Origin of the sequence: uncultured Muribaculum sp. (genome assembly GCF_910583865.1) — a bacterium.
GTDB lineage: Bacteria > Bacteroidota > Bacteroidia > Bacteroidales > Muribaculaceae > Muribaculum.
In genome coordinates this window covers 1-44,021 of sequence record NZ_CAJTYX010000026.1, presented here as the reverse complement: position 1 = coordinate 44,021, position 44,021 = coordinate 1, and the positions used below count along the sequence as shown (strand labels likewise).

The window sequence follows — 44,021 nt, the reverse complement described above, 5'->3', positions numbered from 1 at the left end:
AATTCTATCACTATATCTTTCCGCATTTCACTTTTTTGTAGTAACTTTGCAGCAGGAAATCACAATAAAACATATTATTTAGATGAACTTTGTAGAAGAACTGCGGTGGCGCGGCATGCTCCATGACATGATGCCCGGCACCGAAGAACTGCTTAATAAAGAGAAAGTGACGGCCTATATAGGCTTCGACCCCACCGCCGACTCACTTCATATCGGCCACCTGTGCAGCGTTATGATACTGCGCCATTTCCAGCGCTGCGGCCACAAGCCTCTGGCGCTTATCGGCGGAGCCACCGGCATGATCGGCGACCCATCCGGCAAGTCGGCCGAGCGCAACCTGCTCACCGAGGAGATCCTCCACCACAACATGGAGGGTATGAAGGCGCAGCTCTCCAAATTCCTCGACTTCGACAGCGACGCCCCCAACGCCGCCGAGCTTGTCAACAACTACGACTGGATGAAGGACTGGACATTCCTCGACTTCGCCCGCGAGATCGGCAAGCACATTACCGTCAACTACATGATGGCCAAGGACTCCGTGAAGAAGCGCCTCAACGGCGAAGCCCGCGACGGCCTGTCGTTCACCGAGTTCACCTATCAGCTCCTCCAGGGATACGACTTCCTCTACCTCAACCAGCACAAGAACTGCAAGCTGCAGATGGGCGGCTCCGACCAGTGGGGCAACATCACCACCGGCACCGAGCTTATACGCCGCACAAACGGCGGAGAGGCATATGCCTTGACCTGCCCGCTGATCACCAAGGCCGACGGAGGCAAGTTCGGAAAGACAGAGAGCGGCAACGTATGGCTCGACCCGCGCTACACATCGCCCTACAAGTTCTACCAGTTTTGGCTCAACGTCAGCGACGCCGATGCCGAGCGCTACATCAAGATATTCACCGAGCTTACGCGCGAGGAGGTGGAAGCTCTTGTCAAAGAGCAGGCAGCCGACCCCGGACAGCGTCCCATACAGAAGCGTCTGGCCAAGGAGATCACCACTATGGTGCACAGCGCCGAGGCCTACGAGGCTGCCGTCGAGGCTTCCTCGATACTTTTCAGCAAGGATGCCGCCGAGAAGCTCCACCGCATCGACGAGGCCACGCTGCTCGACGTGTTCGAGGGTGTCGACACCTTCAAGGTTGCCAAATCCGACATAGAGAACGGCGAGACCAAGCTTGTCGACCTGCTAACGGAGAAAGCGCCGGTGTTCCCGAGCAAAGGCGAGCTTCGCAAGCTCGCTCAGGGCAATGGCCTGTCGATCAACAAGGAGAAAGTGACCGACATCAACCTGCCGGCCACCGCCGACATGCTCCTCGCAGGCAAATATATCCTTGTACAGAAAGGTAAGAAGCAGTACTTCCTCCTTATCGCCGAGTAAACCGGACCGGCACGGAAAATATACGCGCATGAGGCATCAGGCCTCGCACAGAGCGCACGGAGCACACAGAGAATGAACCGCAGTCCGAATCTGTCGGATTGAAAAACGGAATTCTCTGTGTGCTCCGTGCGTTTTTACTTCGTTGCCGGGTACCGCACGATTTTACGGCCTTTTTATTTGCACGGATTATATTTTTTTGCATATCTTTGACATTCCTTAGCCATTACGGCCATATGGAATGTAATTTTATTAACCATTAAACATATCGTATGAAAGTATTCTACCCGTTGATTACAACCGCGTTGCTTGTTGCCGGTGGCCTGCAATATGGCATGGCGCAAAACGTCACGTCGCTTCAACTTGCGGTAAGCACCAAGCCGACCGTTGCTGTAACCGAAGGGAAACTTGCTGTAGGAGGAACACGCACGCTCGTCACCATCGTCGAGCCTGCCGAAGCAGAGAGCCTGCCCGTCACATGGAGCGTTTCCGACCCGGCAATAGTGGCTCTTGACGCAAAGACCGCCGGTAAATTCCGCGGCATGGCTCCAGGCACTGCGGTGGTGACCGCCGAAGTAGGTGGTGTAGAGGCCTCATATACAGTGGCTGTATCGCAGAAGGATGCCAAAGTGGGTGACTTCTACTTCTCAAACAACACTTGGGAGTCGGCCGGAGGTATCGTTACGGGCAAGACATGCATAGGCATCGTATTCTATGTAGATCCCACGAACAAGCAGAGCGGAAAAATAGTGTCGCTTGACGAGGCAAAAGAGATGAAATGGTCTCCCGAGACATTGGAGCAGCCGGGAGCCGTCTCCGAATTTGACGGCATGGCCAACCTCGCCGCCATAAAGGGTGTCGCCGGCTGGCAGGAAAAGTTTGACGCCGAGGCGTGGTGCACGTCGAAAACCGATGGCGGCCTGCAATGGTATCTGCCTGCCATAGCGGAACTGCGCCAGCTTTTCGCCGCCACCTGCGGACTCACATGGGTGGAGTCGGGAGCCTCTGAGGGAACGAAAGAGATCAACGACTGGACTGAACTGAACGTGACCATGACTCCCTCCGACCCTGCCGACGACTCAGAAGGCAAAATCAACCCATATCCGTCGCAGCGTGCCGCGTTCAACAAGAAATTCACCAACATCGGCGCTACCGCGTTCAATGCCGACGGCACTACACGCTACTGGTCGTCGACTCAATATGCGACCGATTTCGCCATGATGCTATCATTCGAGGGCGGATTTCCTATGATATACCCCAAACAATACTTTTTTGACAACGTCCGCGCCATAGCCAAATTCCCGCTCGACCTGGGCACATCCGCGATCGAGAGTATCGCTGTAGGTGGCAACAGTTCGGAATTCTCCGTATTGTATAATCCGTCGACAGGCATTGCCGACATCCGTGCCGCCATCGGCATAACCTCGGTGCAGGTGTATTCACTCGCCGGTTCCATTACGGCAGTCAAGACAAACATCGACGGTGCTTCGGCCAAGGTCGACGTATCCGGGTTTATCCCTGGCACATATATCGTCATCGCCACGCTTTCCGACGGCAGCCGCCACTCGGCCAAAATCATGAAGAGATAATTCCATTACTACCCATATTTAAGAAAGGGGCGTACGAATCGTACGCCCCTTTCTTAAATATGGGTAGATTATTATCAATTGGCGGCCTTTACTTCGGTGGCCTTGGCACGTACGATCTTGCCGTCTTTGGCGCGTTCACGCCCAAAAGATTCTTTACCCTGGTTAGGCTTAGCACCCTGCTTCATTCCATGATGCATGCGTCCGGGAACTGCGGCACGCGGGCCTTGAGGAGCGGGAGTCATGTAGGCATTCTCCAGAAATATCACATACTGCTCCGGTGTCAGCACCTGCTTCACTCCGTCGAGGTATGCGCGACGGTCGGCCTTGCGGGCAGAGTCACGCTCCTCACGCATTTTGCGCTTCTCGGCCTTGGCTGCATCCTTTGTCTCGCGGGCCTTCGCGGTACGCTTTTCCATCTGAGCCTTCTGCAGATCCTGTATCTTGGATTTCTGGGCGTCGGTCAGAGTAATGCCTTCGAAGAGCATGGTGCAGCACTGTGCGGGTGCGCACTGCTGACGGAAATTGTCACATTTAGCCTCTACCGGACACTGCTGTTGAGGACATGCCTGATTGCGTGCCTTGGGGTTCTGTGCCGATGCCGAGAGGGTGAAAAGCGACGCGCAGAGCACCATCGCGCTTAATACTTTCTTGTTCATGAGAATTGTAATTTAGTCAGTTTTTATCGTTTTTACGCTTTATCTGACTATGATAACAACATGACGTTTACTTATGGCTATGGTTTTAACTCCAATTTAACATTTCCCCATCAATACGCTAATACTTGTATAAATTAATGGGCCAAGCATGCTCCATGCCATAGACATCACCATACACTACGTATTTCCCACAAAATCATTTTTGCGCTATCAGGAATGCATATTGACGGAAAATGGGTATATTTGCAAAACAATTATTCGACGACAGATTATGGAAAAAATCATACTCACAGGCGACCGTCCTACCGGCAAACTTCATCTCGGTCACTACGTAGGCTCTCTGCGACGCAGGGTAGAACTGCAGAACTCCGGGCTGTTTGACAAAATCTTCATCATGATTGCCGATGCACAGGCCCTTACCGACAACGCCGACAATCCGGAGAAGATACGCCGCAACCTCATCGAGGTGGCTCTCGACTACCTGTCGGTGGGCATTGACCCCGCCAAATCGACCATATTCGTGCAGACCGCCGTGCCCGAACTTACCGAGCTGGCTTTCTACTACATGAACCTAGTGAGTGTCAGCCGTGTGCAACGTAACCCCACGGTCAAAACCGAAATCAAGATGCGCGGCTTCGAAGGCGAATCCATTCCGATGGGCTTCTTCTCCTATCCCGTAAGTCAGGCATCGGACATCACGGCGTTCAAGGCCACCACAGTGCCCGTCGGCGACGACCAGGCCCCGATGATCGAGCTTACCCGCGAAATCGTCAACCGCTTCAACCACATATACGGCGAAGTGCTCGTGGAGCCTGAAATCATGCTACCGGACAACGCCGTCTGCCAGCGCCTTCCCGGCACCGACGGCAAAGCGAAGATGAGCAAATCGCTCGGCAACTGCATCTACCTTTCCGACACCCCAAAGGAAGTCAAGAAGAAAATCAACTCGATGTACACCGACCCGCTCCACCTCACCATCGACTCTCCGGGGCATCTCGAAGGCAACTGTCCCTTCATATACCTCGACGCATTCTCGCGTCCGGAGCATTTCGCCAAATACCTGCCCGAATATGCCTCACTCGACGAATTAAAAGAGCATTACACCAAGGGGGGCGTAGGCGACGGCACAGTGAAAAAGCTGCTCTACAACGTGATCGAGGAGGAACTCACTCCCATACGCGAACGCCGCAAGATGTGGGAGCAAGACATACCCGGCGTCTACGAAATCCTGCGCAAGGGATCGGAGAAAGCCCGCGAGACAGCCGCACAGACCCTCGACGAAGTGCGTGCAGCTATGAAGATCAACTACTTCACCGACAAGGCCCTCATCGAGGAGCAGGCGAAGGAGTTCCGCAAATAAAACAGCCAGAGCCAAGCAACAAGACCAATCATCAACTCTTTACACCAACAATAAAATGAAAAAAGGCACAATCCTCGTAACCGGGGGCACCGGCTACATCGGATCGCACACAGTGGTAGAACTGCAGCAGGCAGGCTACCCGGTGGTGATCATCGACAATCTCTCCAACTCCAACCGTGAAGTGCTCGACGGCATCGAGCGCATCACAGGCCAGCGTCCCGAATTCGTCGAGGCCGACTGCACCGACATGAAAGCCCTTGAAGCGCTTTTCGACAAGTACACCGACATCAAGGGCATAATCAACTTCGCAGCCAGCAAGGCCGTGGGCGAGTCGATGCAGAAACCCGTGCTATATTACCGCAACAACCTCAACACCCTGATGAACCTCCTCGACATCATGGCCGAGCGTGGAGTGAAAGGGATTGTGTTCTCTTCATCATGCACCGTCTATGGCGAGCCTGACGTGAACCCCGTGACCGAGCAGTCGCCTATCAAGAAGGCAACGTCGCCCTACGGCAATACAAAGCAGATTTCCGAAGAGATCATCACCGACGTGATCAACGCCGGAGCACCGTTCAAGAGCGTGATCCTGCGCTATTTCAACCCGGTAGGCGCACACCCGTCGGCTGAGATCGGCGAACTCCCCAACGGCGTGCCGCAGAACCTCATCCCCTACCTCACCCAGACAGCCATCGGCATCCGCAAGGAACTGAGCGTGTTCGGTAACGACTATAACACACGCGACGGCTACTGCATCCGCGACTTCATCGACGTGGTCGACCTCGCCAAGGCCCATGTGATTGCGGTTGAGCGCATGCTTGAGGACAAATCTGACGCAAAGATCGAAATCTTCAATCTCGGCACAGGCAACGGACTGAGCGTGATGGAACTGATTACCGCTTTCGAGCGCGCTACCGGTGTCAAAGTGCCTTACAAGATCGCACCACGCCGCGCCGGCGACATCGAGCAGGTATGGGCCAACCCGACCTACGCCAACGAGGTGCTCGGCTGGACGGCATCGACACCCATCGACGACACCATGCGCTCGGCATGGAAATGGCAGCAGCGCCTACGTGAGCGCGGCATAATGTAATCGCCGGCACACCACATAAACTATTATTCCACAGGTGCTTCTTCCGTATCGGAGGAAGCACTTTCCATTTATGCCCGAGAGCGCTGCATCACGATAAAACTCACCATCCGTGTGTTTGTTCATGTGATGGATTTTTCGTAAATTTGTATGCTCTAAAAGGGGCATGACACCCCATTGGGAGAAGGTGTCGATAAACAAAAAGTAAGAATAATGTCAGAACATAAAGAAGAAGAATACAGCGCCAGTAACATCCAGGTGCTTGAAGGCCTTGAGGCCGTAAGAAAACGTCCTGCCATGTATATCGGCGACATAAGCGCCAAGGGCCTCCACCATCTTGTGTATGAGGTGGTCGACAACTCCATCGACGAGGCTCTTGCCGGGTTCGCCAACCATATCGACGTGACCATTAACGCCGACAATTCCATAACCGTGGTCGACAATGGCCGCGGCATCCCTGTCGACATGCACGAAAAAGAGCACAAGAGCGCCCTTGAAGTGGTACTCACCGTGCTGCACGCCGGCGGCAAATTCGACAAAGGGAGCTACAAGGTATCGGGCGGACTCCACGGCGTGGGCGTGAGCTGCGTCAACGCGCTCTCGACATATCTGCGCGCCGAGGTGCACCGCAACGGCAAGGCCTACATGCAGGAATATTCCTGCGGAAAGCCGGTCACCGAACTTAAGGTAATCGGAGAAAGCTCCCACACCGGCACCAGCATCACTTTCAAGCCCGACGAAAGCATATTCACCGTCACGGTCTACGACTACAACACGCTGGCCAACCGCCTGCGAGACCTCGCGTTCCTGAACGCAGGAATCACCCTAACCCTCACCGACATGCGCAACATCGACGCCGAGGGCAATCCGCGCCGCGAGGTGTTCCACAGCGACCACGGTTTGGAGGACTTCGTGCGCTACATCGACTCAAGCAAGGAATCGCTCATCAACGACATAATACACCTCAACACCGAACGTCAGGGCGTGCCGGTGGAGGTGGCACTTACTTACAACACCACCTACAACGAAAACGTCTACTCTTTCGTCAACAACATCAACACCATCGAGGGAGGAACGCATCTCTCCGGCTTCCGACGCGGACTCACGGCCACACTCAAGAAGTATGCCGAGGATTCCAAGATGCTCGACAAGGTGAAAATCGAAATCGCCAGCGACGACTTCCGCGAGGGACTAACGGCTGTCGTATCGGTAAAGGTTCTCGAACCACAGTTCGAAGGCCAGACAAAGACCAAACTCGGCAACAGCGAAGTGACGGCAGCCGTGTCGCAGGCCGTCAGCGACGCCCTGCGCGACTACCTCGAAGAACATCCACGCCAGGCCAAGCTCATAGTCGACAAGGTGATTCTCGCCGCTACCGCACGCCACGCGGCCTACAACGCACGCAAGAACGTGCAGCGCAAATCGCCGCTCTGCGGAGGCGGCCTCCCCGGCAAGCTTGCCGACTGCTCCAGCCGCACAGCCGAGGACTGCGAACTGTTTATAGTCGAGGGTGACTCGGCAGGCGGAACAGCCAAGCAGGGCCGCGACCGTACATTCCAGGCAATCCTGCCGCTGCGAGGAAAAATCCTCAACGTGGAGAAGGCCATGGATCACAAGATTTTCGACAACCAGGAGATCACCAACCTGTTCCGTGCCATGCGAGTGACAATCGGCACAGCAGAGGACTCCAAAGAGGTGAATCTCGACAAGCTCGCTTACCACAAGATCATCATAATGACCGATGCCGATGTCGACGGCGCACACATAGCCACCCTCCTCATGACGTTCTTCTTCCGCCGCATGCGTCCCGTGATTGAGAACGGATACCTCTACCTCGCCACACCGCCGCTCTACAAGTGCACGAAAGGGAAGGTCGAGGAATACTGCTGGACCGACACACAGGTACAGAGCTTCATCGCCCGCAACGGCGACAAGACAAAGGTGATGCGCTACAAGGGTCTTGGAGAGATGAGCGCCCAGGAGCTTCGCGACACTACCATGTCGCGCGAAGGACGCCTTCTGAAGCAGGTCACCATCAACGACGCCGCCGAGGCCGACCGCATCTTCTCCATGCTCATGGGGGAGGACGTGGCTCCTCGCCGCGACTTCATCGAAGAAAACGCCAACTATGCCAATATCGACGCATAAGCACATATAGACCCCTTACGCGACGACGGGTGGCACACAACAACCGATGCCACTCGTCGCGTGTTATATACAGATACAACACTTACAATATACCCACACGACATGGCCAATTCAAGGAACGCCCGCAAAAATGCCTCCCGTGAACTTCACGAGATGATTGATGACTTCATAAGCAGACAGGGCAACAAGACTTTCAACTACAAGCAGGTGGCGCATGCGCTCGGTATGGGCACCAAGCCCCAGCAGAAAGCTGTGGCGATGCGCCTGGCGGAACTCGAGTTCGACGGCGTGCTCGTGGAAACCGCCCCCGGAAAATACCAGGCTCCCAGCCGAGGCACCGAGGCCATCGGCACATTCTCGCGCCGCAGCAACGGCAAGAACGGAGTGATAATCGACGGCGAGGAGGACAACCTGATCTTCGTGGCCGAACGCAACTCCATGCACGCGCTCAATGGCGACAGGGTGAAGGTACTAATAGCCGCCCACCGCAAAGGGCAGGAGGCGGAATGCAAGGTGCTCGAAATCATCGAGCCTAATGACCAGCAGTTCATAGGCACGCTCAACGTAGACCGCCACATGGCCACGCTCAACACCGACTCCAAGTTCCTGGCCAACGACATATTCATCCCCAAAGGCAAGCTCAAGGGCGGAAAGACCGGCGACAAGGCTATCGTGAGAATCACCGACTGGCCTGCCGACGACAAGAACCCTCGCGGCGAAGTAGTCGACATCCTTGGCAAGAATGGCGAGAACAATACCGAGATGCACGCCATACTTGCGGAATTCGGCCTGCCCTACCGATATCCGGAAAATGTCGACAAGGCGGCCAAGCGCATCGATGCCGGTATAACACCCGAAGTAATCGCCTCACGATGGGACATGCGCGACGTGACCACGTTCACCATCGACCCGCGCGACGCCAAGGACTTCGACGACGCACTTTCGATGCGCCGCCTTCCCGACGGCAAATACGAGGTCGGCGTACACATCGCCGACGTGACACACTACGTCACACCCGACACCATCATAGAGAAAGAAGCCCAGAAGAGGGCCACGTCGGTCTACCTCGTCGACCGCGTGGTGCCGATGCTCCCCGAACATCTTTCCAACGGCATCTGCTCCCTGCGTCCCGACGAAGAGAAGCTGACATTCAGCTGCGTGTTCGTGATGGATGACGACGCCAATGTGCTCTCCCACCGCATCGCGCGTACCGTCACCAAGTCAAACCGCCGCTTCACCTACGAGGAGGCCCAGGAAGTGATCGAGACAGGCAAAGGTGACTATGCCGAAGAGATCCTTGCCCTCGATCGCCTCGCCAAGATACTGCGCAAACGTCGCTACGACCTCGGTTCGGTAGAGTTCGACCGCGAAGAAGTGCGCTTTGAAATCGACAAGGACGGCCACCCCATCGATGTGTTCTTCAAGGAATCGAAGGACTCCAACAAACTGATCGAGGAGTTCATGCTGCTTGCCAATCGGACAGTCGCCGCCGAGATAGGTGTCCCCAAGGGGAAGAAAAAGCCCAAGGCGTTTGTCTACCGGATCCATGACAAGCCCGACGTGACACGCCTCACCGACCTTGCCGCCATCGCCCGCAACTTCGGCTACAAGATAAAGACATCCGGCACCGCCAAGGAGATCAACAAGTCAATCAACCGCATGCTGGCCGACGTGAAAGGGAAGGGTGAGGAAAACCTCCTTTCGGTACTCTCCATACGCGCCATGGCCAAGGCCATATATTCCACCGACAATATCGGCCACTACGGTCTCGGATTCGACTATTACACCCACTTCACCTCTCCCATACGACGCTATCCCGACATGATGGTGCATCGCCTGCTTGACAAATACCTCTCCGGTGGCCGTTCGGTCAATGCGGAGAAACTCGAGGAACAGTGCAAGCACTCGTCGCAAATGGAACAGCTCGCGGCCAACGCCGAACGCTCGTCGATAAAATACAAGCAGTGCGAATATCTGGCCGACCGCCTCGGCGAGATATACGACGGGGTGATTTCCGGAGTGACCGAATGGGGCCTCTACGTGGAACTTAACGAAAACAAGTGTGAAGGTCTCGTGCCTATCCGCGATCTTGCCGACGACTACTACGATTTCGACGAGAAGAACTACTGCCTGGTGGGACGCAAGACACATACACGCTACACACTCGGCGACCGCGTGCGCGTGCAGGTGGCACGTGCCAACATCGAGAAACGCATGGTCGACTTCGCCCTCCTCGACGACGAAGGCCGTCCCGTAGGCGAATATGCCAAAGGCAAGGATGTAAGCGTGAAAGAAGCATTGTCGGGACGTCCGAAATCGGGCCGAGGCTCAAAGCAGCGTCGCGGTGCTGACCGCACACGCCGTCGCCGCTGACATCCCATTGCATGGCAGATGGATTTCCATATTGGACTTCTACCGACGCACCACCCTGAAAACTCGCGGGGGCATTCCGGATCAATCCGGAATGCCCCCGTCAGCTTTTCTTTAAGATTGGATTAACACTCAGACGCTTAGTCCTCCTTATTCCTTTCCTTGGCTTTGTTTTTTGATTTTGTAGATGATGTCTCGAGGTCTTTTTCCTCGGCAAGCTCGATCACATTCTTGTCCCGGTCAAGCACACGATACTCCAGATAGGCGAGCGATTGATCGGGCATGATCTTAAATTTACCGCCAATCTCGAGTTTCCATCTTCGGGATAGCGATACAAGCCCCTTCTTCAGGTAGGCATCGACATAAGGATGCACATACATGATGAAATTGTTGATCTTGAGGTCATGCACCAGATATTCGAGCTTCTCTTTGAGAGTATCCGTAAAGAGCAATGACGGTTGCACTTCACCCTTTCCAAAGCATGAAGGGCATTTCTCGGCAGTCACCACGTCAAGAGCCGGACGCACACGCTGGCGCGTTATCTGCATCAGGCCGAACTTGCTGAGCGGCAAAATATTGTGTCGCGCCCTGTCGTTAGCCATCACTTCGCGCATATGGTCGTAGAGCGCCTGACGGTGCTCAGCCTTGTTCATGTCGATGAAGTCGATCACGATAATGCCTCCCATATCACGCAGACGCAACTGGCGGGCAATTTCGTCAGCCGCACGCAGATTCACTTCAAGAGCATTGCTCTCCTGGTCGTTGGCGGCGCGTGAACGGTTGCCTGAATTGACGTCTATCACATGCAGGGCCTCCGTATGCTCGATGATGATATACGCACCGGAGCGAAACGATACCGTCTTGCCAAAAGATGACTTGATCTGCTTGGTGACATTGAAATGGTCGAAAATCGGCTCGTCCTTTGCATAAAGCTTGACAATCTCCTGACGCTCGGGCGCAATGAGGCTGACATACTTTGAAATCTGGCTGAACGTCTCGGCATCATTCACATAGATGCTCTCGAACGAAGGGCTGAAAACGTCGCGCAACATCGAAACGATGCGGCTTTCCTCCTCAAAAACAAGGGTGGGAGGAGTCGAACGCTGTGCCGCGGCCACGGCATCCTCCCAACATTTCAGAAGGGTCTTAAGCTCATGGTTAAGCTCGGCCACACGCTTTCCCTCAGCCGACGTACGGACTATCACACCGAAATTCTTCGGCCGGATGCTCTCTACGAGCTGGCGCAGACGCACCTTCTCCTCGGTGGTCTTTATCTTCTGCGATATCGAAATCTTGTCGCTGAAAGGGATTAGTACGAGGAAGCGGCCCGTAAACGTGATTTCCGTGGTAAGACGTGGACCTTTCGAAGAGATAGGCTCTTTGACTATCTGCACCATAAGCAGCTGGTCCTTTTCAAGAGCGTCCGTCACAGACCCGTTCTTGTTTATGTCAGGGAGCAGCTTCATCCTCGACAGCGAAGGGAGATGCTTTTTATCATCAAAAGCCTGTTTGAGAAATTCGCGATACGACGCGAACTGTGAGCCAAGGTCAAGATAATGAAGAAAAGCGTCCTTATCATAGCCCACGTCGACAAATGCGGCATTGAGACCCGGCATAAGCTTTTTCACTTTTGCCAGGTATATATCGCCGACGGCATAGGCAATGTTGCGCGCCTCTTTCTGTAGAGAGACGAGCCGGTTGTCCTCGGTAAGCGCGATAGACACTTCCGATGGTTGAACGTCGATGAAGAGTTCGCTTTTCATTATCTGAACATCTCCGCCTTGATTAAATTGATGGCGGCATAGCGCGGTGGCGGAGTAAAACGCCGGCCGCCGTTACAAGGGTCATGGGGAACAGCGACTACATGATATACGCAGAGAACAAACGATGCCATGCGGCGATATGGAAATAATGCCGCTGAGGCAGCGTTTGCTCTCGTGTATATTCTCAAGAACCGCGTCAATGATTATTTCTTCTTGTGACGATTCTTTCTCAGACGCTTTTTACGCTTGTGAGTAGCCATCTTGTGGCCTTTTCTTTTCTTTCCGCTTGGCATCTCAATGCATTTTTGGAGTTAATAAAATATGTTTGTCTCGTAATGGAACCCACATCACGCGGCATAGGCTCCATGATATCTTCGTAGATTAATCTTATTTGACCTCTTCCATGAACACCTTGGCCGGCTTGAAAGCGGGAATCTTGTGCTCGGGGATGATGATCGTGGTGTTCTTGGAGATATTGCGGGCGGTCTTTTCAGAACGGACCTTCACGATGAAGCTGCCGAAGCCACGGAGATAAACATTCTCGCCATGAGCAAGAGAGTCCTTCACGATCTCCATAAACTTCTCGATTGTATCCAGGACAGCACCCTTCTCGATGCCGGTACTCTTGGATATTTCGTTAACGATGTCGGCTTTAGTCATTGTTTTGTATTGTTTAGAAAATATGATTTGAGTTATTGTGTAGCAAACAGTTAGAACGCCTATAAGGCCTTACGGACATTTGCAGGTGCAAATATCGCACTTTTTTTTGACATTGGAGACATGTGTGCTATATTTTTTTGAATAAAAAGCACACAAACACATACTTAGCATATTTGCGGACATCCCGCGAAACCCATTAAAGGGTAACCTCACCGCAGATGTTGCATTCAAGATATTTCCGTACGTCCTCGGCCGAGAGTCCGATGCCGAAGAGATACATCATCTTTGTTATGGCGGCTTCAGATGTCATGTCGTGGCCGGAAGTGACCCCGGCAGCCACGAGCCGGTCACCCGCCACATAGCGCTTGGTATGGACACCGCCATTGACACACTGGGTGACGTTCAGCAGCACTATACCCCTGTCCACGGCTTCCTTGATTGCACGGGTGAACCAACTGTAAGTCGGAGCGTTGCCGGCTCCGAACGTGCGCAACACGATACCCTTTATACCCGGTGTGTCGAGATGATGGCGAAGTATCTCCTCGGTCATGCCCGGATGGAGGTCGACAAACATCACATTGGTGTCCATCGCATAGCGCACTTTCAACGGACGCTTTATGCGCGCCCTCATCAGCGACTCCTCGTTGAAATGGATGCCGAGGCCGATCTTGGCAAGCGAAGGATAGTTGTTTGACTTGAATGCGTTGAAGTTGTCGGCGCTCATCTTGGTAGAGCGGTTTCCTCGCCACAGATAGTTTTCAAACAATATCGCCACCTCCTGTACCATAGGCTCGCCATTGACATCCGTAGCGGCTGCTATCTGCAACGCCGTGATCAGATTCTCTTCACCGTCGGTACGCACCTCACCGATAGGGAGCTGCGATCCGGTGATGATTACCGGCTTGTGGAGGTTCTCGAGCATGAACGAGAGAGCCGAGGCGGTATAAGCCATCGTGTCGGTGCCATGAAGCACCACGAAACCGTCGAAACGGTCGAAATTCTCTTCAATGGCCCGGGCCATTTCCACCCACCGGTCGGGATTCATATCAGAGGAGTCGATCGGAGGATTAAACTGGATGTTCTCAATCGTATAATCCAGCATCTTGATCTTCGGGACATTATCTATCAGATGGTCGAAATCGAACGGCTGCAGGGTGTGGGTCTGCGGATTTTCGATCATTCCGATTGTACCGCCGGTGTAGATTATGAGGATATTGGGCTTGTTCATGATGACGAGGAGCGGATATTTTGAAGCACGTTCGACGATACCTTATTTAATCTGTACGCCGGGAACCACCGGAGCTGAGGGGGATATTACCACCAGCGAGCCGTCGGGCTGCTCGGCAGAAAGTATCATACCCTCGCTGACTATACCGCGCAGCTTGCGCGGTGGGAGATTGGCGATAAAGCACACCTGCTTGCCTACGAGATCCTCGGGGTTGTAATAACGGGCGATTCCGCTCACTATCGTGCGCTTCTTCATGCCATCGTCGATAAGGAACTGCAACAACTTGTCGGCCTTGGGAACCTTGACACATTCGAGCACCGTGCCTACGCGGAGATCGGCTTTCATGAACGTGTCGAAATCAACATCGGCGGCCTGCGGCGCGGGAGTCCATGCGTTGAGCTTGTTCTGCTCCTTTATCTCGGCAAGGCGGTCGACCTGAGCCTGTATCGTGGCGTCCTCGATTTTCTCAAAAAGGAGTTCCGGAGCGGCCAGATGCCTTCCGGCGGGAATCATGTCGAGCGATCCGAGCATGTTCCAGCCCACATTCTCCATGCCGAGCATGCGGCGCAGACGCTCGCTCATGAACGGCATGAACGGCTCGGCGGCAATTGCTATGTTGGCACACAGCTGCAGGGCAACATTGAGTATGGCACCCGTAAGGGGCATGTCGGTCTTGGCCACCTTCCACGGCTCCATATCCTGCAAGTAGCGGTTGCCTATGCGGGCAATCTCCATCATTGACTTGAGGGCATCGCGGAAATGGAACGTGTCGAGAGCGGCAGTAAGGTCGGCCACGGCCTTGGAAAGCTCCGGGGCAAGGGCTGCACGGCCTGCGTCGACATCGGCGGGGATAGAGGGCACAATGCCGTCAAAATACTTATGCGTCAGCACCATCGCGCGATTGACGAAGTTGCCGAGAATGGCCACAAGCTCGCTGTTGTTACGTGCCTGGAAGTCGCGCCATGTGAAGTCATTGTCCTTGGTCTCGGGAGCGTTGGCGGTGAGCACGTAACGGAGCACGTCCTGCTTGCCGGGAAAGTCGCGCAGATACTCATGAAGCCATACGGCCCAGTTGCGCGAAGTGGATATCTTGTCACCCTCGAGATTGAGGAATTCGTTGGCTGGCACGTTGTCGGGGAGCTGGAAACCGTCGCCATAAGCCATCAGCATGGCAGGGAACACGATACAATGGAACACAATGTTGTCCTTGCCGATGAAGTTGATTATGCGAGTCTCCGAATCCTTCCAATATTTTTCCCAACTGTCGGGAAGCAGTTCCTTGGTATTGGAGATATAGCCGATCGGAGCGTCAAACCACACATAGAGCACCTTTCCCTCTGCGCCTTCCACAGGCACCGGAATGCCCCAGTCGAGGTCGCGGCTCACGGCACGGGGCTTAAGCCCGAGGTCGAGCCACGATTTGCACTGCCCGTAGACATTGGTTTTCCACTCCTTGTGGCCTTCGAGTATCCATTCGCGGAGCTTCCCTTCCCAACGGTCGAGAGGGAGATACCAGTGATGTGTGTCGCGCAGCTCGGGAACCGCACCTGTGATGGCGCTCTTGGGGTCGATCAGCTCGTCGGGACTTAACGATGTCCCGCACGCCTCACACTGGTCGCCGTAGGCACGCTCGTTGCCGCAATGGGGGCACTTGCCGGTCACGTAACGGTCGGCCAGGAACTGTCCGGCTTCGGGGTCGTAGAGCTGCTTCGAAGTCTGCTCCACAAATTGTCCGTTGTCATAGAGTCGACGGAAAAACTCGCTCGCCGTGGCTGAATGCGTCGCTGAAGTAGTCCGTGAATACACATCGAACGATATGCCAAGTTCCTCAAACGAGTCCTTGATAATCTTGTGGTAGCGGTCGACGATATCTTGCGGAGTGACACCCTCGCGGCGCGCCTTTATGGTGATGGGCACACCATGCTCGTCGCTTCCTCCGACCATCACCACGTCGTCGCCGCGAAGGCGAAGGTAACGGGCATAGATGTCGGCAGGCACGTAGACACCGGCAAGATGACCGATGTGCACAGGGCCGTTGGCGTAGGGAAGAGCGGTAGTGATAAGTGTGCGTTTATATTCCTTTTGCATCGCGTATTTCGTTTATGTCTGCAAAGTTACCCATTTCCCTCCTAAAAAACAAATGCCCCGACCGCCATATGATTCCATCCCCGGCAAAGCTTTGGATGACCGGTCGGGATGAAGCCCGACTCACATATGGAGCAATCCCGTTATATCATCAACCGTCAATGTCACTAAGGTCGAAATACATCAACCGAGTCCGTTGTCCATCATCTTCCGAACTTAAAAATGCGAAATCATTCTTAAGATAAAAAGGGATTGCCTGCGAATATGCATCTACCGTTAAGAAACGACATCCAGATTTATTGTCAGTGACAAACATAGTGCCGACAAAGTCAATAAGGAATGTCCCGATTTGCTGTCCTTGAATAGTTTTATCTATACCTAACCGACAGATTTTTATCGCAGGATAACTCCTCAACCGTTTTTCGTTGACAAATTTATGCTTCCTGAAACAATTGAAATCAGTACTTGTAGGAAAATCCTTTATCGAAATGCGATCGTTGGCCACACTAAAATAAGCGACAATCTTACCGCTATCTTTATTTTCGAGAACGTAAGTCATTGCCAACAATGCCCTCCTATACAAAGGAGCATCATTAATTATGAAATCATTCAAATAATCGTCGCCACAATCGAACTCGGTTATAGCATCATCCAGTCCGAGCTTACGTATCTCATAGTCGGCCAATATTTCTTCAGCTCACATAAAAGGCTTATTTGTCCACAAAAATACTCATGGCTAACTTATAGTTAGCCAACCTTCTACGTTTCTTTTCAGCTGATTCCACCCGAGTCTCGTTCATGCGTTCAACGAACCGACGGGCATCCTCACCCTCCAATATCGGGGTTTCTTTTATTGGTCGTGCCATATTTTTTTCGCTTTTCAACCACAAATATACAACAAATTTCGAACACATTAATCCAAACACCCCTCTAATTTATCAATTACAAAGTCGATTAGGGTATATAAGCGGTGGGGGCATGTCATGGCGGCCGAAGCCGGCACATGACATGCCCCCACGCAAAAGGTACGGAAAGTTTCCGTCAGGGAGATGTTCAGAGCATTATACGGTAGGTGCGCCCATTGACGAGGAGCACGTAGACCTTACCGGCTGCAAGACCGGAAGCGGCAACCACGTCGGCAGAGCGCGAGAGCGGACAAGAGCGTCCGGCCACATCGTAGAGCGCTACCTGATCGGCGGCACCCACGCCATGGACAGTGATGGCGCCATTAGACGAGACTATGCGCAGCTCCTCCGATATATTCTCAACGATGCCGCTTGTCGAAACAGTGAAGCTCACCACAGCCATCTCGGAAACAGCCGATGCAAACACCGACTTGACGCCTGCGGTATGCTCTCCGGCCGTAAGGCCTTCAAGCAGCCACTCATTGGCCTGAGTCTCGCCCTTCTTCACACCATCGAGATAGACCTCGTAACGAACGGGGGCACCGGCCACTCGCTGCGGCATCTTGGCGGTCACGCCCGGAATGCTCTCTGCCGGACCGATATAGATGTCGTCGATGGCTCCGGCCTTGAAGGCGGATCCGTAATTTATGGCCACGTACTTGGTCCCGGCGGGAATGTTGACGGTAGGATTGATCCATTTGTCGTCAGGCACAGCCACATTATCAGTCCACACGAAGTCATCGAGGCTGTTGCTTGTGGATGAATAGCCTACACGATAGTAGTCGTTACGTGTCCAATAAGTATGTGCCCAGAAATTCACAACGAAATCACCCTTGAAGTTTAGTTCCGGCGATACGATGTAATCATCGGCAGGAGCCTTGTCGTTGTACGAAGGCATCGATACGATGACACGCTCACCGGAATGAGCTGACGTATATCTCGGGTTATCACTTGTGGCATCATTGAGCACCACGAATGCTGCCGCATCGATACCCGGATAACGGGTGTTCTGGATACCTACGTCATCGATACCGTCGGCATCTATATATGTCCAGCCGATTTCGCCCGAAGGATGTACGGTAAAGTCTGCATAGCTCTCGAAGTCGTCAAAGATGAATTCCTTGAAGTTCCAGCGGAGCAGACGTGAAGTATCGTCACCGGTCTCGTCGGCCACGATGTTGAACGGCATCGAAACATTCTCCGTCAAGGTGTATGTCGCAGTGAAGTCGGTATCCCCATTGACCGTCAGTTCCTCCGAAAGAGCTGCAAAGCCTTCGCAAGTGACGGTAAGCAGATATGTGCCTTCCCACACGTTGTCGAAATGCACGTTGCCATCGCTGTCTGCCACTGCATTGTAGCTGTGCACACCATCTTTCTCCACGAGCAGCGCAGCCGCGCCCGCAGCGCTCTCACCCGGGGCATTGGTGAGCAATGTCAGATCGACGGGCGACGTAAGCTGACGTGGAACGACATTGGAAAATACCGGATAAGAAAGTTCATCACCGGTGTAAAGGGCCTTTACTGCATAGCGATAGAGACCTTTGGCGGCTGTGCTCCATGAATCGTCTGTATAAGAAGCCTCGGCAACCGGGGCAGAGGTGAGCTGCACCCAGTCGGCCTGAGTGGTTTCAGACCCGTCGGGAATACGCCATACATGATAGCCGACAACAGGAGCGGCGGCATCGGCGCTACGCGACACTTTGCGTGGCGCGCCCATCAGGCGGCCCACGGCACGCAGACAGAAATTGTACATAAACAGAGGCCCGCTGCCGTCATTCATCTGCCAGTGGAACGGCGTCTCTGCCGAAGTATAATCATAGGAGAGCCACATCTTGTCGCTCTTCACCGGATAAGCCTCGTTGCGCGAGCCGTCGGTCTGTCCGTCAAAATATAGGCGCGAATCGCCGCGCAAAGCGAAGAGCGCACCTCTCGGAGCCACAACGGGATGGGAGAACGTGACATCCACCCAGTTCCAACTGTCACCCTTGACGGTCTGCTCGTAGAGGATGTCGGTGGTCGGTTCGCCATTCTCGTCGAGATCAAACACCACGATGCCTATATCCTTGTAATTGTCGGCCTTGAAACTCATGCCGGTGTACACTCCGGGAGTGTCGTAAGCGACGCCGGTCACGGTATTGTAGCTGATATTCGGGCTCATCGAATAGCTGTTGATCATGCCCGACTGGCCGTCGTCATAGCGCATTGTCTCCTCCTTGTCGACAGGAGCCTCCCAAGTCAGGTCGACCTTCTGCCGGTCATAGACATGCTTCACAGCAGCCGGTGCGGTAAGCTTCTCCTGCAGTACAATGTCACCCACATTCACCGGTTCGGCGGTAATCCCCTTGACCGAGACTACGCCGGGAAGATAATTCAGGGCATGTGCCTCTACTGAATAATCGCCGGTGACATACACGCCTTCCACGGTAAAGCTGCCGTCGGCAGCGGTAACGGCGGTATAATCCTTATAGCCGTTGACATATATCGAGGCATCTCCCATGGGCTTGCCTGTGGCATACTTGACCACACCGCTCACCGTGGTGACGGGTATATTCTTCAATGTGAGCGACTGGTGCTTGTCCTCATTGGCGGCGAATGTGAGGGAAACCTTTTCGGTGATATGGCCGTACTTCTCCACGGTCACATCATATGTGCCCGGATCGATCTCGATAATGGAGGTTTTTCCTTCCGCATCAGTGGTGTATTTGTCACCGTCGACACCGAAAGTCACGGTAGCACCCTCGACAGGCTTGTTGTCGGCATCGACAACAGTAAGGGCCAGACGTGCCGCATGGTTCTCTTCGACCTTAACATTGCCGAAATAAAGCGCAGGATAGCCCTTGGCCCATTTAGCATGCAGGCCGATATGGTACGTGCCGCTCTCGGCAACCTCGGGAAGATACACGATGGAGCGTGTGGGATACATACCTTCTGGCGAGCCCGAATAAAGTTCCTTGTCAAGAGCCTCGGGAGAGGCGTCGACACCCATGGCCAGAGTATAGGATGGAGGATAGGTCATGTTCATCGCGCCGGCATCGTAGGCTATCTTGTATTCCTTGCCTGCCTCAAGCTTAAGGGCGGGAGAAATCAGCCATTCGTCGCACTCATATGAGAATGTACTGCGGGCGAGCATGGCCGGATTGCCGTAGTTCGACGCATACTGCCAGGAATATCCGTCAGCGTTCACATCGACCGATGTCCACAGGACGAGATCCTGCGGCTGAGTAAACGAGCATATGTAGGGCAGAGTCATCCCCTCGCCTACCGCAACCATATCGGAAATACCGGGTTGGCCCTCCTTGCCGCCAACGACAGCCGTTACCATATACTGGTAGGCGTTCATTTCAGCGACTTCATCGGTCACCGTCGTGGCAGAGATGCCCTTTGCCACCTCTTTGCCGTCAGGATTGCGCACAACATTGTAGGTCACGCCGGCTGCGTCGATCCAGCCACCGTTGGCGCCTGTCACCACGGCATCCCATGAAACGACTGCTTTGTTGCCTTCGGATGTCACGGCAACCCCTACAGGAACGGCCGGAGTGTCGACACCGACATACATCTTGCAGTTGGCAGGTACGCCCTCGCCTATCTCATTGATGAATATCACCTTGAAAAGATGCATTCCCTGCTCCACCACGGCATTGACAGAGACTGACGTACCCGGCGCGACGCTCTCAAACGGAATGTCGAGCACTGTCTCGTCGCACATTATCTTCCAGCCCGACACGGAAGCAAGCTCCTTGCCGTCGGCAGTGGCGACGGGTACGGTAAACGTCAGTTCCACGTTGCCGTCGTGGGAATGGTTATCCACACTGAATCCGGAAGCTGCGCCCGGAGTGCCGTCAGGAGCAAGACTGAACGGTATGTACATGCCCGTAATCTCACCGTTCTTGCCGATAGGTGTCAACGCCGAGCATGCGCCGGTTGACACGTTCACTTCATATATGTAGGCATCATATTGGGAAGTCCCGGCCCAATAAAGCTTGCCGGTCTTACGGTCAAACTCCATCGACTGCATGTAGTCGGCCATCGAGGCCACCTGCCCTACTGTAGAAAGGCGGCGGCCGTCGTCAAGGCTATAAAGATAATACGTCATGGTAGTACCACGGCCTATCAGATATATGTCACCCTCGTAATTGGCAGCGATACCGATCATCCACATCATAGGCATCTCTACATAGGTCGAGACAACGCTGCCATCCGACGGATTGACTTCCACGACACTTGAAGAGTTCCCGCTATGGTGATACAGACCGAGCAACTTTCCGCGTGTATAGTCGTAGGTGAGATCTACATACAAGGGCGCACCCTCTCCGAAATCGGCGAGCTTTGTAAACGTTCCGGTGGCAAGATCCACCTTGTTCCATGCCTTAGGGATTGCGGGTGAACCGGTCGTATAGGTGGCGGCATAGTAGGCGTCGGCACCCATAGCTCCGGCAGACACATCTTCACTTTTGGCGACAAGAGTCGGCGACGATGCGCTTGTGACCGGGAACGTATAGAGTCCCACGTCACGTCCGCTGTCATCGCTTATCAGGAATCCGTAGGCTGACGGGGCTGTGGATTCCGTTTCGGATACCGAAAGTTCCCCTACTGCCCATGCGGTGCCCAACAATGCGACTCCGGCGATAGACAAAAGATACTTCTTCATCATTGAATTGATTCGATTGGTTAATAGATTGAAAACGCAAAATTACAGATATAGTGCCATTTATGCAACCAAAGGAAAGGAAATCGGCCATGACGCATGCGTCATGGCCGATTTCCTTATAAAAACATGTCAGATTGACTATGACATGGATTTCTTATTCCGATTTCGGATGATGGAATCGGAGCACCTGACAGGTGCGTGCCGGCAGATAAAGCTTGAGCCAGCCTTTATGGTCGGGAGCATAGAGCGGGTCGGGCTGTGTGAAGTGATGTACACCCTCGTCGATATTGCCGAAACCTCCGAAATCCTTGTTGTCAGAAGAAAGTATCACTTCATATTCACCCTCGGGCGCGAGGAATCCATAGCCTTCATAGGACTTGAATGGTGCCCAGTTGAACACGAACACAAGATCACCGCGCTTAAACGCGAGCACCTGGTCGTCGTCCTTGTCCCACAGTTTCTCTACCGGGAGCGCCTGGAAGTCGTAGACGTCGCCCACAAGCCCGATCATTGCATTGTCGAAAGCGTTAAGCTCGCAATAGCGCAACTCTTTGCGGTCGACAAGATCCCACTGGCGGCGTGCATACTTGTAACTCCATCCGTTGCCTTCGCGCGGGAAGTCAATCCACTCGGGATGGCCGAACTCGTTGCCCATGAAGTTGAGGTAGCCGCCGTTGATGGTGGCGAGAGTTACAAGACGTATCATCTTGTGCAGGGCGATGCCACGGTTGACAGCTGCATTGTCGTCCCCCTTGGTCATGTGCCAGTACATCTGGTCGTCGATCAGCCGGAATATCACCGTCTTGTCGCCCACAAGGGCCTGGTCGTGGCTTTCGACGTAGGATATAGTCTTTTCATCGGGGCGTCGGTTGGTAAGTTCCCAATAGATCGAGGTAGGATGCCAATCCTCGTCCTTCTTCTCCTTGAGTGTCTTTATCCAATAGTCGGGAATGCCCATGGCCATACGGTAATCGAATCCTATGCCGCCGCTCTTTATCGGGGATGCCAGTCCGGGCATGCCGCTCATCTCCTCGGCTATAGTGATGGCACGCCGGTTCACCTCGTGGATGAGTTTGTTGGCAAGCGTAAGATAGACGATGGCGTTCGTGTCCTGGCCGCCGTCGTAGTAGTCGGCATATGAGCCGAACGCCTTGCCGAGTCCGTGGTCGTAGTAGAGCATAGAGGTCACCCCGTCGAAACGGAAACCGTCGAAACGGAACTCCTCAAGCCAATATTTGCAGTTGGAGAGCAGAAAATGCAACACCTGATTTTTGCCATAGTCGAAGCATAGCGAATCCCACGCGGAATGCTCGCGGCGATGGTCGCCGTAGAAGTAGAGGTCCGGTGACCCGTCGAGACGGCCAAGACCCTCGACCTCGTTTTTAACGGCATGGGAATGCACGATATCCATTATGACGGCTATACCCTTCTGGTGGGCAGCATCGATAAGAGCCTTTAGATCCTCGGGAGTGCCGAAGCGCGACGACGGTGCATAGAACGAGCTGACATGGTAGCCGAACGAGCCATAGTAGGGATGCTCCTGTATGGCCATTATCTGTATGGCGTTGTAGCCGTCAGCGGCAATACGCGGAAGTACGTTCTCGCGAAACTCGTTGTATGTGCCCACACCCTCACGATCCTGAGCCATACCGATATGGCACTCGTAAATCAGCAGCGGTTTCGTGTCAGGAACGAATTTCTTCACGGCCCATTTGTAGGGCTTCTCCGGACACCATACCTGAGCGGAGAATATATGTGTCTGCTCATCCTGCACCACACGGTTGGCATATGCCGGTATGCGCTCTCCGCATGCGCCCTCCCAGCAGACATACATCTTATAAAGGTCGCCGTTGTGAAGCGCCTCGGCGGGGAGTTTTATCTCCCATACGCCATCGGAGGCGGCAATACGGCGCAGGGCATACTTACGCATTACTTTCCACTTGGAGAAGTCGCCGATAAGGTTGATTGAGGTGGCGTGAGGCGCCCATTCGCGGAACACCCATCCGGTGTCGGTACGGTGTAGCCCGAAATAATTGTAGGCATTGGCGAAAGCCTTCAGCGAACCGGCATCGGCCGTGAGTTCCTTCTCCTTGTTGATCGCATCCTGATGGCGACCTTCGATGGCAGCCGAATACGGCTCAAGCCAAGGGTCGTTTTTGATGATGGCAAGTTGTCCCATGGTGAATTATGTTGATTATTGGATTTTTATTCTCGTTTGATTATTAGCAGATAACGCCTTCATGACGTTTATGGCTGGATTAGCACGTCTCAAAAGCGGTAACTTACTCCAACCAGACCTGTCAAGCCTTTGTTGGGTATGCCGTAGACCATCTGCCAGTCGCGGTTGAGCAGATTCTCGAAGCTGCCCCACACATTGAACCGGTCGGAAAAGCGCCATGTGGCACTGAGGTCGAGCGATGCGGCGTTGCCGAGTGATATACGGGTATGTTCATATGGCAGGAACAGGTCGGGCGACGCGGGAAGCACGCTGTAGGTGCAACGCCCCGAACGGACGGTATAACCCACCGACACGTCGAGCGGCTTCAGTGGATGCACTTCGAGAGCGGCGCGCAGTACCGATTTTGCTCGGTCAACGGCATTGATGTTGCCTTTATCGAACTCCTGCGGAGCACCCTCCCAGCTGACGCGCACAGACGCAAGGTCGCGGTAGACATAGTTGAACGCAGCACCGTAATGCACGTCTGTGAACCCATCAATCGGCATGCATGAACCCATGAAAATATTCCCTGTAACCTCGGATGTAAAGGATGCATAATAGTACATTCCGGGAAAGACCACCGGAGAGAAATATGAATTCACACGCGCTGTTCCACCCCACAGCTCTATAGATGCACCCTTGAACGGGCCGATTATCATTCCACCTTCCACTCGCCATTTGTCCCACATCGGGCCGGCCACTTGGTTGGGATTGATGTAACGGTTGCGGTCATAGCGAGAGCCGAGAGTCTGCATGTCGACACGGCGGTCGTTGAGCTGCGCCCACATGCCGAACGAGCTCGATGGCGTCCAGTCGATGTGTAAATCGGGGCGCACACGGTTGCTTCCTCGGTCGCCTCCCGCAATCTGTACACCGACTCCGGCTTTCACCGTGAGGTTCTCATCCTTCCAACGAAGATACGGGTGCGCCTCGGTCATGCTGTAGCTGATATTATCATGATTGACGAAATGGACCTTGTCAACGGAATCTTCCACCGGCTGTAGCTCAAATGCATCAGCATGAGTGGATGCCGTGATGATATGCCAGCCCCAATTTGAAGTAAATTTTGTCGTATTGAAATCTACATCAGCCCCTACCGCAAAAGCATCGGAGAGAGCATACGCGCCCCCAAGTGCCAATGATAGCGTATTGTTTTTCTCAGCCTTGAGCGACTTGTCATTCCCGACAGGCTTTGAGAAACCGAAGTAGTCGTAACCTATGCCTACAGAATAATCGAACGCACCGAGCTGCGAGTGCCAATCAAGGCCGACATCAACGCGGTTGACATTTTGCGTGAAGCCCTTCGCGTCCAATGACGGGAAGTTGAACGAGGAGAATCCGTATGAAGCACGCCCCGAGATAGTGCCGACGCCGGCGAACTTGTGCGAGCCATCAAGGCCGACACGCACATCCTGCGTGTCGTAGGAAATCTTTTTCTCAGCATATGGAGGTGTACGCTTCACATTGCTGCCGTCATATTGCAGCCATGCCCCAAAGTCAGTATCCTCCGTGCGCACAATCCTGTATCCCGCCGACAGTCCGGCCTGAAAGGTGGGGAAATAGCCGGCCATCACGTAGCCGCGATAGGGCGAAGGAGTAATCGATGAAGCATATGCTGCCGGTGGAAGCGTGGCGATAGTCGAAGGCACGGAGGCCGTGACACCACGGTCTGTCCACTTGAGCGAAGCACGTTCGATGGCGGGAAGCACGAGCTTCGGGGTCATTATCATTCTTGATGCCTCGCGCTCCTGCGGGACGACATCCTTGTCGACGGTAATCTCCTTCGACAAAGTCTGTCCCGACGCGGTCAGTGCCGCCAAAGCTGCGAGTAAAGTATATGGTCTTATTGTTGACATATGGCAAAGATACGAATAAGTCGAGTGCAAAGCCAAATTTATTTGAGCTTTGCCGAGCGTGAGTATCTACGGCGACTGCCAAAGATACGAATAAGTCGAGAGAAAAGGACAATATCGCTTGTACTTTTCCGAGCGTGAGTATCCTTTTTACAATATCACAGCGACTTCTTTGAAAGCATACGTGCGCAGAGGTGACCCGTCGGAGGGCGCGAGAGTCATCATCCCGTCAGGGGCTATGCTATGGATGGACGCGCGAAATACATCGCCGGTAGCGCTGTCGCGATAGGTGAGTCCGCTTCGCCCCCAAAGCAACTCCATGTAGCGTGCATGACGGTCGGCGGCAGGGAGTGAAAACTCATGCATTATGGCCGACACCGTATCTTCAAGCACTCCGTCGAGCTGGAAAGAGTGCCCTGCAATCTGGGCCATCGACACAGGATTCGGTGCATCGCTGCGCCACTCCGTCTGGTTTACATTGATACCTATACCGGCGATACTGCGGCGTATCTCGCTCCCCAACAGCGAGTTTTCAATGAGTATCCCGCATATCTTACGGTTGCCGGCATATATGTCGTTTGGCCACTTTATGCGGACTTCCGAGTCGGGGAGATGCCTCTGCAAAGTGGAGGCGATGCCAAGAGCCACCGCCTCCGACAAGCCGAACTGCTTGTCGGCACGTATTCCTTCGGGACGCAGAAGGAGGGAAAATGTGAGGTTGGCGCCCGGCTCTGCCTCCCACGAGTTGCCGCGCTGCCCGCGACCTGCAGTCTGCTCACGTGCTATGACTACCGCACCATGAGGGAGAGCGTCAGTCACCGTGGCCAGATACGAGCTGGTGGATGGTACTGAATCGAGCCTTACAATATGCGTTATCGCTGATGACATGATGCAACATTTACCGGCTGTACGAAAAGATAGGCGGCCATGGCTATTATGGCGATACCGACCGCCACATAGAATATGCGTGCATGCCTGCGACGCATCCTGCCGGTGAGGATGCGGGCATTGAGACTCGCATAAAACCACGGCCAACCCGCCACTCCTGCCGCCACGGAAAACACCCCGACAGCGGCAAAGATGATGACGAGGAGCATCTTGGCTGCTTCAACCGACATACGGTGATTATTCGTCGGGAACGGTCACCGTGAGCATACGCGAGCCGTCGGGCTGTTCGGCGATATCGACTGTAACGGTGTCGTCCGGAAGTATGTCGGCGATCCTGTCGGGCCACTCTATGAAGCAGAGCGCTCCGGAGTCGAGATAGTCCTCGACACCTATGTCAAACGCCTCCTCCAGGTTCTCAAGGCGGTAAAGGTCGAAATGGTAGATGAGTTCAGCAGTGGTCGACGAGCGGTATTCGTTGATGATGGCGAAAGACGGGGAACTCGTAGGATCGTCGTCAACGCCGAGCGCACGCGACAGAGCGTTGATGAATGTGGTCTTGCCGGCGCCCATCTCGCCGTTGAATGCGAACACGGTATGGTCACCCATGAGGTCGATGAACTTCTCGGCAACGCTGTCGATGTCTGCAAGCGAAGGTATTGTAAGTGCTGTTGTCATTTCGTGTATATAATCGTATTGAGGAATATTATTTCTTGGGGGTAAGTGTGATTATCGGCACTATCATCTCCTCCAGGGATATGCCGCCATGTTGGAAAGTACCGGTATAGTACTGCACATAGTAATTGTAGTTGTTGGGATAGGCGAAGAAGTCGCGTCCTCCGGCGAAGATGTATGTCGAAGAAACATTGGGAGATGGCAATCCGAACTTCTCCGGACGCTTGATTTCGTAGACCTGCCGGGGATTATAGTTGAGGTTCTTCCCAACCTTGTAACGGAGATTGGTGTTGGTATTCTTGTCGCCGACCACCTTCACCGGGGTATCGACCTGTATGGTGCCATGGTCGGTAGTGAGCACAATGCGGTAGCCTGACTCGGCGATACGCCGGAAAAGGTCGATGGCCGACGAATGGCGGAACCATGTCTCGGTCAGCGAACGGTAGGCGGCATTGTTGGCGGCAAGCTCGCGTATCATCTTCGATTCGGTACGTGCGTGCGACAGCATGTCGATAAAGTTGAGCACGACGACGTTGAGGTCGTTGACGGCGAGATTGGAAAATTCCCTTATCAGGCGTTCGTTGCCGGTGGAATCATTGACCTTGTTATAGGAGAACTTGACACGCCGGCGATAGCGCTCGAACTGCGTGGCGATAAGTGGCGACTCGTTGAGATTCTTCCCCTCCTCGCTGTCCTCGTCGACCCACAGTTCCGGGAACATGCGCTCTATCTGCAAAGGCATAAGTCCGGAGAATATGGCGTTGCGCGCATATTGCGTGGCCGTGGGGAGGATGGAAGTGTAGAGCTGTTCGTCGAAGTTGAACATGTCGGCCAGCAACGGCTTGATGGTGCGCCATTGGTCGAGACGGAAATTGTCGATGAGTATGAAAAACACCTTCTCGCCATTGTCGAGCAACGGGAAAATCTTCTCTTTGAATATCGCCGGACTCATAAGCGGACGGTCGTCGGTGGTGACCCACGTCTCATAGTTCTTGCGCACGAACTTATTGAAGGCGGCATTTGCCTCCTGCTTCTGCATCATCAGCATCTCCTCCATGCCACTGTCGGGGGCGGCAGCAAGCTCCATCTCCCAGTAGACGAGCTTACCGTAAAGTTGCTGCCAGTCGCCGATAGTGCGGCAGTCACCTATCAGCTGCGACAATTCGGTAAACTGTTGGCGGTAGCCTGTAGCCGTGGTCTCGGTGACAAGCCGCTCTGAGTGGAGGTTCTTCTTTATCGACAGGAGTATCTGTGTAGGGTTGACCGGCTTTATCAGATAATCGGATATCTTGCTGCCGATGGCCTGGTTCATTATGTTCTCCTCCTCGCTCTTGGTAATCATTATCACCGGCACATGGGGGGCCGACTGCTTGATGAGCATGAGCGTCTCAAGGCCGGTAAGCCCGGGCATGTTCTCGTCGAGGATTATCAGGTCGAACGGGCGCGAAGCCACCAGGTCGAGCGCGTCGCGCCCGTTGTTGACGGTGGTCACGTCGTAACCCTTGCTTTTCAGGAAAAGTATGTGGGGCTTCAGGAGATCTATCTCGTCATCGGCCCAAAGTATGGAGTCTGGCATATCTGTTCGGTTTATTCTGAAGCAGGTTCGGAGGCGGGATGCATTTCATATTCGGACGATGCCGATTCGGATGGGACGTCATCTTCCGGCTGCACCTCCGGATCGGCAGACGGATCGGCAACGGGGAATCCGTCGCTATCCTTCGGAGGACTGTCGGTGAGTCCGGGCGATGCCGTGACGGGCTGCTCCTCGGCCTGCGCGTCGACATAGCGGAAATAGTCCTCGAAGCTGCGCCCCTGATGGATGAGTTTGTTGAAATTCTCGACGCTGATCATCACCGGACGTACCTCCGGCGGCAGCGTCAGGCGTCCTTCCTCGTCCATCACCTTGCGGTAATGGTTAAGTTCCTCGAAATTGGCGAATCCCTTTATGAGCAACAGTCCAAGTCGCCCGAAGTTCATCTGTTCAAGGTCGAAATCCCTCACGACAAATGCGCTGAAATTGTGGTAGGCCACATCATAAAGCAGCTGGTTGGCATTGACCTCATCGGTAGGATAGACGAGCACAAGCAGCTGCGGCACATCGGGATTGAGGTCGAACGTGATGGAGTCGTTCTCGTTATACACGCTGTCGTTGCCCAAACGCAGATCCCAAAGCATGCCACGGGTGTTTGACGCTCCGGAATGCAGTTTACGACCCTGTGCGAGCGCCTTCAGATAGGCCGAAGCCAATGGGGTGATGTCGGTCTGCGGATAGCGTTCAAGCAGCTCCTTGAGGGTGGAGCGGAACTCCTCCGGTTTGTTTTCAGTCACATAGGAAAGCGCGTCGATAAACATGAACTTCGGCATAATCTTGCTCAGCGGATAGCGCTGCATCATATCGCGGTAGGCGGCATGCACTTCATCGTTGCGGTTGTCGAGATAGGCGGCATAGGCCTTCTCGTAAAGGCTCTCCTGCTCGGCGTTCATGCGGCGCAGATTGTCGATATAGGCCGGATCACGCATGGCCATCCCATACTTCGAGTCGGGGAACTCCTTAAGGATCAGCGCACGATAATGTTCGGCAAGATTCTTGCGCCCGTCTCGCGCATACATCATATACATGTTGTAGTACACGTCGAGTCGGTAGATGTTGTCAGGATAGCGACGGAGCAGGTCGTCCCAGTCAAGGGCGGCGGCATCGTAGTCCTCAAGCTGGTCCTTGAGTATCAGCCCGATGTTGTAAAGGCCCTCCTTTATAACGTCATTGGCAGTCTGTTTCTCCTCGGGCGTGGAAGGTATCTGGCGCAGATAATATTCACGGTTATGTGGATCCGACGCGAGGTCTGCGTTCTCCTGCGTGGCGTTTCCTTCTCCCTCCGCGAGGTCTCCGCCTTCGGGATTTTCTGCATCCGCGCCTTCGGCGGTGTCGCCCTCTGAATTTTCAAACTCGTCGAAGCTGAACGAGGCCTTGTTGCGGCGACGCCAGTCATCTTCAAGCTTTCGTGCGCCCCATCGCTTCTGGAACTCCGTGCGGCCGGCGTTGCGCGTGGCCGTGTTATAAAAGTACCATGAATCGTCGTTGTTGATCATGAACGTGGTTGGAGCCGACGCGGCGTTTCCTGTATTCTGCATCTGCGAGCCGTTGGCCTGTTGGTCGGCCATGAACTCCTCGCGCCGCTGCCGTTCGGCTTCCTCCTCCTCTTTCTTCTTGAGATCGGCAATAATCTTGTCTATGACCTTGAACTGCGCGGCGGAATCCATTTCCGACAGGCGCAGAAGCGAGTCGTTGAGAGTGACGTTCTGTGAATACACGGCCAGCTCGTCGAGCACGTCACTGCGCCTCTTTATGGAGTCAAGTCCGGGATAGCTCTGGGGCAAAAGAGGTACGGCCTCGCTATAGCACGGCTGGGCAAGCTCATAGCGGTGTGTCTCGAAATAGAGGCGTCCAAGGGCAAGCTGGTCGATGGCTTTCTCTATTCCGTTGCGTGTCGACTTCTCGGCGGCAAGTTTATAGTTCTCTATGGCATTTGCCGTATCGCGGCGCGACAGGTAGAGGTTGCCTATGGCGTAGTATATCTGGTCGAGATAATCCTTGTTGCGGTCATAGCGGGTCATGCGCCTCAGAGCTTTAACCTCAGGCTCTATAGAGGCTCCGGAATACACCTCGCTCTGGCATATGCGTGCATTGATTTGTGTGCGATAGGGCGAACTCGATGTCGAGGAGCGCTTATAAGCCTGATAGGCCTTGGCATTCTCGCCCTGACGTTGATATAGCTGGCCGAGCATGAAATTCAGTCTCGACTTCTGGCTACCCTTGGCCGCCTTTACCGCCCTTTCGAGATAGGGGATGGCCTTCGACGGGTCGGCGGTACGGCTCCAGTATGAGCCTTGTGCGAGGTCGTAAATTTCTCGCAGGCGGCTGTTGGATTCAAGCTCCTTTTCATGAATCTTGGTGAGTATGTTCTCCGCCTCGAAGTCCCATCCCATGGCGCAGTAGGCACGCGCCTGCCATATCTTGGCCTCAGTCACCGTGGCCGGAAGCCATGAGAAATGACGTGTGATGTAGTAGAACGTGGCGGCGGCACCGAGGAAGTCGCCGTTGTTGTACTGCGAGCGCCCCATCATCATCCAGGCGTTATGTAGAAACGGATTATACTCGTCGCGCTTCATCCACGCCTTATAGGCCGGATCCGACGACTTTCCCGACTTCTTCTTGGGTTTCTTCTTGATGCTGCGCAGCTGTATGGCCTTCTGTGCCTTCTCTATCGACCGGGTGAAGTCGCCTGAGGGCTGAGGGGCCGACTCGTCACGACGGGCATCGGCGGGATGTGCAAAAAGAAGCTGTGAATAGTCATCCTCATAGCCCGACTCCATCTGCTTGAGGGTCTCCTTGTAGTGCTCGTCCCCGTTGTAATATATGTTATAGCGAGTGATGAAAGCGGTGTACTTGCGGGTAGCCGCCGTGTTCTTGCGGAGACTGCACCCCTGCAACACAGCCAGCAAGGCGGCCAATGCCACCATAATTACCGGTCCAAGCCTTGATCTTCTATACATATATTAATAATAAAACGCCTGCCACCCGCAGGTTATTGCACACCTCGGCGCACCGCCACTCCAAACGCCACGCGCGAGACGAGATATACGCCGATCTGAAGCAACACGATCATGGCCGAGCATGGCACGTCGACCACCGTGGCAAGAAAGAGGCCACCCACAGAGCTGACTGTCCCTACGGCTGCCGAAACCCATATTATGGAGGTGAAACGCCGACACCATATCTCCGCCACGATGACCGGCACGGTGAGTATGGAGATAAGCAGCATTATGCCGACAAGCCTTATCGTAAGCACGATCCCTATGGCGACAAGAGCGGTCATGAGGGTATTGACGACGCGCACTGGCAATCCGGCTACGCGTGCGAAATCGGCATCGAAAGCGCATGCCACCACCACATTGCGGCACACACCCAAAAAGAGCCCGACGACAACCGTATAGATGGCGAAAGCCAGCAGGTCGCCACGCCCTATGGTAAGCACGTTGCCGAAAAGGAATGAATTCAGCTCCGGCACATATCCGGGCGTAAGAAACACGAAAAGTATGCCCACGGCCATTCCAAGCGACCACACAACGGCAATCGCCGAATCCTCTCGCACGCGATAGCGTGTGGCAAGCCCTTCTATCCCAAGGGCCGAGGCTACGGCAAAGACGGCCGCCGTGATAACCGGACTCAGCCCGAGGAAATAACCCAGTCCGAGACCTCCGAAGCATGCATGAGTGATGCCTCCGGTGATCGATACCATCCGGCGAGTGGTGATATATGTGCCGATCATGGCTCCGGCTATGCTGATTATCACCAGACCGACAAGAGCATAACGGAAAAATGTGTAGTCAAGATAACTCATGATGACATATGGAATTGAGATACCTAAGCATGCACTCCGCGCGACTCACGCACCTCGGCCACTATAAGCAGCAGTTCCTGGCGGATGGGGGTCGGCAAAGTGATGTCACGCTGCTGTATGCTCCTCCCCCACCCTGCGATGTCGTCGGGAAGGAGGGTGAGCAGCACGTCGCGGAACTCCTCTATCTCCTCGTCGGTGTAGTCGTCGGCGGCACGTCCGCGGAAACGGTCAAGTTCCTCATCGTCATAATAGACTATCTCGGGACTGACGGCAGCCAGAAGGCTGTCGCGTTCGCACGTGATGTGCATCCCGCAGCATTCCTCTTCTTCCGTCTCCTGTGGCTGCATATCGCCGGATGACACCGCTGCATCCGCACTGCCACTGTCGGTGGACGGCACGTCTTTACGATGCCGCGACATACGGTCATGCGCCCACAGAAGCACACCAGCCACCAGCAGCACGGCTGATATTATGATTATCACTTCCATATTACCTTTCTATTTTCTGCGGCTCGTGCGGCGCTCTGCCCACAATCCGAGCATGATGCACCCTACAGCCAGAAATATTACAAATGCGACACCCATCATGCATCGCCCTCCTGCGGCGCAAGCTCATCAATCACGAATCCTGCGGCACGCAGATGGTTCCAATAGTCGGGATAGCTCTTCGAGACTACCTCGGCATTACGGATTATCAGTCCGGGTATATACCATGCCACAGGAGCGAAGGCCATGGCCATCCGATGGTCATCGTAAGTGTCGATGGCCACTTTCCGGCTGCCGTCGACCGGACAGCGTCTCCCCTCCCATGATATTGAGTCGTCATCGATATCGACCACAAACGATATCTTCATCAATTCTTTCCGCAATGCCTCAAGCCTGTCGGTCTCTTTGATCTTAAGTGTTCTCAGACCTGTGATATGGAACGGCACACCGAGCATGCAGCAGCTGACCACGACGGTCTGTGCGAGATCGGGCATGGCACTGAAGTCAGCCTCGTAGCGTGGTGTCATGTCAGGGTCGGCCATCAGGTCGAGCACACCGGGAAATTCCTCGCTCTCCTCCGTGACTATTCCGAAATTGCGGTAGATGTCCATAAGTACCGAATCGCCTTGCAGGCTGCCCCCCTTCATAAGTCCGCGAAGCCCTATCGTGCCGAAACTGAAAGACTGAAGTTCGTACCAATAGGATGCCGCGCTCCAGTCGGCCTCGACATGATATTGCACAGCAGTGTAGCTGCAATGCGGCACCCTTATCACATCACCATCGCGCACGACATCCACACCCCACTCCGCCATGATGCCGAGCGTCATGGCTATATAGGGCTGCGACACCACGTCGCCCTCCAGTCGTAGCACCAGTCCATCCGACATAGCGGGCGCAATCATCAGCAACGCCGACACGAACTGCGAACTTACCGAACCGTCGAGCGCGATTTCTCCTCCGTGGAGCTTCTTACCCGCGATCCTCAACGGAGGGAAGCCCTCCTCTCCAAGATAGGATATTTCAGCGCCGCACTCCCGTAAGGCATCTACCAACGGTGCTATTGGCCGTCGACGCATGCGCTCCGAACCGTCGAGCGAGACGGTTCGGCCTGGTTTTGCAGCAAAATAGGCCGTAAGAAACCTCATCGCAGTACCCGCTGCCCCTACCGACAGATTCTCATCCTCCGACTCAAGGGCGGAAACCATAACGTCGGTATCATCGCAGCGGGCCACCTGGCATGTCATCGGTGCACCACCTGCGAGAGCATTGATTATCAACACCCGGTTGCTTATACTTTTCGACAGCGGCAGTCCGACAATCGCTTCCGGCAGCTCCTCAGGCGGGAATATCCTATAGTCCATATTCTCAGATACACATTAATTATATATAATCGCATCCGCATGCTTCAAAGCCCTAATGACCTTAATGTCCCTAATGTCCTTAACTCGTTAAGCCCGCAAATCGGATACATTCGCAAATTTAGTCATTTTCGATGACATTTTTTGCAGGTAGTCCATTTTACAATTCGGTTACACAAAAGTTACATCACATTGTCATTTTTCTTACGAAAAAGTTGCACCGTGTTAGTATTTTTTAATACCTTTGTCGCCGGATAGATTAAACGCTGAGTTTTTAGTGAATGAAACTCCCTCGCAGCCACCATGGTGACTGCAACAAACCAGAAAATTATCAACAACAAAATCAACTATTTATTAACGCGAATTAACATCAAGGCTATGTTACGACATCATCACGAAATGCTAAGCCTCGCATTGTTTGCGACTGCATCGGTCTCAGCCTATGCTGCCGTAGTGCCCGTGGAGGACGCTCGGCAACTGGCAAATGACTTTTTTGCCTCCGCCAACAAAGCAAACACGGACGGAAACACTCTGGAACTTGCCTATACCGCAGGGTCGGAGTCGAAACCGCTTTATTATGTTTTCAACGCCAAGGACGGAAAAGGATTCGTAATCGTTTCCGCCGAGGACTGCACGACCCCCGTGCTCGGGTTCTCATTCGACAATCCGTACATTGTTTCCAAAGTTCCCGATGCCATGAAATGGATGATGGACGGCGTAGAGAAAGAAATCAAGGCCGCATCAAAGCTTCAGAAGCCCATGACTCCTACCGTGCGCCGCAGCGCGGCACGCGCGGCAGCTGCCGAAGCTACCGAAAAGCTGCTCAACACACCGTCATGGAGCCAGGAAGCTCCCTTCAACGACGCCATCCCGGGGCATCCCCTCGTAGGATGTGTGGGCACAGCCATGGCCTCGATAATGAAATACTATAACTATCCCGCCCAGGGCACAGGCAGCTACGACGGCGTAAGCTTCGACGTAGCCTATGACTGGGACAACATGCGCTCCGACAACTACCGTTCCGGCTACTCACAGGCAGAGGCCGACGCAGTAGCTACGCTTGTCTACCATGCCGCGAAAAGTATCAATACACAGTTCGGCATGTCGGGATCAAGCGCCTATGAAGTACGCGTGCCCGCCGCTCTCTCCAACTATTTCAACTACGACCCGGGCGTATCGTTCAAGAAGCGCGCCGAAGTATCGTCACAGGCCGCATGGGACAAGATCGTCAAGGATGAGATCGATGCCGGACGTCCGGTGCTCTACTGCGGTCAGGATGTCACCGTAGGCCACGCCTTCATATGCGACGGATACCGTGCAGGCGGATACTTCCATTTCAACTGGGGATGGGGAGGCGCAGCCAACGGATACTTCCTCAGCACCTCGCTCAACCCTTCCGTGAGCCAGGCCCATAACTTCAACAATCTCCAGACCATCATCTATAACATAAAGCCCGCCACCGGTGCCAACAAGGCATGGTCGACCATCCACATCACCGCCGACGGCGGCCAGCCCGGCATCGGCACAGACCTGACCGACCTGACATCCGGAAAGGCATTCACCGTGCGTGTGGGCAACATGAAGAACCTCGCCTACACAAACTTCAGCGGCAAGATCGCTGTAGCCCTATTCGGTGCCGACGGCACTATGAAGTCGCTCCTCAGCGAGCCGGCCGGATTCAATTTACAGTCGATGGCAACCCTCGGCTCAGGCTACGTAACCCTGCGCAACTGCTCGCTCAAGGGTGGAGCCACAGCCGAGCAGGGCGACATGGTGCGCATCGTCACCTCCGACGACAACGGCACCACATGGCTTCCCGTGGCCGGTGAACTTTACACCATCAACGAAATTCCAGCAATCCGCACAGCCGCCGACTATTTCGCAATCAACTTCCCCGCATCGGTGACAGGAGCCACATTCTCCGGAGAGGACAAGGTAATCCGTGGATGGGACTACTCGTTCAATGTCGCGGTAGCCAACGCCGCCGAGGACGTAGTGACAGTGAAAGCCAACGGCTACATACTAACTCCCGGCGCCAACAACACCTACTCCATAGCCAACGTCAAGGAAGATCAGGAGATTGCCATACTCGTGCAGAAAGCATCGGAGGTGAGGGCAAAGCGCAGCATATGGGTGGAGAACCCCGGTGAGCTTGCCACTCTCATACCAGAAAGCGAGACCGGCACCATCAAGGATCTCACACTGTTCGGATCAATCGATGCACGCGACTTCGAGTTCATGCGCAGCAAGATGAAACTCAACCGTCTCGACATATCGTCGGTCTACATCGCCGCTAACGGCGTCAACCAGGCCAACGCCATACCCAAGCAGGCCTTCCAGGGCCAGGGACAGCTCACTGAGGTGCTCCTACCCAACAACATCAACCGCATCAACAACGCTGCTTTCCGCTCCTGCGGCATCACGTCCATCAAGATACCCGCCGGCGTAAAAACCTATGAATACAACATCTTCCTCAACGCATGGCGTCTGCGCGACGTGTGGGTAGGACGCGAGACAGCAGAGTTCATCAACTGGTGTGTATTCGCAGGCACATCCAAGGGCGACATCGTTCTGCACGTGCCCAATGAAAAGGCCGTCAACAACTACAAGAACAAGGAGAACTGGAGCGAGATAGCCACCAAGATCACCGTTGATCCCATACCCGCGATGACAGACTTCGCATTCGCCGTGATGGACGTAAATGCCGTCAAGTTCGATTGCGACACACCCAACGGACGCCTTCAGAAAGGCACGAAGGTGACATTCACCGCCGAGCATATCGCCGACAACGACGACCGCATGGACGTCTACGCCAACAACATCAAGCTTACCCCCGATGCAGAAGGCCGCTACAACACCACCGTAAACGGCAACACCATCATTCACTTCGACCTTGTAAAGCCTACCCCCTGCAACGCATCTCCCTCACCCTGGCAGCTGACCAACCACGGAGGCACGGTAGGTCTCTTCACCGATGCCGTCAACGTGATTCCCGGAATCAACTTCGACATACGTGCCAACGCTCTTTACATCCCTGCCGATTACAGTTCCATGTTCTGGGCCGCAGTGCTCACAGACAAGGATGGCAACATCAAGGAATTCATCTCACCCATAACCGTATCGTCCGGTGCTTCCGGTGACGGCCTCAAGATGACCATCAAATGCTGCGTAAAGGAATCGACAGTGCGCGAAGGCAACCTCATCCGTCTGGCCACCTCGTTCAACAAGAACACATGGTCGCTCGTAGGCGGAAAGTCCGACGATGTGATCGCCGCACTCCCCGCCCTCAACAACCAGACTCCTGTCTATAACTTCACCTTCCCCGAAGGTCTTGAGGATAAGGCCAACCTCTCAGGCGTGGTAAAGAGCGCGGTACGTGGCCGTGACCTCACATTCAAAATCACACCAAAGACCGCATCCCACACTTTGGTCGTAGCAGTCAACGGCGACACCATCGTCAACGGCGGCAAGACATTCAGCTACTCCTTCATCGCCAAGCAGGATATGAACTTTGATATCAAAGTCGTACCCCCTGTAAGCTATACCGAGGCCACCGTAGTACTCAAAGAGGGTGAACACCTCTATCTCTCAGGCGATGAAGGCATCTCCAACTGGGGCGAGATCAATTACGCTACAGCAGAAAAGTTCCGCAACATCAAGAAACTCAAAATCGTAGGCAAGATTGATTACTATGACTTCAACCTCTTCCGCCAAAACTATTGGATTGCCGCCAATATCAAATATCTGGATCTCTCTGAAGCGCAATTCGTGTGCGACCGTGACAAAAATGCAGGCACTACCGGTCTTGATAATGTATTCCCCGCACGTGCATTGTATAACAACGAATTAGGAGGCTGCCATATCGAAGAAATCATTCTTCCTCCGACACTCGTACAGTTCGACAGCGATGCATTCAAAGGATGCAGCAGACTAAAAGAGATAAGACTCCCCGAGAATTTACGCGTTTGGTCATCAGGAAAGGTGGTCTCAAGCGGAGTAGTGAGAGACTTAACTCGAGGAGGTATCCTGGATGATGTTTTTCTCGGATGTAATTCTCTCGAAACAATATATGTTCCCTGCAAACCTGGTGCTAACGGAAATATAGGTCATTGGTATTATATGTCCTACCACTCACTTAAAACCGGCCTTCCTGACAACAAGAAAGTGACCGTAGTAGTTCCTGCGGAACATCTTGAAGCCTACAAAACTCCTCGTACGAAAGACGACTATCCGACGTTTGACTGGTCCAACGGTTGGGAAGCTGGCAAATTCAACATCGTAAGCGAATACCCCGTATATTCCCTCGAATATGATGCCGCAAGCTGCTTCGTGACCGACGCGGAAATCAAGGACAATGTGTCAAGAGCCGCATCGTTCCTCAAGGACAACATCGCCCTCGACAGCCTCGACCGCAAACTTTACATCGGAGTCAAGAGCAATCTCACAGAAGGACGCCCCGAAGGCATGGACGCATACGACGCCGCAGCCAAGGTCAAGGTCTACGACAACGACATACTGCTCGCCGACGATGCTGTTGCTGCCGACGGATCGGTAACAGTCACCTACTGGAACCCCAACAAGCATGCCGACAAGAGCGGCAACCACACCATCAAGGTAGTACGCCTCCTCGACGTGAAGTTCAACTGCTCGTCAGAACTCTTCACCATCGCTCCCGAGGAAATCCGCAACAACGAGGATACAATGGGCGCCTCAGCCACAGAGTTCGAGACATGGAACTATTACGACGCCCTCGCTCCCGTGCTTGAAAACGTCACCGAAGGCTCGACAGTGCGCTTCACGGTCAACATGGATGCCGCCAAGGCCAACGGAGAGAATATCGAAGCTCGCGTAAAGGCTGCCAAGAGTGTCATCACCCCCGATGAGGATGGCTACTACAGCATCAATGTAGCCGATTCCGACATGACTGTCGAGATATTCGCAGTGCCTGTCAACGGCGCTACCCTCAACCCCGAGGAGTTCAACTCCATCGACGTGAAAGAAGCTGTCGACATCACTTCCATCGCCCTTGAGGGTGAAATCACGCCCGAGATCCTCAACAGCGTCAAGGAATCGTTCACCTCACTTGAGGAACTCGACCTTTCCGACATGAACGGTGACGTGCCTGCCGGCACATTCAACGGCATGACAACGCTCTCCACCATCACCCTCCCCGAAGCAGCCACTACAATCGAAGCCAACACTTTCGACGGTTGCTCGAACCTCACCACGGTTACCGTGCCCCAATCGATCAGCACCATCGGTGACGGAGCATTCAACGGTTGCTCGTCGCTCACATCAATCACTCTCACCGGAGTAGACGCCATCGGAGCCGGAGCATTCAGCGGATGCGACAACATCACTTCGATCAACCTCAACGCCGCCACGGCATCGTCATCATCGGCCATGCGCGCTCCCGCAGCATCACGCGCCGCAGGATTCAACGACAAAGCCTTTGAAGGAGTCAACCCCAACTGTCTCATAATCCTTGGCGAGAACGTGGCAGTGCCCTCGGCAGCCGGCAACTATATCGCCACGACAATCGGCACAGTGACCGAGGAGGTCGACGGAGTCACCACTCAGCGTGAAGGCCGCATCTACACCTCCGCAGGCAACATATCGCTCCGTGCAGGATATCCTCTCGAAATAGCCAACAAGTTCACCCTCGGCGACAACGACGAGATATCGCTCACCGCCCCGGCCAACAGCGCCGATGCAGCAGGAGCATGGTCGCCGCTCGTAGTGCCGTTCAACGTCGAGACTGTAGCCCTTGCTTCTGACAACCTGCCGCTCAACCCGTCGCTCGATTGGGGTGAGGATGACCAGGAAGGCAACTACACAGCCATTACCTTCGACACCGACGAAGAGATATTCGTCCGTCAGGAAAATATCGAGGCCAACAAGCCATATCTCATGCGACTCGGCGCTGCTTCCGGCGAAGTCCGTCTCTCTGCCGCCAACAACGCTGTCATCCCGGCCACACCCGACCACATGAGCGTCAGCGCCACGGGCTACGACCTCGTCGCCACCTACAAGGCAGTCGAAGCAGCCCCGGCAACCACCTACGTCCTCAACGAGGAAGGAAATGCATTCGTACGCACAGCCACCGAACAGGCCAACGACACAGCCACCGTAGCTGTAGCACCCTTCTCGGTATATGCTGTAAGCAACGATGGAGCAGAGCAGATTGAAATCGACCTCGGCGACGATCCCACCACAGGAATCGATTCCGTAGACGGTGATATCGACCTCTCGTTCGGAGTAGAGGACGACGCTCTGGTAATCTATTCGGCAAAGGAAAGGCAGACCGCCATCTACACCGTCGACGGACGCCTCGCAGGAGCAATCACCCTCGCTCCGGGCCGCAACGTGATTACAGGCATCTCCCGTGGTATATATATAATCGAAGGTCGCAAATTCTCCTTCTGAAAACTCTTATAAAGCGTTAATATCAATCATTCCAAACCGGATTCCCGGCTGTCGCGATGACAGCCGGGAATTTTTATTATCTCTTAATCTCGACAATCATAATTCTCTCATTTTTTCAGCTTATTTTCTCGATTAGGATTAAGAATATACGTGGCTCTCTTCATTCCGATAAATGAAAATAGCTATATTTGCATGAATAATGGCAAATCAAGCAAGAGATTACTGTCCTGTCCATGTCTTTAATCAATGCATTAAATAAATTAAAGGAAATGATTGTTCATGAGAAAGCTCCCTCTCATGAATCATCATTATTATCTTCATTCGAATACCAATTACAGGAATTGCTCCGAATTGATCACTTCATTGCAAGAAATGACTGTTCTGAGCTTACCAACTCATTTTCATCCTTATATAACCAATTCAAAACACTTAAAGACACTGGAACATTGTCTTACTTTTGTCGCGATAAAAGCATTAAACTTTATCAGGCAGAGTATTTTATATCATCTTATGAAGATTTATTAAATCCAATCGAATCCGGACGCATAAGAGCCCATAATGATGAATATATCGCTTCACACCTTGTTTCTGAAAAAGACTATCTGAACCATATCCTTGACAACATCGATTCTAATATAAGCCTTGACGATGAGCAACGAAGAGTTGTATTGTCGGATGAAGATTATACCCTTGTAATTGCAGGAGCCGGTGCGGGTAAAACAACGACAGTAGCGGCAAAAGTAAAATATCTCGTAGAAAAAAGAGGAATACGCCCAAATCAGATATTAGTCATCTCTTTCACAAATAAAGCAGTTGGAGAACTCCGTGATAAGATCAACAAAGCATTGAATATTGATTGCCCTATCACCACTTTCCATAAAACCGGATATGCCATTATTCGTCGACAAGAAGATACTCGCAAGATAGTGGTAGATCAAGGCTTCATGTTTCATGTCATAAACAACTATCTAAAGACTAATATACTCGAGAATCCCGAACTCGTAGATAAACTCATACTTTTCTTTGGAAGTTATTTTGATGCACCATACGACGGCAACGATTTAAATGACTTTTTTAACTATATCAAAAAGGCTGATTTTTCAACCTTACGTGGTAACATTAACGAATATACCGAAAAAATAATCGATAGTCGTACCGGCAGGCATATAAGTATTGTGCATGAGACATTACGTTCAGCCCAAGAGGTAAGAATAGCAAACTTCTTGTATACTCAGGGGATAGATTATACCTATGAAAAAACCTATCCATACAATATACCCAACTCATATAAGCCATACACCCCTGATTTCACCATAACCCAAGATGATAAGATTGCTTATATAGAACACTTCGGCATTACACAGGATGGTCGTAATAATCGCTATTCGACAGAACAGTTATCACAATATAAGAATGCCGTAAATGATAAAATAACCATTCATCGCAAGCATAAAACAGATTTAATCTATACATTTTCGGAATATAATGACGGACAAGACCTGTTGGCACATTTGAAGGAAGAGCTGATCAATCATGGCTTTGAATTAAGGCCACGCCCCTCACGCGAAATTTTCGACAAAATCATAAGTACAGAAGAGAATCGATACATCTCGAAACTCGTGAAACTAATATGCACATTCATACAAAACTTCAAGACCAACAACTACACTCTTGATGATTTATATCGATTCCAAAATAGCACTCAGAATGTCCGTAGCGGATTATTCCTGACGATTTGCGAACAATGTTATTATGAATACTCAAAACGCCTAAAAGAAAAAGATGCTATTGACTTCGAGGATATGATAAACATATCCGCCCGTATTATCCGCGAAGAAGAAATAAAGGGTACAAAATTGGATTTCAAATACATCATTGTCGATGAATACCAGGATATTTCACGCCAAAGATTTAATTTGACCAAAGAATTAAGCAAACTCTGCAATGCCAAAGTCATTGCAGTCGGAGACGACTGGCAATCCATATATGCTTATGCCGGTTCTGATATTACTTTGTTTACCGAATTCAAAAAGACATTCGGTTATGGAAAGGAGTTGCATATAACCCGTACATATCGAAATGCCCAGGATTTAATCGATATTGCAGGCAACTTTATACAGAAAAACACTTCTCAGATTCAAAAATCACTTCTATCCTCCAAAAGAATAACTAATCCTGTAATAATCCAATCCTATACTGAAGAAGTAGACAGAACCAAATATGAGGGCAAAGGCGGAAAATATTTTCTCATCGGAAAAACTGTTGAGGGAATTATAAAAGAAATTTTGGCTGAGAATCCAGACTCATCCATACTTTTACTGGGCCGATATGGTTTTGACGGCTTCAATCTGACAAAATCTGCAGACTTCATTTATTGGGAAAAGACCGGTACAATAACATCCAAAACTTTTAAAGATGTCAATCTGGAATTCATGACAGCACACCGTGCAAAAGGTCTTGGATATGACAATGTAATCATAATAAATGCAATCGATGCCAACTATGGATTCCCGTCACAGATTCAAGATGACCCGGTCTTAAAATATGTACTTAACTATGATTGTTCAATTGAATATGCCGAGGAACGACGATTATTTTATGTAGCATTAACACGCACCAAAAATAGAGTTTATATTGTAACACCACAACAAAGACCCTCCAATTTCGTAAGAGAATTGGTACGTGACTATCCTAATGTCTTACTCCGTGGGCAGTTAGATGAATATAAAAACGACGGCACCAAAGAGACAAAATGTTGTCCGATATGCGGCTATCCTCTTCAATTACGCTATAAAAAATTATTACTGTCCGCTAAACTTTAGAGGGCGATTGAAAAATAGGACCG

At 53.0% G+C, this 44,021-nt stretch carries 25 protein-coding genes; 8 read left to right on the top strand and 17 right to left on the bottom strand.

The annotated features are described in order from the left end of the window. Positions 1-82: 82 nt before the first annotated feature. Together tyrS and QZ303_RS07170 are read left to right on the top strand one after the other, a co-directional pair. On the top strand, positions 83-1,378 hold the full coding sequence (tyrS, locus tag QZ303_RS07175; protein WP_295731158.1) for a tyrosine--tRNA ligase: 1,296 nt from the start codon (positions 83-85) through the stop codon (positions 1,376-1,378). A 269-nt stretch (positions 1,379-1,647) separates the two neighbouring features. Then, the gene (locus tag QZ303_RS07170) at positions 1,648-2,964 is read left to right on the top strand and encodes a T9SS type A sorting domain-containing protein (protein ID WP_295731156.1); all 1,317 of its coding nucleotides are present in this window, start codon (positions 1,648-1,650) and stop codon (positions 2,962-2,964) included. Positions 2,965-3,038: 74 nt separating this feature from the next. On the opposite strand, the gene QZ303_RS07165 is transcribed toward QZ303_RS07170, so the two are convergent. After that, entirely contained in the window at positions 3,039-3,620 is a 582-nt protein-coding gene (locus tag QZ303_RS07165; protein WP_295731154.1) for a Spy/CpxP family protein refolding chaperone, read from the bottom strand. 271 nt (positions 3,621-3,891) lie between these two features. Here QZ303_RS07165 and trpS point away from each other — a divergent pair, with 271 nt between their 5' ends. From trpS to rnr, 4 genes are all read left to right on the top strand, one after another. After that, positions 3,892-4,980 (top strand): tryptophan--tRNA ligase, encoded by a 1,089-nt coding sequence (trpS, locus tag QZ303_RS07160; protein ID WP_295731151.1) that lies wholly within the window; start codon positions 3,892-3,894, stop codon positions 4,978-4,980. A gap of 55 nt (positions 4,981-5,035) precedes the next feature. Next, positions 5,036-6,073 carry a UDP-glucose 4-epimerase GalE gene (gene galE / locus QZ303_RS07155; protein ID WP_295731149.1) on the top strand — a complete coding sequence of 346 codons (1,038 nt, stop codon included), beginning with the start codon at positions 5,036-5,038 and terminating at the stop codon, positions 6,071-6,073. Between the two features lie 210 nt (positions 6,074-6,283). Beyond that, positions 6,284-8,218 carry a DNA topoisomerase (ATP-hydrolyzing) subunit B gene (gyrB, locus tag QZ303_RS07150; RefSeq protein ID WP_295731147.1) on the top strand — a complete coding sequence of 645 codons (1,935 nt, stop codon included), beginning with the start codon at positions 6,284-6,286 and terminating at the stop codon, positions 8,216-8,218. A 102-nt stretch (positions 8,219-8,320) separates the two neighbouring features. Continuing rightward, a complete protein-coding gene (gene rnr, locus QZ303_RS07145; protein WP_295731144.1) occupies positions 8,321-10,591 on the top strand; it encodes a ribonuclease R in 2,271 nt (756 codons plus the stop codon). Positions 10,592-10,728: 137 nt separating this feature from the next. Here rnr and QZ303_RS07140 read toward each other — a convergent pair whose 3' ends face one another. The 16 genes from QZ303_RS07140 to QZ303_RS07065 all read right to left on the bottom strand — a co-directional run bounded on the left by QZ303_RS07140 (position 10,729) and on the right by QZ303_RS07065 (position 34,753). Beyond that, positions 10,729-12,351, bottom strand: coding sequence for an Rne/Rng family ribonuclease (locus QZ303_RS07140; RefSeq protein WP_295731142.1), 1,623 nt, complete (start codon positions 12,349-12,351; stop codon positions 10,729-10,731). Positions 12,352-12,738: 387 nt separating this feature from the next. After that, complete coding sequence (locus QZ303_RS07135; protein ID WP_123474754.1) at positions 12,739-13,011, bottom strand: HU family DNA-binding protein; 273 nt, start codon at positions 13,009-13,011, stop codon at positions 12,739-12,741. Positions 13,012-13,207: 196 nt separating this feature from the next. Beyond that, positions 13,208-14,239, bottom strand: coding sequence for an asparaginase (locus QZ303_RS07130; protein WP_295731136.1), 1,032 nt, complete (start codon positions 14,237-14,239; stop codon positions 13,208-13,210). A gap of 42 nt (positions 14,240-14,281) precedes the next feature. After that, on the bottom strand, positions 14,282-16,327 hold the full coding sequence (gene metG / locus QZ303_RS07125) for a methionine--tRNA ligase (protein WP_295731133.1): 2,046 nt from the start codon (positions 16,325-16,327) through the stop codon (positions 14,282-14,284). 148 nt (positions 16,328-16,475) lie between these two features. Next, on the bottom strand, positions 16,476-17,009 hold the full coding sequence (locus tag QZ303_RS07120; RefSeq protein WP_363322828.1) for a GNAT family N-acetyltransferase: 534 nt from the start codon (positions 17,007-17,009) through the stop codon (positions 16,476-16,478). 368 nt (positions 17,010-17,377) lie between these two features. Next, positions 17,378-21,880 (bottom strand): carboxypeptidase regulatory-like domain-containing protein, encoded by a 4,503-nt coding sequence (locus QZ303_RS07115; protein ID WP_295731130.1) that lies wholly within the window; start codon positions 21,878-21,880, stop codon positions 17,378-17,380. A gap of 151 nt (positions 21,881-22,031) precedes the next feature. Continuing rightward, complete coding sequence (locus QZ303_RS07110) at positions 22,032-24,056, bottom strand: alpha amylase C-terminal domain-containing protein (protein ID WP_295731127.1); 2,025 nt, start codon at positions 24,054-24,056, stop codon at positions 22,032-22,034. Between the two features lie 89 nt (positions 24,057-24,145). Continuing rightward, complete coding sequence (locus QZ303_RS07105) at positions 24,146-25,951, bottom strand: hypothetical protein (RefSeq protein ID WP_295731124.1); 1,806 nt, start codon at positions 25,949-25,951, stop codon at positions 24,146-24,148. Positions 25,952-26,098: 147 nt separating this feature from the next. Beyond that, on the bottom strand, positions 26,099-26,836 hold the full coding sequence (locus QZ303_RS07100) for a biotin--[acetyl-CoA-carboxylase] ligase (protein ID WP_295731122.1): 738 nt from the start codon (positions 26,834-26,836) through the stop codon (positions 26,099-26,101). Further along, positions 26,821-27,066, bottom strand: a complete 246-nt coding sequence (locus tag QZ303_RS07095; RefSeq protein WP_295731121.1) for an Imm17 family immunity protein — start codon at positions 27,064-27,066, stop codon at positions 26,821-26,823. The genes QZ303_RS07100 and QZ303_RS07095 overlap by 16 nt, the downstream gene beginning before the upstream one ends. A 7-nt stretch (positions 27,067-27,073) precedes the next feature. After that, a complete protein-coding gene (gene tsaE, locus QZ303_RS07090; protein WP_295731117.1) occupies positions 27,074-27,511 on the bottom strand; it encodes a tRNA (adenosine(37)-N6)-threonylcarbamoyltransferase complex ATPase subunit type 1 TsaE in 438 nt (145 codons plus the stop codon). Between the two features lie 28 nt (positions 27,512-27,539). Continuing rightward, positions 27,540-29,084 (bottom strand): bifunctional response regulator/alkaline phosphatase family protein, encoded by a 1,545-nt coding sequence (locus tag QZ303_RS07085; protein WP_295731113.1) that lies wholly within the window; start codon positions 29,082-29,084, stop codon positions 27,540-27,542. 11 nt (positions 29,085-29,095) lie between these two features. Then, positions 29,096-32,059: a tetratricopeptide repeat protein gene (locus tag QZ303_RS07080; protein WP_295731109.1), complete on the bottom strand. Its 2,964-nt coding sequence runs from the start codon at positions 32,057-32,059 to the stop codon at positions 29,096-29,098. 32 nt (positions 32,060-32,091) lie between these two features. After that, positions 32,092-32,907, bottom strand: a complete 816-nt coding sequence (locus tag QZ303_RS07075) for a metal ABC transporter permease (RefSeq protein ID WP_295731107.1) — start codon at positions 32,905-32,907, stop codon at positions 32,092-32,094. 23 nt (positions 32,908-32,930) lie between these two features. Further along, positions 32,931-33,395 (bottom strand): phospholipase, encoded by a 465-nt coding sequence (locus QZ303_RS07070; protein ID WP_295731104.1) that lies wholly within the window; start codon positions 33,393-33,395, stop codon positions 32,931-32,933. 95 nt (positions 33,396-33,490) lie between these two features. Then, complete coding sequence (locus QZ303_RS07065; protein WP_295731101.1) at positions 33,491-34,753, bottom strand: 3-phosphoshikimate 1-carboxyvinyltransferase; 1,263 nt, start codon at positions 34,751-34,753, stop codon at positions 33,491-33,493. Between the two features lie 375 nt (positions 34,754-35,128). Between QZ303_RS07065 and QZ303_RS07060 the strand changes: the two genes are divergently transcribed. Together QZ303_RS07060 and QZ303_RS07055 are read left to right on the top strand one after the other, a co-directional pair. Continuing rightward, positions 35,129-41,176 carry a C10 family peptidase gene (locus QZ303_RS07060; RefSeq protein WP_295731098.1) on the top strand — a complete coding sequence of 2,016 codons (6,048 nt, stop codon included), beginning with the start codon at positions 35,129-35,131 and terminating at the stop codon, positions 41,174-41,176. A 233-nt stretch (positions 41,177-41,409) separates the two neighbouring features. Next, a complete protein-coding gene (locus QZ303_RS07055; protein WP_295731095.1) occupies positions 41,410-43,998 on the top strand; it encodes a UvrD-helicase domain-containing protein in 2,589 nt (862 codons plus the stop codon). Positions 43,999-44,021 lie beyond the last annotated feature (23 nt).

What these genes read in the sequence shown, in the direction of transcription:
- tyrS (WP_295731158.1), top strand. Translation starts at nt 83, where the DNA reads ATGAACTTTGTAGAAGAACTGCGGTGGCGCGGCATGCTCCATGACATG.
- QZ303_RS07170 (WP_295731156.1), top strand. Translation starts at nt 1,648, where the DNA reads ATGAAAGTATTCTACCCGTTGATTACAACCGCGTTGCTTGTTGCCGGT.
- QZ303_RS07165 (WP_295731154.1), bottom strand. Translation starts at nt 3,620, where the DNA reads ATGAACAAGAAAGTATTAAGCGCGATGGTGCTCTGCGCGTCGCTTTTC.
- trpS (WP_295731151.1), top strand. Translation starts at nt 3,892, where the DNA reads ATGGAAAAAATCATACTCACAGGCGACCGTCCTACCGGCAAACTTCAT.
- galE (WP_295731149.1), top strand. Translation starts at nt 5,036, where the DNA reads ATGAAAAAAGGCACAATCCTCGTAACCGGGGGCACCGGCTACATCGGA.
- gyrB (WP_295731147.1), top strand. Translation starts at nt 6,284, where the DNA reads ATGTCAGAACATAAAGAAGAAGAATACAGCGCCAGTAACATCCAGGTG.
- rnr (WP_295731144.1), top strand. Translation starts at nt 8,321, where the DNA reads ATGGCCAATTCAAGGAACGCCCGCAAAAATGCCTCCCGTGAACTTCAC.
- QZ303_RS07140 (WP_295731142.1), bottom strand. Translation starts at nt 12,351, where the DNA reads ATGAAAAGCGAACTCTTCATCGACGTTCAACCATCGGAAGTGTCTATC.
- QZ303_RS07135 (WP_123474754.1), bottom strand. Translation starts at nt 13,011, where the DNA reads ATGACTAAAGCCGACATCGTTAACGAAATATCCAAGAGTACCGGCATC.
- QZ303_RS07130 (WP_295731136.1), bottom strand. Translation starts at nt 14,239, where the DNA reads ATGAACAAGCCCAATATCCTCATAATCTACACCGGCGGTACAATCGGA.
- metG (WP_295731133.1), bottom strand. Translation starts at nt 16,327, where the DNA reads ATGCAAAAGGAATATAAACGCACACTTATCACTACCGCTCTTCCCTAC.
- QZ303_RS07115 (WP_295731130.1), bottom strand. Translation starts at nt 21,880, where the DNA reads ATGATGAAGAAGTATCTTTTGTCTATCGCCGGAGTCGCATTGTTGGGC.
- QZ303_RS07110 (WP_295731127.1), bottom strand. Translation starts at nt 24,056, where the DNA reads ATGGGACAACTTGCCATCATCAAAAACGACCCTTGGCTTGAGCCGTAT.
- QZ303_RS07105 (WP_295731124.1), bottom strand. Translation starts at nt 25,951, where the DNA reads ATGTCAACAATAAGACCATATACTTTACTCGCAGCTTTGGCGGCACTG.
- QZ303_RS07100 (WP_295731122.1), bottom strand. Translation starts at nt 26,836, where the DNA reads ATGTCATCAGCGATAACGCATATTGTAAGGCTCGATTCAGTACCATCC.
- QZ303_RS07095 (WP_295731121.1), bottom strand. Translation starts at nt 27,066, where the DNA reads ATGTCGGTTGAAGCAGCCAAGATGCTCCTCGTCATCATCTTTGCCGCT.
- tsaE (WP_295731117.1), bottom strand. Translation starts at nt 27,511, where the DNA reads ATGACAACAGCACTTACAATACCTTCGCTTGCAGACATCGACAGCGTT.
- QZ303_RS07085 (WP_295731113.1), bottom strand. Translation starts at nt 29,084, where the DNA reads ATGCCAGACTCCATACTTTGGGCCGATGACGAGATAGATCTCCTGAAG.
- QZ303_RS07080 (WP_295731109.1), bottom strand. Translation starts at nt 32,059, where the DNA reads ATGTATAGAAGATCAAGGCTTGGACCGGTAATTATGGTGGCATTGGCC.
- QZ303_RS07075 (WP_295731107.1), bottom strand. Translation starts at nt 32,907, where the DNA reads ATGAGTTATCTTGACTACACATTTTTCCGTTATGCTCTTGTCGGTCTG.
- QZ303_RS07070 (WP_295731104.1), bottom strand. Translation starts at nt 33,395, where the DNA reads ATGGAAGTGATAATCATAATATCAGCCGTGCTGCTGGTGGCTGGTGTG.
- QZ303_RS07065 (WP_295731101.1), bottom strand. Translation starts at nt 34,753, where the DNA reads ATGGACTATAGGATATTCCCGCCTGAGGAGCTGCCGGAAGCGATTGTC.
- QZ303_RS07060 (WP_295731098.1), top strand. Translation starts at nt 35,129, where the DNA reads ATGTTACGACATCATCACGAAATGCTAAGCCTCGCATTGTTTGCGACT.
- QZ303_RS07055 (WP_295731095.1), top strand. Translation starts at nt 41,410, where the DNA reads ATGTCTTTAATCAATGCATTAAATAAATTAAAGGAAATGATTGTTCAT.